The 52873-nt window shown below is 57.5% G+C and carries 51 protein-coding genes and 7 pseudogenes; 16 read left to right on the top strand and 42 right to left on the bottom strand.

The window, feature by feature from the left end; all coding sequences use genetic code 11:
* Nucleotides 1–134: 134 nt before the first annotated feature.
* The 4 genes from CKW40_RS36050 (at nucleotide 135) to CKW40_RS46060 (ending at nucleotide 2430) form a co-directional block, all read left to right on the top strand.
* Complete coding sequence (locus tag CKW40_RS36050) at nucleotides 135–659, top strand: Hsp20/alpha crystallin family protein (RefSeq protein ID WP_095204460.1); 525 nt, start codon at nucleotides 135–137, stop codon at nucleotides 657–659.
* A 74-nt stretch (nucleotides 660–733) separates the two neighbouring features.
* Nucleotides 734–1141, top strand: a complete 408-nt coding sequence (locus tag CKW40_RS36045) for an NADH dehydrogenase ubiquinone Fe-S protein 4 (protein WP_095204459.1) — start codon at nucleotides 734–736, stop codon at nucleotides 1139–1141.
* A 45-nt stretch (nucleotides 1142–1186) separates the two neighbouring features.
* On the top strand, nucleotides 1187–1489 hold the full coding sequence (locus CKW40_RS36040; RefSeq protein WP_095204458.1) for a DUF982 domain-containing protein: 303 nt from the start codon (nucleotides 1187–1189) through the stop codon (nucleotides 1487–1489).
* A 170-nt stretch (nucleotides 1490–1659) separates the two neighbouring features.
* Nucleotides 1660–2430: a hypothetical protein gene (locus tag CKW40_RS46060; protein WP_244571417.1), complete on the top strand. Its 771-nt coding sequence runs from the start codon at nucleotides 1660–1662 to the stop codon at nucleotides 2428–2430.
* A gap of 19 nt (nucleotides 2431–2449) precedes the next feature.
* Here the strand turns inward: CKW40_RS46060 and CKW40_RS36030 are convergent, their stop codons facing one another.
* A complete protein-coding gene (locus CKW40_RS36030; protein ID WP_095204457.1) occupies nucleotides 2450–2764 on the bottom strand; it encodes a DUF982 domain-containing protein in 315 nt (104 codons plus the stop codon).
* 54 nt (nucleotides 2765–2818) lie between these two features.
* Here CKW40_RS36030 and CKW40_RS45485 point away from each other — a divergent pair.
* A pseudogene (locus CKW40_RS45485) lies at nucleotides 2819–3241 on the top strand (hypothetical protein); the annotation flags it as partial.
* Nucleotides 3242–3502: 261 nt separating this feature from the next.
* Here CKW40_RS45485 and CKW40_RS36025 read toward each other — a convergent pair.
* The 8 genes from CKW40_RS36025 to CKW40_RS35990 form a co-directional block, all read right to left on the bottom strand.
* Nucleotides 3503–4684 carry a M20 family metallopeptidase gene (locus tag CKW40_RS36025; protein ID WP_095204456.1) on the bottom strand — a complete coding sequence of 394 codons (1182 nt, stop codon included), beginning with the start codon at nucleotides 4682–4684 and terminating at the stop codon, nucleotides 3503–3505.
* Between the two features lie 187 nt (nucleotides 4685–4871).
* Complete coding sequence (locus tag CKW40_RS44130; RefSeq protein ID WP_244571416.1) at nucleotides 4872–5609, bottom strand: aspartate racemase/maleate isomerase family protein; 738 nt, start codon at nucleotides 5607–5609, stop codon at nucleotides 4872–4874.
* A 70-nt stretch (nucleotides 5610–5679) separates the two neighbouring features.
* Nucleotides 5680–6849, bottom strand: a complete 1170-nt coding sequence (locus CKW40_RS36015) for a M24 family metallopeptidase (RefSeq protein WP_095204455.1) — start codon at nucleotides 6847–6849, stop codon at nucleotides 5680–5682.
* Nucleotides 6850–6998: 149 nt separating this feature from the next.
* Nucleotides 6999–7682, bottom strand: a complete 684-nt coding sequence (ehuD, locus tag CKW40_RS36010; protein WP_095204454.1) for an ectoine/hydroxyectoine ABC transporter permease subunit EhuD — start codon at nucleotides 7680–7682, stop codon at nucleotides 6999–7001.
* Between the two features lies 1 nt (nucleotide 7683).
* Nucleotides 7684–8340: an ectoine/hydroxyectoine ABC transporter permease subunit EhuC gene (gene ehuC / locus CKW40_RS36005; RefSeq protein ID WP_095204453.1), complete on the bottom strand. Its 657-nt coding sequence runs from the start codon at nucleotides 8338–8340 to the stop codon at nucleotides 7684–7686.
* Nucleotides 8341–9126, bottom strand: coding sequence for an ectoine/hydroxyectoine ABC transporter ATP-binding protein EhuA (gene ehuA, locus CKW40_RS36000; RefSeq protein WP_095204452.1), 786 nt, complete (start codon nucleotides 9124–9126; stop codon nucleotides 8341–8343).
* A gap of 139 nt (nucleotides 9127–9265) precedes the next feature.
* Nucleotides 9266–10111, bottom strand: coding sequence for an ectoine/hydroxyectoine ABC transporter substrate-binding protein EhuB (ehuB, locus tag CKW40_RS35995; RefSeq protein WP_179298238.1), 846 nt, complete (start codon nucleotides 10109–10111; stop codon nucleotides 9266–9268).
* Between the two features lie 29 nt (nucleotides 10112–10140).
* Nucleotides 10141–11583: an amidase gene (locus CKW40_RS35990; protein ID WP_244571421.1), complete on the bottom strand. Its 1443-nt coding sequence runs from the start codon at nucleotides 11581–11583 to the stop codon at nucleotides 10141–10143.
* A gap of 93 nt (nucleotides 11584–11676) precedes the next feature.
* Here CKW40_RS35990 and CKW40_RS35985 point away from each other — a divergent pair, with 93 nt between their 5' ends.
* Complete coding sequence (locus tag CKW40_RS35985) at nucleotides 11677–12603, top strand: LysR family transcriptional regulator (RefSeq protein WP_095204449.1); 927 nt, start codon at nucleotides 11677–11679, stop codon at nucleotides 12601–12603.
* Between the two features lie 143 nt (nucleotides 12604–12746).
* Here CKW40_RS35985 and CKW40_RS46055 read toward each other — a convergent pair.
* From CKW40_RS46055 to CKW40_RS35915, 13 genes and pseudogenes are all read right to left on the bottom strand, one after another.
* Nucleotides 12747–12922 (bottom strand): annotated as a pseudogene (locus CKW40_RS46055) (ISKra4-like element ISMet1 family transposase); the annotation flags it as partial.
* Nucleotides 12853–13062: a hypothetical protein gene (locus tag CKW40_RS46050; RefSeq protein WP_095204448.1), complete on the bottom strand. Its 210-nt coding sequence runs from the start codon at nucleotides 13060–13062 to the stop codon at nucleotides 12853–12855. The gene CKW40_RS46050 and the pseudogene CKW40_RS46055, both read right to left, overlap by 70 nt.
* Before the next feature lie 9 nt (nucleotides 13063–13071).
* The gene (locus CKW40_RS35975; protein WP_095204447.1) at nucleotides 13072–14451 is read right to left on the bottom strand and encodes an aspartate aminotransferase family protein; all 1380 of its coding nucleotides are present in this window, start codon (nucleotides 14449–14451) and stop codon (nucleotides 13072–13074) included.
* Nucleotides 14452–14485: 34 nt separating this feature from the next.
* The gene (locus tag CKW40_RS35970) at nucleotides 14486–15979 is read right to left on the bottom strand and encodes an NAD-dependent succinate-semialdehyde dehydrogenase (RefSeq protein ID WP_095204446.1); all 1494 of its coding nucleotides are present in this window, start codon (nucleotides 15977–15979) and stop codon (nucleotides 14486–14488) included.
* Between the two features lie 129 nt (nucleotides 15980–16108).
* Nucleotides 16109–16600, bottom strand: coding sequence for an Lrp/AsnC family transcriptional regulator (locus CKW40_RS35965; protein ID WP_095204464.1), 492 nt, complete (start codon nucleotides 16598–16600; stop codon nucleotides 16109–16111).
* Nucleotides 16601–16892: 292 nt separating this feature from the next.
* Nucleotides 16893–17798: an alkyl sulfatase dimerization domain-containing protein gene (locus CKW40_RS35960; protein WP_244571415.1), complete on the bottom strand. Its 906-nt coding sequence runs from the start codon at nucleotides 17796–17798 to the stop codon at nucleotides 16893–16895.
* Nucleotides 17780–18022, bottom strand: a complete 243-nt coding sequence (locus CKW40_RS35955) for a hypothetical protein (RefSeq protein ID WP_179298237.1) — start codon at nucleotides 18020–18022, stop codon at nucleotides 17780–17782. Before CKW40_RS35955 ends, CKW40_RS35960 begins: the two co-directional genes overlap by 19 nt.
* Before the next feature lie 160 nt (nucleotides 18023–18182).
* A complete protein-coding gene (locus CKW40_RS44875; protein ID WP_280175421.1) occupies nucleotides 18183–18353 on the bottom strand; it encodes an FMN-binding negative transcriptional regulator in 171 nt (56 codons plus the stop codon).
* A 34-nt stretch (nucleotides 18354–18387) separates the two neighbouring features.
* The gene (locus CKW40_RS35945; protein ID WP_280175422.1) at nucleotides 18388–18747 is read right to left on the bottom strand and encodes a dihydrodipicolinate synthase family protein; all 360 of its coding nucleotides are present in this window, start codon (nucleotides 18745–18747) and stop codon (nucleotides 18388–18390) included.
* 74 nt (nucleotides 18748–18821) lie between these two features.
* Nucleotides 18822–20876 carry an IS66 family transposase gene (gene tnpC / locus CKW40_RS35930; RefSeq protein WP_439331029.1) on the bottom strand — a complete coding sequence of 685 codons (2055 nt, stop codon included), beginning with the start codon at nucleotides 20874–20876 and terminating at the stop codon, nucleotides 18822–18824.
* A gap of 76 nt (nucleotides 20877–20952) precedes the next feature.
* Complete coding sequence (gene tnpB / locus CKW40_RS35925; protein WP_095204444.1) at nucleotides 20953–21297, bottom strand: IS66 family insertion sequence element accessory protein TnpB; 345 nt, start codon at nucleotides 21295–21297, stop codon at nucleotides 20953–20955.
* The gene (locus CKW40_RS35920) at nucleotides 21294–21680 is read right to left on the bottom strand and encodes a transposase (protein ID WP_095204443.1); all 387 of its coding nucleotides are present in this window, start codon (nucleotides 21678–21680) and stop codon (nucleotides 21294–21296) included. Before CKW40_RS35920 ends, tnpB begins: the two co-directional genes overlap by 4 nt.
* 80 nt (nucleotides 21681–21760) lie before the next feature.
* Nucleotides 21761–22255 (bottom strand): annotated as a pseudogene (locus CKW40_RS35915) (dihydrodipicolinate synthase family protein); the annotation flags it as partial.
* 293 nt (nucleotides 22256–22548) lie between these two features.
* Between CKW40_RS35915 and CKW40_RS35910 the strand changes: the two are divergent.
* Nucleotides 22549–23322, top strand: coding sequence for a maleate cis-trans isomerase family protein (locus tag CKW40_RS35910; protein ID WP_095204442.1), 774 nt, complete (start codon nucleotides 22549–22551; stop codon nucleotides 23320–23322).
* 312 nt (nucleotides 23323–23634) lie between these two features.
* On the opposite strand, the gene CKW40_RS35905 is transcribed toward CKW40_RS35910, so the two are convergent.
* The gene (locus tag CKW40_RS35905) at nucleotides 23635–24306 is read right to left on the bottom strand and encodes a GntR family transcriptional regulator (RefSeq protein WP_095204441.1); all 672 of its coding nucleotides are present in this window, start codon (nucleotides 24304–24306) and stop codon (nucleotides 23635–23637) included.
* A 415-nt stretch (nucleotides 24307–24721) separates the two neighbouring features.
* On the opposite strand from CKW40_RS35905, the gene CKW40_RS35900 reads away from it, so the two are divergent.
* The 3 genes from CKW40_RS35900 to CKW40_RS35890 are packed head-to-tail and all read left to right on the top strand — an operon-like array spanning nucleotide 24722 to nucleotide 27556.
* Nucleotides 24722–25624 carry an ABC transporter permease gene (locus tag CKW40_RS35900; RefSeq protein ID WP_179298236.1) on the top strand — a complete coding sequence of 301 codons (903 nt, stop codon included), beginning with the start codon at nucleotides 24722–24724 and terminating at the stop codon, nucleotides 25622–25624.
* A 10-nt stretch (nucleotides 25625–25634) separates the two neighbouring features.
* A complete protein-coding gene (locus CKW40_RS35895) occupies nucleotides 25635–26471 on the top strand; it encodes an ABC transporter permease (protein WP_244571414.1) in 837 nt (278 codons plus the stop codon).
* Complete coding sequence (locus tag CKW40_RS35890; RefSeq protein WP_244571413.1) at nucleotides 26468–27556, top strand: ABC transporter ATP-binding protein; 1089 nt, start codon at nucleotides 26468–26470, stop codon at nucleotides 27554–27556. Before CKW40_RS35895 ends, CKW40_RS35890 begins: the two co-directional genes overlap by 4 nt.
* A gap of 522 nt (nucleotides 27557–28078) precedes the next feature.
* On the opposite strand, the gene CKW40_RS45790 is transcribed toward CKW40_RS35890, so the two are convergent.
* The 15 genes and pseudogenes from CKW40_RS45790 to CKW40_RS35810 form a co-directional block, all read right to left on the bottom strand.
* Nucleotides 28079–28435, bottom strand: coding sequence for a lyase family protein (locus CKW40_RS45790; RefSeq protein ID WP_369333061.1), 357 nt, complete (start codon nucleotides 28433–28435; stop codon nucleotides 28079–28081).
* Nucleotides 28432–28979, bottom strand: a pseudogene (locus tag CKW40_RS45475) (lyase family protein). Before CKW40_RS45475 ends, CKW40_RS45790 begins: the two are co-directional and overlap by 4 nt.
* Nucleotides 28907–29227 carry a hypothetical protein gene (locus CKW40_RS43305; protein WP_143748440.1) on the bottom strand — a complete coding sequence of 107 codons (321 nt, stop codon included), beginning with the start codon at nucleotides 29225–29227 and terminating at the stop codon, nucleotides 28907–28909. Before CKW40_RS43305 ends, CKW40_RS45475 begins: the two are co-directional and overlap by 73 nt.
* A gap of 159 nt (nucleotides 29228–29386) precedes the next feature.
* The gene (locus CKW40_RS35865) at nucleotides 29387–30073 is read right to left on the bottom strand and encodes a GntR family transcriptional regulator (protein WP_095204434.1); all 687 of its coding nucleotides are present in this window, start codon (nucleotides 30071–30073) and stop codon (nucleotides 29387–29389) included.
* 58 nt (nucleotides 30074–30131) lie between these two features.
* Nucleotides 30132–31280, bottom strand: coding sequence for a M24 family metallopeptidase (locus CKW40_RS35860; protein ID WP_095204433.1), 1149 nt, complete (start codon nucleotides 31278–31280; stop codon nucleotides 30132–30134).
* Between the two features lie 109 nt (nucleotides 31281–31389).
* Complete coding sequence (locus tag CKW40_RS35855) at nucleotides 31390–32220, bottom strand: ABC transporter permease (protein WP_095204461.1); 831 nt, start codon at nucleotides 32218–32220, stop codon at nucleotides 31390–31392.
* Complete coding sequence (locus tag CKW40_RS35850) at nucleotides 32220–33449, bottom strand: ABC transporter permease (RefSeq protein WP_095204432.1); 1230 nt, start codon at nucleotides 33447–33449, stop codon at nucleotides 32220–32222. The genes CKW40_RS35855 and CKW40_RS35850 overlap by 1 nt, the downstream gene beginning before the upstream one ends.
* A 73-nt stretch (nucleotides 33450–33522) precedes the next feature.
* Nucleotides 33523–34587: an ABC transporter substrate-binding protein gene (locus tag CKW40_RS35845; protein WP_179298235.1), complete on the bottom strand. Its 1065-nt coding sequence runs from the start codon at nucleotides 34585–34587 to the stop codon at nucleotides 33523–33525.
* A 100-nt stretch (nucleotides 34588–34687) separates the two neighbouring features.
* Entirely contained in the window at nucleotides 34688–35785 is a 1098-nt protein-coding gene (locus tag CKW40_RS35840) for an ABC transporter ATP-binding protein (protein ID WP_095204430.1), read from the bottom strand.
* Nucleotides 35758–36003 (bottom strand): hypothetical protein, encoded by a 246-nt coding sequence (locus CKW40_RS43300; protein ID WP_143748439.1) that lies wholly within the window; start codon nucleotides 36001–36003, stop codon nucleotides 35758–35760. The genes CKW40_RS35840 and CKW40_RS43300 overlap by 28 nt, the downstream gene beginning before the upstream one ends.
* A gap of 193 nt (nucleotides 36004–36196) precedes the next feature.
* A complete protein-coding gene (locus CKW40_RS35835; RefSeq protein WP_179298234.1) occupies nucleotides 36197–36730 on the bottom strand; it encodes a sarcosine oxidase subunit gamma in 534 nt (177 codons plus the stop codon).
* A complete protein-coding gene (locus CKW40_RS35830; protein ID WP_095204428.1) occupies nucleotides 36723–39686 on the bottom strand; it encodes a sarcosine oxidase subunit alpha family protein in 2964 nt (987 codons plus the stop codon). The genes CKW40_RS35835 and CKW40_RS35830 overlap by 8 nt, the downstream gene beginning before the upstream one ends.
* Entirely contained in the window at nucleotides 39683–39949 is a 267-nt protein-coding gene (locus CKW40_RS35825; RefSeq protein ID WP_095204427.1) for a sarcosine oxidase subunit delta, read from the bottom strand. The genes CKW40_RS35830 and CKW40_RS35825 overlap by 4 nt, the downstream gene beginning before the upstream one ends.
* Nucleotides 39950–39958: 9 nt before the next feature.
* Nucleotides 39959–41215 (bottom strand): sarcosine oxidase subunit beta family protein, encoded by a 1257-nt coding sequence (locus CKW40_RS35820; protein ID WP_095204426.1) that lies wholly within the window; start codon nucleotides 41213–41215, stop codon nucleotides 39959–39961.
* Between the two features lie 799 nt (nucleotides 41216–42014).
* Nucleotides 42015–43091: an ABC transporter substrate-binding protein gene (locus CKW40_RS35810; protein WP_095204424.1), complete on the bottom strand. Its 1077-nt coding sequence runs from the start codon at nucleotides 43089–43091 to the stop codon at nucleotides 42015–42017.
* Between the two features lie 370 nt (nucleotides 43092–43461).
* On the opposite strand from CKW40_RS35810, the gene CKW40_RS35805 reads away from it, so the two are divergent.
* Nucleotides 43462–43674: a transposase gene (locus tag CKW40_RS35805; protein ID WP_439331028.1), complete on the top strand. Its 213-nt coding sequence runs from the start codon at nucleotides 43462–43464 to the stop codon at nucleotides 43672–43674.
* Here CKW40_RS35805 and CKW40_RS35800 read toward each other — a convergent pair.
* Together CKW40_RS35800 and CKW40_RS35795 are read right to left on the bottom strand one after the other, a co-directional pair.
* A pseudogene (locus CKW40_RS35800) lies at nucleotides 43671–44412 on the bottom strand (IS3 family transposase); the annotation flags it as partial. The gene CKW40_RS35805 and the pseudogene CKW40_RS35800 sit on opposite strands and share 4 nt — an antisense overlap.
* Nucleotides 44413–44793: 381 nt before the next feature.
* The gene (locus tag CKW40_RS35795; RefSeq protein ID WP_095204423.1) at nucleotides 44794–45945 is read right to left on the bottom strand and encodes a M24 family metallopeptidase; all 1152 of its coding nucleotides are present in this window, start codon (nucleotides 45943–45945) and stop codon (nucleotides 44794–44796) included.
* A 486-nt stretch (nucleotides 45946–46431) separates the two neighbouring features.
* Here CKW40_RS35795 and eutB point away from each other — a divergent pair, with 486 nt between their 5' ends.
* The 5 genes and pseudogenes from eutB to CKW40_RS35770 form a co-directional block, all read left to right on the top strand.
* Nucleotides 46432–47433 carry a hydroxyectoine utilization dehydratase EutB gene (eutB, locus tag CKW40_RS35790; protein WP_095204422.1) on the top strand — a complete coding sequence of 334 codons (1002 nt, stop codon included), beginning with the start codon at nucleotides 46432–46434 and terminating at the stop codon, nucleotides 47431–47433.
* Nucleotides 47426–48415, top strand: a complete 990-nt coding sequence (locus CKW40_RS35785; RefSeq protein ID WP_095204421.1) for a cyclodeaminase — start codon at nucleotides 47426–47428, stop codon at nucleotides 48413–48415. Before eutB ends, CKW40_RS35785 begins: the two co-directional genes overlap by 8 nt.
* Nucleotides 48416–48517: 102 nt before the next feature.
* Entirely contained in the window at nucleotides 48518–49864 is a 1347-nt protein-coding gene (locus CKW40_RS35780; protein WP_244571412.1) for an ArgE/DapE family deacylase, read from the top strand.
* A 104-nt stretch (nucleotides 49865–49968) separates the two neighbouring features.
* A pseudogene (locus tag CKW40_RS35775) lies at nucleotides 49969–51370 on the top strand (aspartate aminotransferase family protein).
* A gap of 165 nt (nucleotides 51371–51535) precedes the next feature.
* A pseudogene (locus CKW40_RS35770) lies at nucleotides 51536–52453 on the top strand (aldehyde dehydrogenase family protein); the annotation flags it as partial.
* 29 nt (nucleotides 52454–52482) lie between these two features.
* On the opposite strand, the gene CKW40_RS35765 reads toward CKW40_RS35770, so the two are convergent.
* On the bottom strand, nucleotides 52483–52749 hold the full coding sequence (locus tag CKW40_RS35765) for a hypothetical protein (protein WP_342202962.1): 267 nt from the start codon (nucleotides 52747–52749) through the stop codon (nucleotides 52483–52485).
* The coding region (locus CKW40_RS35760) for a transposase domain-containing protein (RefSeq protein ID WP_143748438.1) at nucleotides 52710–52873 on the bottom strand (164 nt) is incomplete at its 5' end. The genes CKW40_RS35765 and CKW40_RS35760, both read right to left, overlap by 40 nt.

Here is a 52873-nt window from a genome sequence, read left to right as displayed (position 1 = left end):
CGAGGAGATGAAGCCGCGCCGGATCGCCATCAATGCCGGTCCCGGCAAGAAGCCGAATTCCAAGCGGATTGAGGGTAACGTAGCCGCCTGATGCCCGCAAAGCTGCAGCCTGAAGAAGAAAGGAGGAGGGACAAATGAGTGTACGTGACCTGATCCCGTGGAGCCGGGGCAACGGCAACAGCCAGGCTCCAAGTCTTTATCGCGGCGATGACATTGATCCGTTCATGTCGCTCCACCGCAATGTCAACCGTCTGTTCGACGAGGTTTTTCGTGGCTTCGACGCGCCATCAGTGCTCGGTCGGATGGGCAATGGCCGGATGGGTAATGGATTATGGCCAAACGTCGAAATCGCGGAGAACGAGAAGGAAATCCGCGTCACGGCCGAGGTCCCTGGCCTCGAGGAAAAGGACATCGAGGTCATGCTCGAAGACGGCGTGTTGACACTCCGCGGCGAGAAGAAGTCGGAAACCGAGGACAGGGATCGCCAGTTCAGCGAGCGCTACTACGGCCGCTTCGAACGCCGTCTAGCGTTGGGACGCGACGTCGAGCAGGACAAGGTGGCCGCGACGTTCAAGAACGGCGTGCTCGACGTCACGTTGCCGAAGAACGCGAAGGCGCAGGCAAACGCCAAGCGGATCGCGATAAACAAGGGCAATTGAACGCCGATGATCAACCACCCCGCCGGGCGCATGCCTGTGCCCGGCGGGCCATCCTGCCGTCGGGGAGGATGTCCATGATCGAGCAACTTGCAGGAAACCTGAGCTATCGGATCGACGAAAAGCATTGGCAGGCCGACGATAACAATCGGCCGATGATACTGCATACTACCCCGCCAAAGCTGCCACGACCGGTCACAGCCCGGATATTCCCGCCCAGCCGGTCGGTCATCACGTCGGCCCGCATTGCGTCGCGGCCCTGGCGGCTTATATTCGAGCGGCGCACGCCACCCTTCGTTGAACCGCTGATGGGTTATACCGGCAGCGATGACACCCTGACTCAGGTCGAGCTCAATTTCCCGACGCGCGAAGCTGCCATTGCCTATGCGCGGCGCCAGAAGCTGGATTATGTGGTCCAGGACAGTCCGCCGGAAGGCCAGCCTGTGATGAACCGGATGACAAGAATTATCCGCGGTCGCTGGTAAAAATGCGCCCGGAATGAAACGGCAGAATCGAGACGGGAGGCAACAATGACCAAGTTACAATTCTTCGTTCCCGTGAAGGTGACCGTGGAGGACACGATCCGGGAAATCAACACTGTTCGCGACGCAATCGAATTCCTGCGACGCTGGCCTAAGGGCCGCCGCGGGCCGGTCTTTTCCTGTGCCGAAAGGAGCTGCAACGCTGCGATCGCCGGCCAGATGACGGTTGATCAGGCGCGCCAATCGTTTGTCAGTTTCGCCAGGATTGCCGGGCTACTGGAGGACTCGCGGCAACCGCAGCCATGGCTTGCCGGAGCAACTCATACAAGAAGAAGGGAGGCCGAGAAGTAAACCGCGGCACCAGCGGAAGGCTAAGGTGGCGGCGGCGCGGCAACCTGATTTCGACTAGGCCGACGGGCGCCATCAAAACCTCGTTGCAGTTTCTCGCAGTCGCGCCAGCGTTTTGTTCGACGGCCTCGAGTCTCTCCAGCAATGCCTTTAGCTCACGTGGAATTTCACCGTTGAGAGCGAACGCCTTCAACGAGCGGGGCAGCGCCTATTCTCGGGGCTGCGAATTGCTTCGCGGATCGAAGCAGCGTGCGAAGCACCTGTGCCTTCATACTTCATGGTCACCACCTTGGCTTTCGGTTTCGCTTACAATTTTTAACTGCGAAAAACGTTCCTCGACGACAGGCCGGGCCAACGGTTTTTTGCAGCGCGCTACCCCGCATTCACTTGCCTTCTCTCGTCGCCAGTCGCTCACCCCGCAGTCGGTAAACGCAAACGTCCTGATTGAACCTTTCTTGCAAATCGTAAAGCACGCCGTGGGCAACGCCATCGATGTGGTAACAAAATTCGATCCCGGCCTTGGGGAGGCATTTGTTGATCCCGGTCAGTTGGAGACCGCAATTCTCAACCTGGCCATCAATGCGCGCGATGCTATGAGCGGACAAGGCACGCTGACGATCGTGACGGACAACAAGCCATCGGACGGTCTCGACTCCAGGCACCCGCAAAATCTGTCGTCCAAAGGGTATCAGCGATACCGGATGCGGAATGAGCGAGGACGTCCTGTCGCAAGTATTCGAGCCGTTTTTCACCACCAGGCAGAACGGCAAGGGAACAGGCCTCGGCCTCAGCCAGGTCTATGGCTTTGTCAAACAATCTGGGGGTCCTGTCAGTATCGATTCAACGATCGGCCGGGGCACAACAGTTCATCTCTACCTGCCTCGCGCGGAGCCAGCCAGGACTGCCATGTTACGTTGACGCGCCGCTCTGCTGCTGCGGCCTAGGATTACCGCCGCAGTAAATTCAGCCGTCACCTTCCAACAGATGATCTGCGTTGCTGATCTTCGGCCCTGTCATCCATGGCGGCGCCGCGGGCACGTCCTCGATGACACCGACCCTGCGTGCCCAAGCCGTGAAGGCCTTGTTCGCCGCCTCGACAGACTTCCGACCATCGTATGCGGAGTAGCACGTATCACACGCCGCTGCGTGGAGGAGGCCACGCTTTTCAACCGGCCATTCTTCCAGAAACTCTATTGCATCCATGACACAGCCGATCTTTTGGACCACATAGCTGTCGTCTCTCACGAAAACCGGCTGCTTGAACGTAGCACTTTCCATAGTGACCTCCCTTCAAACCGTGAGCGCCAACCGATCCTACCGTGCGCGGCCATCATGTCCCTTTCGGCAAGAGCACGCCCGACGTTGGCGATCGCCACGGCAAACCAGCACGGAACACGGTATTTCAAAGAAGATCGTTTCCGTGCGATCCTTCTGCTCCTGCTCGACCCGACATCCGGCACGCCGCACTCGAGACATAGGAAAAGATTGGGAATAGCTCTTTTCAATTCAAGGGTCTGGCGGGCCGTTCCGGACATATATGCTGAATCTATTCCATCGCCTCGTCGACGGCAAATCCTGCACACCGCAGACCATGGCCGTGCGCCAAGCTCAAAGCGCGCCGTTGCTGGCCAGCCTCAAAGGATTATCTGGAGACCAGTCTGGGCAGGATCAGCCGCAAAGCGGACCTCGCCAAAGCCGCTACAGCCTCAATCGCAGGAGGAGCTCTGCCGCTTTACCGAAGATGGCCGTCTTGAGATGACCAACAATGCCGCCGAACGCGCTATCCGCCGAAACTGGACCGGCTCCGGCACCGGCGGCAAGCGTGCAGCCGTCTTCTATACCCCAATCCAGACCTGCAAGCTGTGAATCGGCGTAGGGTCCGGATGCCGATCGGCACCCTATGTTGTTGATTTCATGTAGGCACCAGGGTTATTTTATGATGCCGAATCACACCCGCCCGAAGAGACGACGCAGCCGACATGATGGGGCCAGTTGCCGGCACCAGCGATCGCAGTTTTATCCTTCGAGCAGGGAAAAACAGTACGTGATGGCTAGCTCAGTTGTGGGAATGAGAATTTCGTCCGAAACGGCGAAAGTCGGTGTATGGAGACCAGAGTTCTTGCCGGGCTCGCCGCTGCCGAACAAAAAATAGATGGAGGGGATGCATTGAGCGTAGAAGCCGAAATCATCGCTGCCGCTGCGCGAAATGTCCTGCGAAAAAGCATCGGGCCCAGCCACCTCCAGCACCGTGCTGCGAAACCGGTTGACCATATCGGCGTCGTTTATCACGGCAGGCTCACCTGAACATATAACGCACTCGGCGTTGCCGCGGTGCATTACCGCGACACCTTGTGCGATTTCCCGTACCCGTTGGGATAGCTGAGCCCGGCGTGCCGGACTGCTTGTCCTGATTGTGCCTTCCAGCACAACCGAAGGACAAATTATGTTGGTTGCGTGTCCTCCATGAATTGTACCTATAGTGATGATTGATCTATCATCTATAGGCATTTCCCGCGACACGACCTTTTGGACCTCGTTGACGAATGCAGCGGCGATCGCGATGGCATCAACGCCAGCGTGCGGAGTTGCTCCGTGCGCGGAGGTGCCGGTCACTGTGACGCTGAACTGGTCAGCCGATTGCGTGACTGGACCGGGAAGAGCACCATATTTGCCGCGAGGCATGGAGGGATCGACATGAAAGCCCACGGCCAGATCAAAGCCGACAAGCAAGTCCTCTTCCACAACAGACCTTCCCCCGAGGGGCTCGGCTTCCTCAGCCGGCTGGAACACCACCCGAACCGTCCCAGCAAAATTCTGCCGTAACCTGTGAAAGGCCAACGCAACGCCCATGGCGATCGAAGCATGCATATCGTGACCGCACGCGTGCATTATGCCCTCTACCTGAGAGCGATAAGGCAGATCCTCCCTATCCTCACGGATCGGGAGAGCATCAATATCACCCCTAACTGCAAGCGAGCGCTCCTTACCCGAAGCAGTTCCCTCGATGTCGATGTAAAGTCCCGTGTCGTGAAACACCTTCGCGTCGGTGAGCCCGAATCGTTCGAGTGTTTCCCGGATACGCTGTTGTGTCTTCCACTCGTTGTTTGATAACTCCGGCTCTCGATGCAACGCGTGACGCAACTCTAGCAGCGCCTGATGTTCAGAATCGGTAAGAAAACTGTTGACCCCAGAGTTCATATCGTTGGGCTCCTCGTCGCACGCATCTGATCAAAATCGCCTTCATCGTTTCCTGGAGCACGCCGAATACCGGCAAACTCCGCGAAGGTTCGTCACTCCTGTTTGGCACCTGCTGAGATCTCGTGCGTCAGAAGATCAGCTGAAATTGGCTATCCGCGTTCCACGTATTCGTCTTTTGGAACGACGCCTAAGTTTCATTGCGCGGCAAACCAATTTCCGCCGCCATCTCGTCGCGGAGACTGTGTTCGCCAAGCAGATCCAGAGAATGCCAAGCCATCGAATTTACGCTAGCCAGCACTGGGTGACCCAGTGCATCGCCCAGTCGGGCAAGGTCCCGTCGCCCGATCGAGAAGGCCGCGCACGAGACGAATAGCGCATCCAAAGGACCCGCCGAAGCCAAAAGCCCCTCCAGCTCGGATTGAATGCGCTCGATGGGGACGCGGGCAATGTCATCATCGGTAACAAGGGTCATGGGCTGCGACAGCGAATGCGCCGCGATCACTTTGATCCCATGCGATGCAAAATACGGCGGGAATTTGTTGTGCAGAGCAGGGCCATACGGAGTGAGCAACGCGATCCGTTTGATGCCGTATCGTTGCATCATCATGACCGATGCTATTCCTGGTGACGTATAGCGAAGGCCGCTCCGCGCGGAACTGAGATGATTGAGGAGCGTCTCATTTCCAAGCGCAATGGTAGCGGAGGTGCACGCAAACGCTATCAAGTCAACCAAATCACCAGGTGGCAGCGTTGCCAGCAAAATGGGCCAATCGGGTATCGGGATAAAGCCCCCAGCTTGATGATCGGCCTCGTCATAGGCGGTGCGAGTTGTAAAAACTCGCACCGGATAACTCGCCATCTCTGCCTTAAAGGCGTGCTCTCCGACCGGATCGGTAGAGAGCGTTATCAAGCCTATGCCTTTCATCGCCTCGTAACCTCGTTATCAATCGACACAAACAACTACGATCTCCCTCGTCTGGCGCTGGCGCTTACCTCTAGATCTGGAAGATTTGACGTGGCGCCCTGGTCAAAACTTCGACTCCCGTATCGGTCACTCGAAAGGTCTCGCTGATAACGTAGCCAAAGTCCTCATCGATCCAATTTCCAAGCATTAAATGAAACGTCATGTTAGCCTTCAATTCCGTCGTATCGCCGTCTTTGAGACTGGCGGTTGGCTCCAGCCAACCAATGCCGTGGGCGTAGCCGCAGCGTGACTCTTTCCTGAAACCCTGCTTCTCAATCTTACGGTAGAATGCGTTGGCAACATCGCTACAGGTAGATCCTGGCCGGATCGTCTCAAGCGCAGCCTCAAGCCCTGCGACCTCCGCGTCGTGAATGCGTAAAAGTCGGTCAGACGGCGCGCCAATCGAAAATGTGCGCATTATGCCGGCACAATAGCCATAGCGCACACCGCCAAGTTCAAGGTTGATCTGCGAGCCATTACGAAAAACATCCTCACTCCACGGGATGTGACAGGTGCCCGTGCGCGGCGAGGAGCACAAGCCAATCTGTTGGATCATTGTTCCTGGCTTGCCATTGGCGCCGCGCGCCAGCGTGCCCAGAATTTCAGCGATCGCGTCGGCCTCTCTCACCCCTGGCCGTATTACCTCGGCCGCACGCAGAATCGCTGCATCGGAAATCGCAGCCGCTTCCCGCATAATTTCAATCTCACGATCGGACTTGACGAGGCGTATCCAGGCAACTGCTTTGGTGCAGTCGACTATCCTGGCCATGGGCAAACGGCTCTTGAACTTCTCTGCGGTTTGCACGGACAGGTTACTGATTTCGACCCCTATCCCGCGGTTTCCAAGGCCCGACTCTAGCAAAAAGTCGATAATTGCATCGTAGCCGTCGGTGTCAGGATTCCCGACGAGTGCCTCCGGATAGCCGATGATCTTTGTGCGATCGAGGAAAGTCTCGTGGATGGCCGCCGGAGCATCCATACGGCGCAGAATGAAGGTCGGTTCTTCCTCTGCGATCTGCACCACAAGTCCTTGCGGCACGTAAGCTGACAGTGCCGTATAGCCTGTTAGATAGGTAATGTCACTGGCAGAGGTAACGACAAGCGCGTCGAGGTCCCGCCGTGACATCTCTTTCTTTACCGCCGCGAGCCGGCTTAGATATTCTGTTCGTGGGAATGCCTGCGGACCCCGGTATATCGTCACGTTCTGCCTCCTTGGAATTCGGATCGATATGATAAATTTAACCTGACCGAATGGTGGTCAGAAAGTACCTAATGGTATGGCGAAGACTCAATATGCAGTCTGGCTATGCTGTCATATTGCCTCACCGTACCAAGACCTGCGTATCACCTTCAAAATATTGCCATGGTACGGTGGCGCTTCTGCGCTACTCCGTATCGCTTCTCCAGATATTGAAGAGCGATGACAGAGGGTACGCTAACTGCTAGAAAAAATAGTCCTACCATAGTCATCGGCTCAAGATATCTATAATGTATGTTGGCGATGATCCGCGCCTCTCCCATCAGTTCAATTACGGTGATCACTGAGAGCAGCGGAGTTTCCTTGAACATCGCAACGATGTAATTGCCAAGCGCGGGCAACATCGGAGGCACCGCCTGCGGCAAGATAACGTACCACCAGGTCTGTGGCCGGGTCAGGTTCAGAGCTTTCGCCGCTTCCCAGAGGCCCCGATCAACATTGTCGATACCTGCCCGATATACCTCCGACGTATAGGTCGAATAGTGGATGCCCAGCGTAATCACTCCCGCTGCCAGAGGGCTTAGGTAAATACCGACATCGGGCAGGACGTAAAAAGTGAAGTAAAGCTGTACCAGCAGTGGAGTGCCTCGCACAAAGCCGACGCCAAACCGAACGACCGATCCCATGACAGGGCCGGCCGAACGCCTCAGAATTGCAATCCCCAATCCAGTCAGCATGGCGAGCGCAGACGCCAAGAGGCCGGCGTATACTGTAATCTTCACGCCCTGTGCTAGCAGCGGAATAATCTCCAGCGCAAAGGACCAATCCCATTCCATGTCAGGTCCTCCCTCCTTTAGTTGGCCGGAGTCGTCGTTCGACGGAGTTCAAAAGCGACGACAGGATCGTTGCCAGCACGAAGTAGACAACCAGGATGGTGGTGAAAGGTACCGACGCGTCGCCCGTTTGCGCACGTACGGTCTGCGCCCGGAAAGTCATGTCCGAAAGCGAGATCAATGACACGACGGACGTTGATTTCAGCAGTTCAACAGCGCTATTCGAGAAGGGTGGGATCATCAGCCGCAAGGCTTGAGGCAAGAGCACGTATCTAAGCCGCTCCCAACGGCCCAGGTTTAACGCGATACATGCCTCGAACTGCTCACGTGGCAACGCCAGCATGGCGCCGCGAACAATTTCCGACATGTAGGCACCAGAATTGAGACCCAGGATGAGCACCCCCGCTTGAAGCGGAGTCAGCGACACCCCCGCCAAAGGCAGCACGAAATAGGCCCAGAACAGCTGCACAAGCATCGAGCTGCCTCGGAAGAATTCCATAAAAATCCTGGCCGGCGACCGAAGCCAGGCAGAGTTCGCAAGGCGGGCAAAACCCACCACGAACGCCACGACGAGCGCCAATATGCCTCCCATGAGGGTGAGCTCTATGGTTAAGATGGCTCCAGCGAGGATGATGGGCAGGAATTCAATAGACGGAGGCATCTAAAGACTTAGTCCTGCGGCGACAATCTTGTGAAGAAATTGCTTGGTCCGTTCTTGCTGCGGGTTCGAGAAGATGTCTTTTGGGGGCCCTTCCTCAACGATGCGCCCGCCGTCCAGAAAGAGCACGCGATCAGCAAAATCGCGGGCGAAACTCATCTCATGGGTGACGAGCAGCATCGTCATGTCCGTCTCGACCGCCAGTTTGCGCATTACATTGAGAACTTCCTCGACAAGCTCGGGATCCAGCGCCGATGTGACCTCGTCGAACAACATGACTTTTGGCTTCAGCGCCAGCGCGCGTGCTATCGCCACACGTTGCTTTTGGCCGCCGGAGAGTTCGGCTGGGAGTGCGTGAGCTTTGTGCGCCATGCCAACCATGTCGAGCAATTCCATGGCCAAAACCTTGGCGGCTGCCTGAGAAAGCCCTTGAGTAAGCATCGGCGCCAGGGTCACGTTGCGCAGGACTGTCATATGCGGAAAAAGATTAAACTGCTGAAACACCATGCCGATGTTTCGGCGCATCTCGTGGAGCTGAGTTTCGCGTTGCCGCGTACTCAGCTTCGCCATGCCAGGATTCCACAGTGGAGAGCCCTGGATAGCGACGCTGCCGCCTTCAATTTCTTCGAGGGTCATCAAGATGCGCAGGATTGTGGTCTTGCCCGAGCCTGACGCACCAATGAGCGCCAGTTTCTCCCCAGGCGACACACTGAAACTTAGGCCATCTAGAACAGGATGTGCGCCGTATAGTTTGCGCACGTCGGCGAAGTGGACCATAGGCGCGGTCATGTCAGCTCCCGGAATAAATTGCCCAACATCAACAACGAACGTCGAACGTGGGGCTCATAGCGGCCAATCAGTATCGTGGCCGGACTTGCTCGAAAGGGAAGCACCACTTCGGGTGCTTCCCTTTCCCATCAAGATACGCTCACTTGGCGCAGAGCTTTTCCGTAGTTACATTTTCGACGTGCGCGCCCTCTTCAAAATTGTACTTCTTCAACAACGCTGTGTATGTGCCATTGGCTCGAATCTTCCGAAGACCTTCATTATATGCATCGCGCAGCGCAGCGCTGTCCTTGTTGAAGCCCGCAGCTGCGCAGGATTTGAGGTCGTCCAGACGGACGAAGCGCATTTCCTTGGCGTCCAGCCTTTTGAACATCGCCGCCCCCGTATACGAGTCATGGGCGTAGACGTCGATCCGTTTGTCAGTCAGAAGCTTTATACCGCTGGTCGCGTCGGGGAACACAACGATGTTGTCCTCCTTCACTCCAGCGGCCAGCGCCAGCTTCTGCTCATAACACCCACCACATACGCCAATCTTTAGACCCTGGTCAGCAACGTCCTTGTAGGTTTTCACCTTGTCGGCTAGCGTCGCGGGCACGATCAGGACCTCGGCATTGCACGAGACCGGGTCCGAAAAAAGGACAGCGTCGCAACGCTCAGGTTTGATGTAGAGGGCGCCGCTCGTAGACAGCGTGGCGCGTTTCGATTGCAGCGCGGGGATCATAGCGCCATATTCCATGACCTGACCGGAGTACTTGGTGATGCCGGCCTCCGCGAGAATGGCTGCATCCATTTCTGGCCCCAAGCCGCCCGGCGAACCGTCTGCGTTCATTGTCATCAAGGGCGGATCATTGGCGATTGCGATCGTTACGCCGTTGGCCTTCGCCTCATCCATCGTTTGAGCTAACGCGCTCTCATACGAAAGGTTAAGCGCCCCGACGATAAATAACGCCAGCATTGAGGCTGCAAAGCATTTGCGTACATTTGTCATTGTCATTCCCCTTTTTCTTGAATAGAGGGCTATTTTGCCCGGTTGCAACTCAGGAAGCGATGTGGATACATCTCTTCGTACGATAGTGCAGCACTTAAGACTTCGCTGTCCTCGCCGCGCGCGCCGATAATCTGCATGCCTATGGGCAGTCCGTCCTCTGTCAACCCGCACGGCACTGTTGAAGCGGGCTGCTGGCTGAGATTGATCGGAAAGCTGAATGAAGACCATGAGACCCAGCTTTGTAAGTCGCCGCCAGGCGGAGTATCGTGGCCGGCTTCGAATGGCAGCACCGGGACAGTCGGCGAGACGATAAAGTCGTGTTCGTCGAGCAAGGCATCCATGGCGGCTCCGAACCTAGCGCGCCGTATCTCCGCAGCCATGCGTTCGACGCCGGTATACCCTTGCCCCGCACTGGCCGCGTTAAGAAAACCTGGGTCGAGGGTGGACCACTTCGCAGGATCGATCGAAGCTAACCTGTTTGCCGCCCCGACATACCAGTGAGCGTAGAAGAGTTCGAGGAGAGTTTCCTGTTCCGGCAGGCGGATCTCCGTGACTATGGCTCCCGCTTCCTCAAGCTCATTGACGACGCCATCAATCGCCGCGGCTACTGCAGGCTCAACTCTGCCCACGCAAGGTTCTTTCCAATAACCAATGCGCTTTCCCTTCCAATCGAAACGGGACACATTCAACTTCGGATACCTAACAGGTGGCTGGGTCCAGTCGCGTAAATCGCGCCCGGACACCACCTCCAACATTGCAACAGCATCACCCACCGTGCGCGTCATTGGTCCAATGTGCGCAACTGTGCCAAATGAGCTTAAAGGATGGGCAGCAACTCGCCCGTAAGTCGGCTTGTGGCCCACAATCCCAGTGAATGAAGAGGGGATTCGAATTGAGCCCCCACCGTCTGTGCCAAGGTGCAAGACGCCTGCCCCGCAGGCTGCTGCGACGGCCGCCCCTCCCGAGGAACCGCCCGGTGTGCGGGTTGGGTTCCACGGGTTGCGGGTGACCCCAAATGCAGGACTGTCAGTTACCGCTTTCCAGCCGAACTCAGGTGTCGTTGTCTGACCAATAAAGACGGCGCCGGCCTTACGCAAACGAGCGACAGAAGGAGCATCCTGATGCATGGGCGCTGGGTCGGTCGTCCGGCTCCCATATCGTACAGTCCATCGCTGCACATGAACGATGTCCTTCAGTGTAGTGGGAACACCGTCTATCGGCGAGAGCGGCTCACCTTTCGCCCATCTTCGTTCGGCGGAGCGAGCCGCCGCCAGGGCATTTTCCGGATCGAGGAAGGTGAACGGGTTTAGCGACCCTTGTATCTCAGTTGCTCGCGCCAGGGCCGCCTGGGTTATTTCGACAGGCGAAAGCTGCTTATTTCGATACGCTGCCGCGAGGCTTTCGACGTCGAAGCGATTGAGTTCCGCCCCCCCTATCTCCGGCAAGTTCGTGCCACTGACCGCGTTCTTCACGTCCAAGTTCCTCCCCTGCGAGCGCAGTATGCAGGAAAACCCAAACTCTATAAAATGCATTATTGGTTGCGCTTTGATGCATAGGATGTAGTTATGGACATGTCACTCCGCCAGCTCCGCTATGTTGCGGCTGTTGCAGAATCGGGCTCGATCGCTGCAGCGGCCCGAACCTGCCGGATTTCGCAATCGTCTATTCTGTCGGCCGTCGACGCCGCTGAGATCGAGATGGGGGCCCGACTGTTCGAGCGACGCCCCTCACGCGGCGTGGTCGCAACGCCTGCGGGTGAGCGCTTCTTAGCTTCTGCGCGACTGCTTCTGGCAGCGGAAGCAGAATTCGAGCGCTCAATGGAGAGGCACAGCCCCAAGGCGCCGGCGGTTCTTCGGCTAGGTTGTTTCGAACCTTTCGGAGCTCTCTTTATGCCCGAGCTTTTGCGTCGTTTCATCGACCAAGAAGGAGTTGAGGTCCAGCTGTTCGAGGGCGAGCAGCCACAACTCCTAAGGTGGCTGGAAGGCAATACTGTGGATGCCGTGGTAACCTATGACATAGGTGGAGGGCTTCCTGGGGATGCCGCAATTTTAGCACGTGTTCCCCCTCATGCTCTGTTGCACGTTGACAGTGCCTTGGCCAAGCATTCTGAAGTTAGCCTGACCGAACTCGCGCGGTTGCCTCTGGTGCTTCTCGACTTGCCGCAAACTTCTGCGTATTTGTTGAGCTTGTTCGATATCGTTGGAGAACGGCCAAAAGTGGGTTTTAGAACCCGTAGCTACGAGTCTGTGCGGGCCGCAGTCGCCTGCGGGTTCGGGTTTTCAATTCTCAACATGCGGCCCCTCGGTCGTGGAAGTCCAGACAGCGATAGTTTGACGCGCAAACGCATAGTCGAACAATTACCTGCGCCGCAATTGGTGATCGTTGATCGGTATGGGCCAGCGAAGCCCCCTTTCCTACGGCGTTTCACCAGTGTGGCGCAGATGTTTTTCCACGAAATTGACTCCAAGTATTTTGGGGATTTCGGTGGATAAGCCTCGGCCGATCTTGCTGGCCAATCCCTAGGAGACCAGTAATTTCTCTGGGGTTACGCGGCGCGCAGAAGGGGTGGTTTGGGCTTGAATAATGGGGGCACGTTTGGCTCTGGCTGTCGGAAGGGTGCCCGCAGCCGATCGCGAAGTTCGCCATTGATGTAGGCCGTCCGGACCTGCATCAGCATGTGGGCACCGTGGGGGGACCAGCGCATCTGCTGCTTTTGACCATCCGCTTGCCGACAAGTGAATTCACCGCCGACTCGGCCAGAGCGGAGGCAACGCGAAGCCCAGCCCGATAGCGCTTTCCATAGTTGACGATCGCGCCGCGCCGCGATTTGAATGGACATAGGTCAGGAGCTGCGAGGCGAAGTTATAAAGCCGTGCGATCGAGAACTCGCCGTCCCTTTGCGAGTCTTTCAGTCTCGCCAGGAGTTGCTCCAGCATGATTGTCGCATTCATGGCTGGATGTCAGATACTCGCAAACACGCTCTTCACCGCGTCCGCCGTCTTCGAAACGACGATGTCGGCCTCCTCACGTGTCAGGCAGAGCGGCGGTGCGAAGCCGAGGATATCGCCCTGCGGCATGGCCCGGCCGATGACGCCGCTCGCGGCCAGTGCCGTCGCGACCTGCGGGCCGATCTTCTGCGAAGCGTCGAAGAACACCCTGTCGTCCCTGTCGGCGACAAACTCGACCGCCGCCAGCATGCCGTCGCCACGCACATCGCCGACATTTTTGTGGTCGCCGACCGCCTTGGCGAGCTCCGCGCGGAAATAGCCGCCGGTCTCGCGGGCGTTCGTCACCAGGTCCATCTCGTCGATCAGTTCGAGATTGGCGACACCGGCGGCAACGCAGATCGGGTGCGCCGAATAGGTCCAGCCATGGCCTAGCGAACCGAGCTTGTCGGAACCCTGCACCAGAACCTGCCACATCTTGTCGGCGACGATGACGCCCGACAGTGGCGCGTAGGCCGAGGTCAGACCCTTGGCGATGGTGATGAGGTCCGGCTTGATGCCGTAATGGTCGGAGCCGAACATTGTGCCGAGCCGGCCAAAGCCCGTGACCACCTCGTCGGCAACCAGCAGCACATCATACTTCTTCAGCACCGCCTGGATCTTTTCCCAGTAGCCGGCAGGCGGCGGCACGATGCCGCCGGTGCCGAGGATCGGCTCGCCGATGAAGGCGGCGACGGTTTCCGGGCCTTCGGCCAGGATCATCTCCTCGAGTTTGTCAGCGCAATGCTGCGAGAACTGCTCTTCGCTCATCGAGCGGTCGGCGCGGCGGAAGTAGTAGGGCGCCTCGGTGTGCAGCACCGGCGCGCGCGGCAGGTCGAAGGCATTGTGAAACAGGTCGAGCCCGGTCAGCGAACCGGTCATCACGCCCGAGCCGTGATAGCCGCGCCAGCGCGAGATGATCTTCTTCTTCTCCGGCCGGCCGAGCACGTTGTTGTAGTACCAGATCAGCTTGATGTTGGTTTCGTTGGCGTCCGAACCCGAGAGGCCGAAATAGACCCGGCTCATGCCTTTCGGCGCGCGGTCGATGATCATCTTTGACAGCGTGATCGAGGCCTCGGTGCCGTGGCCGACATAGGCGTGGTAATAGGCGAGGTTCTTCGCCTGCGCGGCAATGGCGTCGGCGATCTTCTGGCGGCCATAGCCGACATTGACGCAATAGAGGCCGGCGAATGCATCGAGGCTCTTCTTGCCATTGTTGTCCCAGACGGTGACGCCTTCGCCGCCGGCCATGATGCGGGTCGGCGATTCACCCCGGGCGTGCGTGCCCATGTGGGTCGAGGGATGGAAGAAATGGTCGCGATCCCAGGCGGCGAGTTCGTTGGACTGGTCGAGCATTTTTTTGACTCCTCGAGCGATGGGCCGGACGAACCTATGCAAGGTCCAGGCAGAGATACTTCAGATCGGTGAAAGCTTCGAGCCCATGGCGCGAGCCTTCGCGGCCGATGCCGGATTGCTTGACGCCGCCGAAGGGGATCGGCGCGCCGGTGATCTTGACGCGGTTGATGGCAACCATGCCGTAGTCGAGTGCGCGGCCCATGCGTTGCTGACGCGCGCCGTTCTCGGTCACGACATAGGTGACCAGGCCATATTCGGTGGCGTTGGCGCGGGCAATCACCTCGGCCTCGCTGTCGAATGGCGTCACCGCCGCGACCGGGCCAAAGGTCTCTTCGCGCATGATCAGCGCTTCGTCGGCGACATCTACCAGCAGCGTCGGCTGGTAGAACAGCGATCCCGCCGCGTGAAGCTTGCCGCCGGCAAGGCAGCGCGCGCCGCGGGCGAGCGCGTCGGCAACCTGTTCCTCGACTTTGCCGATAGCCCGCTCGTGCATCAGCGGGCCGATGTCGGTATCGTCGGCAAGCCCATTGCCGGTTCGCAGCGTCTCGATGCGCCGCGCAAAGGCGGCGCAGAAACGGTCGTAAAGGGAGCGCTGCACATAGATGCGGTTGGCGGCGAGGCAGTCCTGGCCCGAGGTGGCGAATTTGGCGTCGAGCGCGATCGTCACTGCCTTTTCGATATCGGCGTCGTCGAAGACGATCAGCGGCGCGTGGCCGCCGAGCTCCATCACCAGCCGCTTCATTGTCGGCGCGCTCTGTGCGGCGATCAGCCTGCCAATTTCTGTCGAGCCGGTGAAGCTCATCGCGCGGACCCGTGGATCTTCACACATCCGCCCGACGATCGTCGCGGCTTTGCCGGTGATGACGTTGAAGACACCAGCGGGCAGTCCGGCGCGCTCGCCGAGTTCGGCCAGCGCCAGCGCCGACAGCGGCGTTTCCGCAGAGGGATGGGCAACGATGGTGCAGCCAGCGGCAAGGGCCGCGGCCGCCTTGCGGGTCAGCATCGCCGATGGAAAATTCCACGGTGTGACTACACCGACAACGCCGAGCGGCTCGCGCCGCACCATCATTTCAGCGTTCGGCAGATGGCTGGTGACGCTCTCGGCGTTCAGGCGTCTTGCTTCTTCCGCATACCATTCGACGAAGGAGGCGGCATAGTCGATCTCGCCCAGCGACTCCTTGAGCGGCTTGCCCTGCTCAAGCGTCATGAGCAGGGCGAGGTCGTCTTTGGCGGTGATGATCAGCTCGAACCATTTTCGCAGGATTTTCGACCGCTCCTGCGGAAGCAACGCCCGCCAGGCCGGAAAGGCGCGCGTCGCTGCATCAATGGCAGTTGTGGTCTGCTGGGCATTGAGAGCAGAGACGAAAGCGACGGTGGCGCCGCTGGCTGGATCGGTGACTTCGAAGCTTTCAGCAACCTCGCTCGCCGTCCACTGTCCATCGACATAGGCGAGCTCGCGCAGCAGCCGACGATCGACGAGGCGGTCGAGTGCGTCATGGCGGATCGTGCGGGCAAAGTGCGCGGACATGGTGGAGGCCTCCCGGATCGGACTGATACAGGGAGACTATTCGCCATCGGCAGCCAGAGAGGCTGTTTGGATGCCTACCTGAAGAGAGATTCTCTTTATTGCGCGCGCCGGCAAGAGAATATAACTCCGCTACAAATGTGGTGGCAGCAGGTCGGCCAACGGCAAGACGGTCTCATCCTTCACCGTCTTGGTGACTATGTAAGTGAAGTAGCGGTCGATGCCGATCTCCCGCTCGAGCAAGGCATCGACCAGCCTCTGGTAGGCGTCGACATCGCGCGCCATAACCTTCAGCACATAGTCGACGCCGCCACCCACCGACCAGCAGGCAACGATCTCGGGAATGTCGCGGATAACGCGCTCGAAACGGTCGAAATCGGCCTGGCGATGGCTGGCCAGCGTCACTTCCATCAAGACGGTGGCGACGGGGGCGACGACGCGGATTGCAATCGATGCATGATAGCCCGAGACGATGCCGGCCTTTTCCAGCTTGCGCAGCCGCATCCAGCACGGCGTTGGCGACAGCCCGACCTTGTCGGCCAACGCCAGCTTGGTGATGCGCCCATCGCGCTGGATGGCATCGAGGATTTTGAGGTCGATCGGGTCAAGTTTCGGTGCAGCCATCATGTCCACTTTTTCGTCGAGACCGGTAATTTCTTCTGTGGTTGCCGCCTGTGATGAAAGAAGGCGACGTCCCGAATGGGCAAAATGATCGAACAGATCTGGATCGGGAAAACCAGATAATTTGACCGAGCCTGCGAGCTCGTCCCAGAGATATGGACCCGATCCGCAGGTCACCATACCGGCCAGCGGCTTCTGAAAGCGCCGCATTCAAAGGCCTTACAGAAGACCTCGCTCGATCACCACCCATAGGATCAGAAACTTCTTGCATCACAGGCGGCAACCACAGAAGAAATTACCGGTCTCTCCCTGACGATCGTCGGGGCAGTGGCAGCGGCACTTGCTTACCTGGCTTTGGGCTTTGGCTCTCTTTCAAGCTGTTGGCCACGGTGAGATAGTAGTTTCGGGCCGTCGCATTCATCTGACGCTCACCCAACGCTCGGAGGGCCCGAACCTTTACCTCGGTCGCCAGACTATCGTCCGGATCGAGCGCGAGTAGGTAATCGGCCTGTTCTGCGGCCCACTGGAACTCTTCGACCTCGAGCGCTGCTTGCGCACTCTCCAACATTCTCTCTCGACCACCGATCATAGCGACCAGCTTTTCCGCCCGTTCCTTATCGGTCATCGGAAAGATTTTGGTTGGGTTACCGTCAAACCAGCCCGCATTCTGAGAGTAGATCCCGCGCACCGACCATGCGACAGTGCCGTAGAATTCTTGCAGATAAGGATGCTTCGCGAGCTTTTCCGGCAGTTTAATTTCCTGGACCAGCTCGTCGGGTGTCTTCCCTTTGGCAATGCCCTCCATCGTCCTGTCATAGACGAATTTGATGCCGTCGCGAGAAGCCACAAGTGCGTCTTTCGCTTTAGCGGCATCCTGGATAGTGCCCATATGTCCGGGGACCACGAAATCCGGATCAAGGGCGATCAGCTTGTTCAGGCTCGAAATCCACTTCTCCACCGGGCGAGTTGGCAAGCCCCGCAGCGGAGCGATGTTGGGGAAGGTCTTCAAGAAGACATCACCAGCGATGAGCACCTTGCGATCAGGTAGCCAGACCGAGATGTTCTCGTCAGCTTCGCCCGGCGTGAAGATCAACTTGAGCTGCACGCCCGCAATCGTCAGGTCTTCTTCATCGCCGTCAAAAGTCTTGGTCGGGGGGATGAAGCCCTCGCGCGTATGAGGCGTTACCCGGCCGTACTCCAACTGCGTGCCTGCGTTGCGGTGGTTCCTCGCTGCCGGGCGTTCTCGCTAAGGATCGGCCGTACATTCAGGCTCATGAGCAGTCCCCGAAGGCCGATGTGGTTGGCGAGATCCTCAATCGAGGCGCCCACCTTGATGTTGCGAACGTTCTTCTGGGAGAGTTCGAGATTGTCGAAGGGAATGTCATCCGATCGGTCGAGGGTGATCTTCTGAATAGCCTTTGGCATGTCGTTTCTTCGTAGCGGGCCGGCCGGAGCCTCCCGAACCTCCAAACCCGCTGCAACCGTTCCCCCCTCTGCCTTCCGGCCGCGCTGCGCCCTTCCCGGTTCGCGCTGTCTGCGGAACCGGCTCCAACCCATCCGAAAAACAGAGGGGGAACGCGGCGCATCATCGCCATTGGCACGTAGAAGCGCTCCAACGCGCATTCTGACTGCTAGGGATGTGATTGGCGTCGAGGCCGCTTGCTCCGTGGGTGATCAAAACACCAAGCACATTGTTCTCGATCATGTCGTAAAGAACGTCTCGGTTTGGCTCATTGAAATGCGCAGGGACATACATGACTGATCCTTTCGTTGATCAAGCCTCACACGGTTCACCAACCGGAGCCTGAGGGCAGATTTTGCAATACCTCGGCGATCTCGCGCTTTGCCGCGGCAGAGACCGGCAGGATCGGGAATGGGGGTTCGGTGGAACAAATGTCCAGCAATTCGGCGAGTGCATAGACGACGCGAAGGCTGGAGAATTTCTTGAAGAGATCCCACACAGGCATCAGTCTGCGGTCCAGTCTGCGTGCTTCCTCGGCGTCTCCGCGCTGCGCTGCCCTGACGATTTTCAGACAGGGTTCGGGCAAGATGCCGCCGAGGACGCTGTACCATGTGTCGGCTCCGGCGATCATGGCTTCGGAGCAGTTCCGGTCGCCACTGTAGCCGATCGAGAATTCCTCCGGAACGATGCGCCTCTGCTCAGCCAGATGGCTGTTGATCGTATCGCCACCATCGGTTGGATGTAAGCGGTCAGCCGATAACGTCAGGCCCTAAAGTTCCAAGGCATGAGCATTTCGATTTCGGATGCCGGCCAGCCTTGAGCGATGCGGGTCAAGGTCTGCGAGAGCCAGTCGAGCGGATCGACGCTGTTCATTTTGCAGGTTTGCAGCAAGGTGGCTACCGTCGCCCAGGTTCGTAACCTAAATCGGGCGAGCATGGCCAGAGTACTCCCGAGGCCGCCCTTGCGATCATGCGGTCTATGGCGACCCGATGGTCCGATGCCGACATTGCCGCTACTCTCAACCGAATGGGAATGCAGACCGGACAAGGCAAAACCTGGACAGGGCGCCGTGTCGGGGCACTGCGCACAGTCCATAAAATCCACGGCTACCGATCCGCCGAAAAGAATGGCGAGAGGCTCACGCTGACCGAAGCCGCCAAAAAGCTTGGAGTTACTGCCCATCGCGTCCGTCGACTGATCAAGGAGGGCGTGCTCCCTACCGAGCAGGTGGTGCCGGATGCGCCGCACCAAATACGAGCTACGGATCTGGAAAAGGACGAAGTGACCCAGTTTCAGCGTCACAGAGGCCCGTGTCGCATCAAAATGGAAAGCCAAAAGTCCCTGTTTCCGGACGTTTGAAGAGGAGGTGCAGTATGAATCGGTCGTTGTTTGGGGCCTGATCGCGCGCTCGACGATGTTGGAGTCGATCTCGATGCGACCGTCCATCAGAAAGCGTCCCAGCGCCTCCCGCCGGGTGAGCGCGTAGCGGATTGCCTCGGCGGTCTTGGATTTTCTGGAGACCTTGTGCAGTTCCGCTTCCCATAGATCGAAGAGGCTCGCGACAATGGCCACGGACTTTTCCTGACGGAGCGCGGCGCGGCTTCCGGCATCCTTGCCGCGAACCTCGTCCTCGACCTTCCACAATTCGGTCATGGCGATGATCGTTACCGTCGCGGCCTGCGAGACCCCGGTGATGTGCAGGTCGTAGAATTTGCGCCGCAGGTGAGCCCAGCACCCGGCGAGTCGGATTGTTTCATTACTGCCGGCTTTGGCCCGTGCCTTGACCAGGTTGGTATAGGCCGAGTAGCCATCCACTTGCAGGATGCCGCTGAATCCGGCGAGGTGGCGCGCCACGCAATCGGCGCCTCTGCTGTCTTCAAAACGATAGGCAACCATTGGCGGACTGGTTCCGCCATAGGGTCGATCATCCCGTGCGTAGGCCCATAGCCAGGCTTTCGTGGTTTTCCCGGAACCGGGGGCAAGGGTGGGCAAGGTCGTCTCGTCGGCGAAGACCCTTTCGCCCTCCTTCACACGCTCCAGGATATAATCGGCGAGCATCTGCAATTCAAAGCCCAGATGCCCCATCCACTGCGCCATCAGCGACCGGCTGATCTCGACACCGTCGCGCAGATAGATGGCCTCCTGCCGGTAAAGCGGGAGGCCATCGGCGTATTTCGACACGGCGATATAGGCGAGCAGCCTCTCCGTAGGCAGGCCGCTTTCGATGATGTGGGCCGGCGCCAGAGTCTGGACCACGCCGTCACGGCCCCGGAAGGCGTATTTGGGACGGCGCGTGACGATGACCCGGAACTTCGGCGGCACGACGTCCAGCCGTTCAGAGCGATCCTCACCGATCAGGACCTTTTCCAACTCCTCGCAGTCGGCCGGGATTTCCGGCTCGATAACTTCCTCGATGCGTTCGAGGTGGGCGGCAAAACCCTTGCGCGGGCGCGGGGCTCGCTTCGGCTTGTCCCCGGCCGCGTGAGCAAGTTCGCTCCGGATTTCCGAAAGGCCGGTCTCGACCTCCTCGAAGACAAAGGAGACCTGCTCGTCGTCGATGGCCAGGCGTAGCCGCTCGGAACGCGTGCCATGTTGCGTGCGCTGCAAAACTTTCAGGATCGACGTGAGGTTGGCGATCCGCTCGCTGGCGCTCTTCTCGACGGCCTTCAGCCGGGTGACCTCCGTCTCAGATGCTGCGATCCGAGCTTCGGCGACTGCGATCCGGGCCTCGCTCGCAGCCTGCTCGCGAGCCATGGAAAGGATCATCGCCTTCAGCGCATCAACGTCGTCGGGAAGGGCAAGACCCGGTAGAACCATGGCAAGCAACAGAACACAAAAACAGCCGCTTTCCCAACCGTTCCAGCCGCATGATTCATCTTGCCGCAGGCCGGTTTCAGCCCGTCGATAACGGCCGCCTGACCCTGGCCGGACGGATCTTTTTCCAGTCTAGCCCGGCCAGAAGCGCCATCAACTGGGCGTGGTCGAGACGCATGCGCGCGACCGATATCGCAGACCAGCAGAAGCTGTGATCTTCTAGAGTCTTCGAATAAAGACAAACCCCGCTGCCGTCCCACCACACGATGCGAACCCGGTCCGCACGCTTCGAACGGAATACGTGAAGCGCCCCGGAGAACGGGTCCAGGCCGCCATCCCTGACCAAAGCCATCAACGATGCCGCGCCCTTGCGGAAGTCGACCGGCTGGCACGACACGTAAACCACCACACCGGAAGCGATCATGCCTTGCGAACCGCGCGGATGATCCTCGCCAGGCGATCGGGATCAACATCGCCGCCGGTGCGCACCACTGCATCGCCAATGACGATTTCCACCGTGTCGCTGCCCACCGCTTCAAAGCGCGTGAACTTCGCCGGCTTGCTCGCTCCCTCCGTCAGTGGCGCAAGCATGCCCGACGAAAGCGCCTTGCGGCGCCACGCATAGAGCTGCGAGGGGTCCAGCCCCTCGGAACGCGCAACCGCCGACACATTGCCCCCTGGCGAGAACGCTTCGGCGACAAGCCGTGCCTTCTCTTCGTCCGACCGATGGCGCGGCTTGCGTCGGGACGGCACAGGCTCCGCCGTCAAAATCTCGAATGTTCGATGATGGCTCATACTGTCGCTCATAGGATTCTCCGCATGATTCATGCTGAAAATGAGCGATCAACCGCCTGCACGCTACGTGGGGATGCCTACGCGCTTACGGTTGGATTCTTGATTGCGACGATCCCCGGCATCTTTCCTAGACGGCCGACAAGTGCCGGGGTGAACTGGAAGTGCGTGGTGCCTGGATTGTCGTAAATGACAATCGGCAGTCCGCTTTCGCGCGCCACGGTCGAGAAATGTTCGAACACCTCGTCGTCGGTGAGCGGCGCGTAAGAGACAGCCGCAAGCAATCCCGCTGTAGCGCCGATAGCCTTGGCGTCCTGCGCGAACTTCACTGCCTCATCGGTGCGCAGCGCGCCCACGCCGACGACGACGGGCGTTTGCCCTCCGGTTTCGCCGAGCGTCTCGGTGATGGCCCGACGTCGTTCCTCGCGCGTCAGATACATGTAGCTGCCGGTGCTGCCGAGCAGGCCGATGGAATCGACTTGCGCTGCGCAAAGCCTGGCAACCAACTTGCGCAGCGCCGTGGCATCGACCCGACCGTCCCGGTGAGTTGGCGTGATAGGGAAAGCGGAAAGCCCGCTCAGGATTGCCATTGCATTGCTCCAGATTTCTGCATGACCGTGTCAGTGTTGAAATCGATGCGGAACTGGGCTCATCAGAGCGCGTCCAGTGCCTGCCTCAGATCGGCAATCAGGTCGTCGTCAAGGTGAATTTACTCGCACGCCAGGCGTGGGCTTCACGAATGCGCGCGGATTCCCTAATATCCCGCTTCTAGGTTCTATTGCTATATACAGCTTGTGTATGCTTGTAATCTAGCTTATGGTTTCGCAGATTGGATGGTTGTGCGTGGCACAGCGTGAATTGCTGTTAGATGGAGGACTCGTAAATGGCGGAAGCTGCAAGACAGGCTATTGTTTCTGAAAAGTGGGAACCAGAAATGGACAACGGTCGGGCGTGGCGCGCGCGGATCGGCTTTGTCCTGATTTCGAGCGACCACCTGATCGAAGAAGACACGATGCGCATGGCGCCCGAGGGCGTCTGTGTGCACTTCACACGTTCGCACATGCCCATCGGCTGCACGGTCGAGAACCTGGCCGCGATGGAAAGCGGACTGGCGGCAGCCGCTGCGGAGTTGATGCCGGAATTCGACGTTTCGGTTATGTGCTATGCCTGTACGTCGGGTACCGCGGTAATGGGTGAAGAAGCGGTCACTCGCGAACTGAAGCGTGCCCATCCCAACCGCCAAGCGACGACGCTTCTGACGGGTGTGGTAGAGGGCCTTCGCGCTCTGTCCGCCAAAAAAATTGTGGTCGGTACGCCCTACACGGATGAGGTAACATCGGTCGTGGCGCAGCACATGCAAAAGAGCGGTTTCGAGCTCCTGAACGTTCAGGGCCTGGATTTGACGTACGACAAGGATATTACCCGAGTTACCCCGGCATACATTCGCGAGTTCGCAAAGGCGATCGACCACCCTGACGCCGACGCGATCTTCCTGAGCTGCGGGGGCTTCCGAGCCATCGATGTCATCGATCAGATCGAGCAGGATACTGGCAAGCCCGTTGTTACCAGTAACCAGGGCATGATGTGGAACTGTCTGCGTCTTGCGGGTATCAACGATCAGTTCGATGGATACGGCCGACTGCTGCGAGAGCACTGATCAGTTTCCGGTAGGTGCATCGATTTTGTTAGCCAGGTCCTTTACCTGAGAGCTGTAGATTTGCCCCGGCGAGTCTTTGAGGCGCGGCCCGTTCTCGGGCTGCGCTGCTTGAGTTTGCCACCGGAGTCGGTCCTGTGTCGCGCCGTCGGCAGCATCCCATCCGTTCTCACTGACTGACAACTTCCCTCCTCTGCCCCTTTCAAGTGCAGAATATAGCCACCGGTGACCCCTATCGCCGCAGTGCATCTTGCGATGTCAAATCGCCGGGGCCTTCGAGCGGAATAAATAGCCTCAGCACACTAACAACGCCTGTCAGTCGCTGGAAATATATCGGCTTACTTTTTTCAGCATCCGGCGCACGTAGTCGGCTCTCGCTTTGCCAAGCTTGCCCACGTCATTGGCCAATAGCGCATCATTTAGACGGTTCAATTCAGCCAACACTTCCTCGACAACGCTATCCCACTCCAAATTCGGCAAGAAGGTGTACCAGATGCGAGCAACCCTGTAATAGAGAACGCCAGAGATCTCACGCATCGGTATGCTGCCCATCAGGTCGTTAACCAAGGCTTCGAGATCATTGGACAGGTGTGCGAATTCCTCGATATCGGGCTTGCCGCGAAGCTGTTCGGCACGCTGAATCAATTCCTTCAACACGTCCCGATGGCGATCCGTGATCCAGTTTGGAGAAAGGGTTCCCATATTTTCAGCAAGAAGAATTCGAAGGTCATAAATGTCCTTGAACGTCTTCATGTCGATGTCGGTTACACGAGTGCCGACGCCATTTCTGATTTCGAGTAGGCCCTCATAGTTCAGTTGCTGAAGAACACGTCGCAAAGGAGTGCGACTGACGCCGAACTCGCTTGCGAGTTGCGTTTCATTTATCATCATGCCGGGCGGATAATGCAATATACTGATCCGCTTCCGGATACTTTCATACATCCGTCGCTGCCGTTGCTCTGCCGTTTCTTTAATAACTCTGTCCATCGTTAAAAATCTCGCTCCGTCGGTCGGTGGCGACGCGCAATTCTCGAACTCGAGCAAGAATTGGCCGATTGCCCATATGAGTCGAATTCCCTTGACATGTCAGCCCCGTGCTGCATCATAGCTGTATATAGGTCGTACACCGGTACCTTCAATGCACAACATAGGCCACGACCGGAGCCTTAACAAGAACCAAATCTTGATCGGCAGCAAACCAAAATGCCAGAGTTTTCGAGTGTTATCAAAACCGGAGTCCTCGGCGGCGCGGCGCTCGCCGTTCCAAACCTAACGGAATCACTTGTCGGCACCGCGGCGTCGCGAACTCTCTCTCCGTCGCGGAGTGGGGCCCACCCTGGATTGACAGCTCGAAGGCACTTGCGGCTGAATGGGGCAAGGCCTCCGTCGACTGGACGCTTCAATGGCGTCTGGCATCTTTGCCGGGCGCTCTAAGACCGCGGAGTCGCTGATGAAATCTCTAAAGAGCACTACCCTGTTGTTGTTGCCCGGATTAGTTCTGTTTTTGGCTTTTCTGGTGCTGCCACTCGCAAACATTGTTGACGAGAGCCTTCGTCTTTTCGAACCAGGACGTATTGGCTCAGCCAAGGATGCTCCTTACACGCTGGCCAACTACGCGGAGATCCTACAACCGTCGTACCTGATATATTTTGCCGAGACCTTCAAATTTGGCATTCTGTCATCGCTCATCGCATTGGTCGTTTCTTTCCCGATCGCCTATGGCGTCGCAAGACAGAACAACCCGTTCTGGCGGAAGCTTGCAGTCGGGTTCCTCATCGGCATGATGTTCTTGAGCACTTTGGTGAGAGTGAATGCTCTCCAGCTGACGTTCGGTCCGACCGGTTATGCCCAATTCATAGCGGGCCTGCTCGACGTATCGCCGAGTGGCCGATTTTACACCGAAATGGTGGTGACGTTCGGGTTGCTGCATTACTTGATTCCAATTTCAGCGCTCACACTGATTGGCACCATACAAAATCTAAACCCGAGGCTGGTCGAAGCCTCTCAGGTGCTTGGGGCTTCGAGACTGGCATCGCACCTGTCAATCACGCTGCCGCTTTGCATTCCTGGACTCGTGTCTGCCTTCCTGATCAGTTTCACGTTATGCCTCAGCGCCTTCGTGGTCCCCATGATCCTCGGTAAGGGTAAAGTACTTTTCGTCTCCAATCTTATATACGCACGCTTCAGTGAGATCGCTAATTACCCAAGCGGATCCGCAGTCGCTATCACCATGCTCGTCGTCGCCCTGATTACAATTTACGCTCTGACGTGGATGGTTTCAAAGTGGCACGGCGACCTTAAATGAGGACAGACCTGTGAAACGCTTTATCGATCACGCCGCAGCCTGGTTGAGTGTTGCCAATCTTGTCATTGTACTGATCTTCCTCGTATTCCCGATTATCGTCGCTATAACAATGTCGTTCGACGGTCGCGAATATCTGGGCAGGTTTCCGCCGCCAGTATACTCGCTGCGCTGGTACGAGAGGTTCATTTCTGATACCTACTATTTGACCGGCTTGGCAACGAGCCTCAAGCTCGCAACAATCGCAACGATCGTCTCGACAGCCGCGGGCGTGTGCACCGCAATTGGGCTTGACCGCTATGAGGGTCCGGGCAAGCAGGCGTTGGAAACGTTGTTTCTTTCGTCTCTCGTCGTCCCGGCTGTCGTCATCGGTTTTGCATTGTTGCTGTCATTCGCAATGGTCGGCGTCTTCGATGGTTTCACCCGTCTGCTCGCTGGGCACATCATAATTACGTTTCCTTACACCGTACGCACAACCCTTGCGGGGCTCGTCGGAATCCGGAAGACACTGACGGAAGCTGCGATGAGCCTGGGTGCCACCGAGCGCCGAGCATTTTGGGACATCACCTTTCCGCTTGCCCGAACCGGCATGGTCGCCGGCGCGGTTTTTGCATTCGCCTTCTCCATGGACGACGTGGCGGTGAGTTTGTTCCTCACCTCCCCGGACTCCTACACGCTGCCAGTCGCGATGGTCAGTATGATGCGAACAAACTTCGATCTGACGATCGCGGCAGCTTCGGTGGTGCTGATGGTGTTCACGTTCGCCTTGATCCTCTTCCTGGACTGGGCAGTCGGGCTTGATCGCCTGATCGGCAAAGGCGTCTTTAGCTCACAAGGGGAACCATCATGAGTGTCCTTCAACTTTCGCACGTCACAAAACGCTACGGAGCCTTCATCGCCGTTGATGATATCTCGTTCAGTGTTGAAAAAGGTAAGATCTTGTCTTTGCTCGGCCCCAGCGGCTGCGGTAAGACGACAACCCTGCGAATGATCTCCGGGTTCGAAGTCGCCAACGAAGGCGCAGTAATGTTCTCCGGCATCGATATGAAGGGTCGTCGGCCGTACGAACGCAATGTAGGTCTCCTTTTTCAGGATTATGCTCTGTTTCCGCATATGACAGTTGTCGAAAATATCGCCTATGGACTGAAACACCGCAAGTTTGACAAGGCAAAGATCCCGGATCGGGTAGCGGAAATGGTTTCCCTAGTAAAACTCAAGGGCTTCGAGCACAGGCGGCCGGGCCGGTTGAGTGGGGGTCAGCAACAGCGCGTGGCGCTTGCGCGCGCCCTGGCAACATATCCGGAGGTGGTTTTGCTCGATGAGCCGCTTTCCGCTCTAGATGCGAAACTGCGTCAGGAACTCCGCTTCGAACTGAAAGAAATTCTCGCTGCCGTGAACGCTACGACGATTGTTGTTACCCATGATCAGGAAGAGGCGATGAGCCTTGGTGATAGCGTGATCGTCATGAGTGGAGGCAAGATCATGCAGCAAGGAGCGCCGACAGAGATTTATGCCGATCCAAAGACACGTTTCGTGGCCGAATTTATTGGCCGATCGAACTGGTTTAGTGGTCAGCTGGCGCCCGGTACAGGAGGCCTCGCTAAGTTCAAGGCCACCAGCGGTATCAACATGATCGTGCCCGTATCTGGAGGCCACCTGACCGGTGGACAGTATGATGTCTGCGTGAGGCCAGAGCGCATACAGATCGACGCAGCCACGGTAGCGTCGGCGGGCACGCCTGTGAACGAAATACGCGGTGCCATAAGGGACATCGCCCACCTCGGTGCTGACCTTCATCTAGTGGTGGAAATCGCTGGTGGTCAACTGCTTACCGTGACTGAAAAATATACTGGTCAGACACTCGAGCAAACCGGCCAGGAGGTTTCAATTTCCTTTCGTCCGCGGGACTGCATCGTCGTACCAAGTGGCTCGTGAGCCTCGAAGGGGTAAGCACGCATACCACACTCCGGGCGCCCATTAGTCGATGGCAGGATGGTTTTACACCTTCATCCCGCCACTTTTACTGAGAAGCGAAACGCGTTGCGCCTAAACGCCTTGGCCACACGCTTACCGAACTACTCGCCCACCCCGCTTCGTTATCTCATTAGTTGCACACTGGCCCCCGACCCGGGCGCCGGGGAGCAGGCGCAAATTTAGAAGTCAATCAGTCAATCGGCGAGGCGCTGAGGCAGCCCATTTCGTAGAAAGCTTAAGAGCGCTACCGCCCCTTTGCCACCGGCGGCTGCCGCCGGAAGGCTGGAAGCCCAGAAGGGTTCCGACGACAGCCACGACTTACGACTTGGGAGGCTATGCGAATACAAAGCGCGCTGCAAAGCGGAGTGGGTCAGCCCGCCAATCGCGCCTTAACCAGCGCGGCGGCTGCTGTATAGCCCATGGTGGGAACGAGTTGCGAAAGCCGTGCTGCCTTCGCACCAGTCAAGAATGGCTTGCACGTCCTCAACGCAGGTTCTGGTGAACGTCAAAACGGCATTGCGAAGGAGTCGCATCGCTTAATGCATGCTTAAGATAATCACCGGCTCCATGGCATTTAGCTGGAGCTGTCCGGCTTCGGCCGCCATGCCAACAGTGGTTTCCAAACCGTAGACATAGAAACAAACCTGGTTCAGTGATTTTTCCCGGCATAAGCGACGAGCCAGGTTGGAGTGCCGGAAGGACGATTTCACCGATACCGCCGTGCGGACCGCTTGATAGCAGCCGAAAATCGTTTGCGATCTTAGAGAGCTTGGCAGCGACCCTTTTGAGAAGGCCCATGTGAAACATGAATGCGCCCATATCCCAGCTCGCGTCTATCAAGTCTTTGAGCCGACTACAGGCAGCCCCGTATATCGGGACAGATGCTCAAGCACACGCGCACGGTAAGCCGGTGTGGCAGCAATGCCTGTTCCGATAGCAGTCCCGCCGAGATTCACCTCCAGGAACAGCCGTTGTGTTTCCGTGAGGCGCTCGCAGTCTTCCAAGACAGTCGTTGCGAACGCTGCGAATCTTGCCCGAGCGTCATGGAGACGGCGTCTTGCAACTGTGTTCGCCCGAGTTTTTTGATCCCGGCGAAGTCGTTGGCCCTGTTGTTGAGAGCGGTTGCGAGCACGACAAGCGCCTCTCGCAGACTACGGCTCGCCGGAATAACCGATAGTCGCACGGCAGTGGCATAGGCGTCGTTTGTTGACTGTTACCGGTTGACGTCGTCATTGGGGTGAACGAGACGCCCCTCCCCTCGCACGCCGCCGAGCAATTCACTGGCGCGGTTGGCCAAGACTTCATTCATATTCATGTTCGTGGAGGTGCCCGCGCCGCCCTGAACCACATCGACGAGTAACTCGCCATCGTGTTTACCAGCCAGTACCTCGTGGCAAGCCGAGACAATCGCGTCGCGCTTACATCGGCGAGCAAGCCTTCGTCATAATTTGCTTGAGCTGCAGCCATCTTCACGCGTGCGAGCGCTTCGACGACATGTGGCATCCGGTTGATGGTTATGCCAGAAATCGGAAAATTGTCGATCGCTCTGGCGGTCTGCGCGCCGTAGTAGCGATCCGACCGTACATTGACAGGGCCTAAGGGGTCAGTTTCAATCCGATGGTCGACAGACATGCCATCCTCCGCGTTAGGGGCTGACCGCCGCTACCGCTCAAATTTTTGCTTACATCGCCAGCTGCTTTGATCGCCTCGTGGCATGCTCAACAGACCTCTGCCGCGTCCGCATCAAACGCCGTTGGTGCCGCAGCGGCACGTGGAAGCCGTCGGCTGATTTCATTCATTCCGCGCCTCATCGCGCGAGATGACCTTGCTGATACGGTCGAGCGCCATTGCTGCCTGGTTTCGCCTGCGAAAGCCGAAGCCCCGCAAATCCCCGCGCTGCAGTGCGGTAATCAGTTCACGAACTTCCGACGAGAGCAGTTCAACTTCTTCATTCCAATCAAGCTTCGGCACGCAACTGAGCCAAATCCGGCCAATCTCGAAATAAAGGTTCTCTGTGATTTCTCGCGCCCTTACATTCGAAATCGCTCCGGCAAGCGCTTCTTCCACATCCCGGTGGATGCGACCGAGCAAATGGATGTCATGCGTCGACTGCAACTGTTTCGTTTCCTCGGCCAATCGTTCGAGACAAGTTATAGTCCACTCGTGGATCGGCAGATCAATGAACCTGTAAAGGTTCTCAGCCAGAACCATCCGTACTTCATAGATCTGGCTGAGCATTTTCACGTCAACTTCCGTCACTGTGGTGTAGGAACCTTGTGAGCGAACTAACAGATGCTCGAACTCAAGGCGTTGAAGGACCTTGCGCAAAGGCGTTCGACTGACACCAAATTCAGCAGCCAGCGTATTCTCCGATAATCTGGTTCCCGGCGAATACTCTAGAAGTGCAATACGAGTACGCAGCGCCTCGTATATTGTGGACACCGAACTAAAAGACTGATCAGTCTCTTGAATGTTCATCGCCTTTGTAGTCCTACACACGGTTGAGGAAGCCAGTTCAGGTCTGGCGACCGCGACTTCAGACCTCAGCTAATTCGCGGGTGGTGTTCGTCAAAAAGGCCCCGCCAGACTTTTCCACTACCACACAATCGGAAAGGAAGTTGTCGCTGCCATCATTATCGTGGATCCAGGTCAACAGGTGGAATGTCATCCCCTCCTGCAGTTCCAGAGTGCTGGCCCCATGCAGGCTGTTGATCCCCGGTCCACCCGTCCATGTGGGAGGGAACGAAATGCCGACGGTATAGCCGCAGTGTTCGAGCCGAGGAGAAACGCCGGAAGTGACCAAGTGTGAATGCCAGGCAGCATGTACCTGCGAGGCCGCCACGCCTGGCTTCAGAGCGTTCAGTGCCTTCACGTGAGCCTCATTGGCGATCTTTGCAAGCTTCTTGGCCGCTTCGGGCGCCGCGCCAATGTATCCGGTCCGTGCCATCGGGGCATGGTAACGATCAATGCATGCGGAAAGCTCGAGGAGAAATGAATCCCCTATTTTGAGCGTTCGGGAGGTCCACGACGTGTGGGGCTCGCATATTCTGTCAACTGAACGAATAAATGGCGGAAAGCCGGGCGACTGGCCCCCTGCGGCAATCATTGCACGATAGACTTCGGCGGCAACGATGTTTTCTGCAACGTCACTACCCGCAGTCCGAATTCCGGTCGACACCATCACATCAGAAATGGCCGCCGCGCGCTTCATCTGCTCAATCTCAAAAGAAGACTTTACAAGGCGCATTGCCTCTACAATCCCAGACGAATCGAGGAACTCAGCCTGCGTGAGCGCGCTGCGTAGCGACGCGTCAATGGCGACGTTCCAAGCACTGTTCCTTTGCAGCGCAATTCGAGCTTCCGGTCCCGCAATTGCTGTGAGCGTCGAAGAGATCGCCGCCGGAACGTCATCGTTGTCCAGATAAGGAACATACTCGACGTCGACCGCTTGCCTCAAGATGGTAGGCGCCTCGATCTTCCTTCCAAAGAGAACGGGCTTACCTTCGACGGGCACCAATAGGGCATGCAGGCAAAAATAGCCTTCGTAATCGAGCCCTGCGAGATAGTAGATGTTTTCGGGGCTGGTGAAGATCGCGACATCGATGCCGCGCTGACGGCACGTCTCCCTTACCCTATCAAGGCGATGCCCGCGCTCAGCTCGGGCTTGACTAAAGATCTGATCCATCTTCGATTCCTTTCTAACGTGGAGTGACCTACCGCTTTGATGCTATCTCTGATGGCATCATGAAGCGTTTCGCCGCTATTGATGGCGGCACCGAAGTTCTTGCGGCGGCTTACCGCGACGCGCTGTTGAAGCGAGCATTACGCTGGTTCAATTGGTCCACCACCAACATCAAGATGATCGCCATCGCGATCAGGAGGGTGGCCACCGCTGTTATTGTCGGGTTGAAACTTTCCCTCACCCCACTCCACATCCGGATGGGAACCGTATGTTGCGGCGGTGTCGCCAGGAATAGCGTCACGACGATCTCGTCCCACGACCAGACAAAGGCAAAGATTGCACCGGAGACCACGCCAGGCAAAATCAGTGGCAGCGTCACCTCATAGAAGGCGCGCGCCGGCGACGCGCCGTGGACCTCTGCTGCACGCAGGAGTGTTTGGTTGAAGCCCTTCAGTGTGGCGGACACGGTTATCACAACAAATGGAGCCCCGAGCGCCGCGTGAGCCAAAATCAGACTCCAGAAGGTCCCCACGAGTTTCAATTTCGCGAAGACATAGAAGAGCCCAAGCCCAGACACGATTGCCGGCACCACAAGCGGTGATACAAGAACAGCATAGACCAGGTTCCTGTATCGCCACGTGCTCTGGCTCAGGCCCAAGGCCGCCAGTGTTCCCAGTGTCGTCGCTACGAAGGTCGACGAGATGCCAACGATGAAACTATTCAGGATTCCTCTTTGCCACATGACTGAGGCTGACGAGTCCCCGAAAATCTCCGCATACCACCGCCATGAGAATCCCGGCATCGGATAGGTGAAATAGGGCGCCGAGTTGAAGGAAAGCGGTATGATGACGATGATCGGCAGAATGAGGAACGCCAATGTCATCGTGCTGAAGACACCGAGTGCCAACTTGGGAAAGCTGGGATTTCGTTTGGTCAAGCCCATCATGCCTCCCGCGTGGTGGCGGTTGCTCCAAGTCTACCGAACAAAAGTATGACTGCTCCGACCACCGCCAGCAGCAGCACACTCAGGGCGGCAGCAAGGCCCCAATTGCCGAAGTTGCTGGCATTTTGCGCGATGTAATAGCTCAACATCTGATCGGCGGGCCCACCAAGAAGAGCGGGCGTGATGTAGAACCCGAGGGTGATGATAAACACCAACAATACGCCAGCGCTCAAACCCGGAACGCTTAGCGGAAGGTAAACCTCCCAGAAGGTGCGTACAGGGTGAGCGCCAAGAGTCGCCGCCGCGTTCAGGTATGTTTTTGGAATCTTCAACATGACACTATAAAGCGGAAGTACCATGAAGGGCAGCATGACGTGCGTCATGGCAACATAAACGGCAAACCGGTTATAGATGAGTTCCAGCGGCTGCGACCAAAGACCAAGGAACATCCCCGTGTCGTTAATCAGCCCGTGTTTTTGCAGAAGCACAAACCAGGCGGTTGTGCGGACCAACAGCGACGTCCAGAATGGAAGCAGGACAAAAAGGATGAGCCTGTTGCGTAAGCGCTCGGGCGCATTCGCGAGAAAATAGGACAGCGGATAACCCAGAACCACGCAGGCTGAAGTGACCACGAGCGTCATCCACAAAGTCCTGACCAACACGTCGAGGTAAAGGCCACGCCCCTCCGTGGCAGGTTCGCTGGTGGAGAATCCCAGTGCGGTTCTGAAGTAGAACAGTGAGTATTTGCTGGATGCGTCGCGAAGCGCAAGCCAATAGCGAGCGTCTTTCCATCGTTGATCAATCTGGACAAGTGCGTCCGTGGCATCGACCGCCGGCGCATCGGATATTTTCTGACCGGTTTTCATCAGAAGAGATTGAAAGCCGGGGATCGCATAGTTCAATCGATTTCCGGCCTGACCAAGTGTTCTGTCGAGGGCGGCCTGTTTGACGTCGGCCGCGAGAGCGGCAAATACCTGGGCGCTTGGCAGCCCCTCGCCGTCCCACGCTTGGATAAGAGTTGCGGTGTTGGGAAGCGCCCTGGAGACTTCCGGGTCTTCGACACTTCTTATTAACATCAAGACGATGGGAACCACGAAAATAGCCGTGAGGTAGATGAAGAGAGGTGCGACGAGTACACCTCGACGCATCTCTTTCATCGTCAATTCACGGCGATAATTGAGGGCGGCCGACTCTTCCAGGCCATCGGATAAGGCTTTGGCAGCGATCATCACTCAAATGCTCCGTTGAATTCCAAGCTGATCCTGTCCAGTAAGAGCGGGCCGGCGTCCTGCGATGTCAGACTTATTGTTGAGCGACCCAGTTATTGAAGCGCTCTGTAAGATCTTCCTGATGGTCCACCCAGAACTGCACGTCCATGGGGAAACCGTTCTTCAAGTTCTGCGCGCTGGTCGGAAGTTCCGAATTGAGCTCGCCCGGAATGAGCTTTCCTGCCGCCACAACCGCAGGGCCATTGGCGACTCGTTTCGACACCTCAGAGATAAGTTCTGGCTTGGTTGCGTACTGCAGGAACTTGTAGGCGCTATCGACGTTCGGGGCCCCCTTCGGCATGATCCACATCGATGTCTCCCAGCGGAACTGGTTCCACACCGTCTTGATCTGTTTTTGCCCCTCACCGTGCGCTGCACTGTACAGTCGGCCATTCCAGCCAACCGTCATCGCAACCTCTTTATCCGCGAGAAGTTGAACAGACTGGGCACCGGTCTCCCACCATACGATGTTCGGCTTAAGCTTCGACAGGCTTGCGAATGCACGGTCGACGCCCTCCGGCGTTGCCAGAACTTCGTAGACCTTGTCCATCGGCACGCCGTCAGCCAGTAGCGCAAACTCGAGGGTCCCATTGGGAGACTTTCGCATGGCGCGTTTTCCAGGCCATTTTTCCACATTCCAAAAATCGGCCCAGGTTTTAGGACCAGGTTCGGGGACCTGGTTTGAATCGTAGGCGAAATTGACAGAGTAGATGACATCGGGAATGCCGCAATCGATCAGGCTGCCGGAAACGAAGTCGTCTTTCGTCAGCTTGAGCCGGCTGAGATCGAAGCGCTCAAGGAAATCCTGCTGACAGCCGATTGCCGCGATCACCGACTCGCTCTCGGCGAGCTGCCAGTTGTATGTTCCGGTGGTCGCCATTGCGCGGATTTTTCCAACATCTCCGGAGAAAGCATCCGCAAGCACATTGATCCCTGTCTCCTTCGTAAAAGGCTCATAAACCTCTTTTCTCAGGGCCTCCTCGAAGGTCCCGCCATATGTCGCGATGGTGAGGTCCTCGGCTTTTGCGGTGACAGCAGATCCGGCCAGCAAGCTAGCGAGAGCGAGAGCCGAGTACAGTTTCATTGAGATACTACGCATGCACTTCCCCTTTTCTTTCTTGTGTTGAACGCCGACAGCCGGGCGCATGAATCCATCGAGCGACCTTGACGAAGCCCGCTGGAAGGTTGACAGCCTATGACTATGCTCGCAGGACTCGACAGTCCTGCGATCTCCATCCAATGACTAAGCTCTGACCGATTTGAAATTCCGGAGCGCCCCGTGTTCTTGGAATCTTGACGAGAAACTCATCGTTTCCCGCCACATCCAGCCGGAGCCTGGTCTGATCACCCAGTTCGATGACTTCGTTCACGCGGGCTGGGTGTCTATTGCCGTAACCGTCCGCCGGAGCGACGACGACGCGTTCCGGACGAACAACCACGAGGACATTCGTATCGGGCGCAAGACGGTTAGGACTTATTCCTTCGCCGCGCGAACCATCGACCAGTTCCACATTGCAGGCGTCTGCTTGCGCATGAATCACCTTGCCCCTGATCTTGTTGTTCTCACCGACGAATGAAGCAACGAAAGCGGTCTCCGGCTCGTCGTAGAGCTGCATGGGCGAGGCGATTTGCTGGATCCGGCCCTCGTTGAACACGGCAACGCGGTCCGCCATCGTCAGTGCCTCACTCTGATCGTGTGTGACAAAGATCATAGTGACGCCAAGGCGCTTATGGATCTGGCGCAATTCAAGCTGCATTTGCTCACGCAGTCTCTTGTCGAGGGCGCCGAGGGGTTCATCGAAGAGAATGACGACTGGTTCGAACACCAGCGCACGGGCGAGCGCAATACGCTGCTGTTGGCCTCCCGAAAGCTGGTCGGGCTTTCTTTTCCCCATCTCGGGGTCGCGGAGATCGACCATTTCGAGCGCGGTTTGCCCGAGTTTATAGGCATCTTTTCGCGACATACCCTGCATTCGAAGCGGGAAAATGATGTTCTCCATCACGGTCATGTGAGGAAAAAGGGAATAGTTCTGAAAAACCATGCCGAACTTACGCTTGTGGGTTGGCGTGTCCTGCAGCGATTTCCCGCCCAAAGTGATGCTACCGCTGGATGGATGCTCGAAGCCCGCAAGCATGCCGAGGGTCGTACTCTTTCCGGAACCGGACGGGCCGAGCAAAGCAAGGAACTCGCCCTTGTAGATGTCGAGGGACAAGTCCCGGACCACAAAGGTCTTTCCGTCGTAGGTCTTATTGACCTTCCGAAATTGAATCAGCGGATCATGAGCGTGGTCGGGCATGCGGTTCCCCAACGAGCCAACACTACGGTTGGGTCTGTTTCGTTTTTGTTTTCTTGAGCGGCTGCAAAACGCATGGCAGTCCGCCATTGTTCTGTGTTTATCACTTCACCATCTTGTGTACAAGTGTTTTTTGAGATACCATCTGCTGTTCTGGGGTTGAGGCCCAAGGGATTCCAGCCGCGGGTCTTAACCCGCGATTTGCGCACAAATAGCGCCATCTAGCTATCCACCTCACGTTAGTTGCCATATTCGAAAGTGACGACAGCGTTTTCGATCGCGCGGCGTCGACCGTCTTGGATACAAGCTGTCGATGCTCGCTCGAACTCGCAACTCTCCGGTCACACCCTGAGGTGAGAATGGTCCTCTCACCGCGCGGCAAAACCCGGACCAAAGCCCTGCCGCGCCCAAGGTTCATGCGGCCGCCTTGAGATGCTCACCAAGAAAACCGGACAGCGAGACACCGAAGGTCGTCGGTATGAGAATGTCGAATTCGTCGCCTCCAATCCTATCAACAAGCACACTGACGTGGTGGATAGCAGTTTGTGCGAACGTGCCCACGGGAAAACCTGTGTCTGACAAATCGAGTGCCACCACGCGGCTGAGCAGGCTCGAGGCACCCGGGCCATTCAGCCGCAGGCAGACGCGTGAATCTGACAGTTCGAGTGCGACAAGTGGCTCAACTGCTCCAAAGCTCAATGCCGTGTCGGAGCGCACGAGAACCCGATCGGGCGCAACGCGCCAGACCGTCGTCAGTCCGCGGCGAAACGATGACCGGCAGTCGCCAGGCAGCGATAGCGCTTGCTTTCGCAAAACGTCGTCGGCGAGCTTGTCGAAACTTTCCCAACCGGCGAGTTGCGTGAGGTTGCCTAGTTCGACTTCACTGATTGTCACAGCAAGGCCATCGGTTGTCGTGCCGCGCACCGGCAGCTGGTATTTTTCAGCCATTCTGACGTTTTCCCTCCGGATCGAAGAAATGATGCGAGACGACCTTTGCCAGCCACGATTGGCCACCGACAAAATCGACCACCTGGATCGTCTCGCCATGGCGCTCGGGGCCACGTGACAGGAGCGCCATGGCGATGTTCTTTTTCAGCGCCGGAGAGTAGGTTACGGACGACACCCAACCCTCTCCGTGGCCCTTGGTGGGAGCACTCAGTGCGTACAGAAGGGAGCCCGCCCGCGTGCTCGTATCTCCGACGATTTCCAGCCCCACCAACGACGGTCGAGCGGGATCTTCAAGCACCGGACGCTTTCGGAGGACGGAGCCGATGAATGGCTTCTTGCTCGAAGCAAAGCCTTCCAGGCCCAGATCCTTCAGGGTTGTGCGCCCTTCGATTTCTGAGCCCGTTATGTGGCCCTTCTCGATACGAAGCGCGCCCATTGCCTCGAGACCGTAGGGCTTGAGATTAAATGGCTCCCCGGCTGCCATAAGAGCTTCCCAGATTTGGCGGCCACGTTTGGCTGGAATGTAAAGCTCGTAGGCGAGTTCACCCGAGAAGCTCATGCGATGCAGGCGGCAAGACACCCCAGCAATGGTGACATTCGCAAAGTGATTGTTCGGCAGTGCCTCGTTGCTCAGCTCTGCACCTGTAAGGGCGGTCAGAAGAGCCCGCGACTTCGGACCGGCGATTGCGATCGCACACCACTGATCTGATACCGACGTGACATGCACATTGAGATTGCGCCATGCGGTTTGAAGCAGGTATTCAGCTCTTGCCAGGACATTCGCGGCGTTCGCAGTTGTAGTCGTCATGAAATAATCATGATCGCCCAGACGTGTTGTCGCGCCGTCATCAAACACGAAGCCGTCCTCGCGCAGCATGATGCCATAGCGCAATCTTCCAATCGGAAGTGTCTTGAAGCCATTGACGTAGATGCGATTGAGGAATTCCGCGGCGTCGGGTCCCTGCACCGCAATTTTACCCAGTGTAGAGACATCGACGATGCCGACATGCTCACGCACGTGGGCGGCTTCGCGAATATATGCGTCGTTGATGTCTTCACGCTTGGCCGGGTAGTACCAGGGCCGTAGCCAGGCTCCTGTCTCGATCATGACGGCACCGTTGTCTTGATGCCAACCATGTATGGTCGTAAGCCTGGTCGGACGAAAATTGAGCCCATGGTCATGGCCAACAACGGCGCCAATCGTCACCGGGGTATACGGTGGGCGGAAGGTCGTCGTGCCAACGGAGGGGATGGGGAGCCCGCGAAGTTCGGCCATGCGGGCGAGCGCATTGAGGTTCGAAGTCTTGCCTTGGTCGGCTGCCATGCCAGAGGTGGTATAGCGCTTGAGATGTTCGACCGAGATGTAGCCCTCGAGATGGGCCTGATCAATATCGGCTAGCTTGACGTCGTGCTGGAAATCCACGAACGCCTTACCTGGGGTGCGGCCATTCACCTTGGCGATGACTGTCAGCGGCACAAGGTTGCGGCCCCAGTGATCAGCGTGGCCAAAAAGCGCGGGTTCCTTCCCGACGGCCCCACCAGCTTCATGGCCCTGCGACAGCGTATCCCTGAGCGACGGAGAGCCGATGAGCGATCCAACGCAGCTGAAGGTCCCTTTTTCCGCAGGTGGAAGAAACGCGTCCAGCTCCTCGTTGAATTGTGGCTTTCCAAAGCGCTGGCTCCAAAGGTGCAGCGCCGGAGCCCAGCCGCCGGAGCCGGTCACGAGATCGCAGGCAATGCGCGTAGCGTTGCCCTTTATTTTACCGCCCGGACCGATGCGCACGACGTGCGCAGCCTTCACGCCTTTGCCGCCAGACACTTTGAGGACCGCATGACCAGGTCGCAGGTCGATGCCGGCTTTTTTTGCGCTGTCGACGAATTGCGTCGGCGCTTCCGCTCGCAGGTCGCAGATCGTTACCCTGGCCCCAGCCTTTGCAAATTCGATGGCAGCCGGGTACGCGCTATCATTGTTCGTTGAAATGACAATCCGCTCACCGGCAAGAACCGCATACCGGTTGAGATAACTGCGAACAGCGGATGTGAGCATCACTCCGGGCACGTCGTTTCCGGCGAAAACCATGGGCCGTTCGATCGCGCCCGTAGCCAGGACAGCCCGTTTTGCCCGTACGACCCAATAACGCTGCCGCGGTTTTCCCTCCTCAGGTGCAAGCACATGGTCCTGGACGCGCTCCAAGAGGCCGAATACTTCGCAGTCATAGGCACCGAACGCGGTCGTTCGCGTCAGAACCCGAACGTTAGGAAGGCCGTCCAGCTCAGCACGTGCCTGAGCAAGCCATGCATCGGAAGGTGCGCCGAGCGGTTCACTGAGAAGCGATCCGCCGAGGTCGCGGTCCTGCTCGACCAAGAAGACATTATCGCCCTTGCGGCCGGCTGCAAGCGCGGCCGAGATGCCGGCGGGACCCGCACCGACTATTAGAACATCGCAGAAAGCATTGATCTTCTCATAGTGATCAGGGTCAGGAAGAGTCGGCGCCCGACCCATGCCGGCAGCCCTGCGGATGAAACGCTCGCAGAACATCCAGTACTTCGTGCCGCTAAAGGGCCCGATGAACGTCTTGTAGTAGAAGCCCGCGCCGAGAAAGCGCGATAACAGGCCGTTGACAGCTCCTACATCGAATTGGAGACTTGGCCAGACGTTCTGCGGGGTCGACGTCAGACCGTCGAAAGCTTCCACCATCGTTGCCTGTGCATTCGGTTCATGGCGATCACCACTGCGAAGATGCACCAGGGCGTTCGGCTCTTCGACGCCAGCTGCCACAACGCCGCGCGGCCGGTGGTATTTGAAGCTGCGTCCAACCATCTGCTGACCACCGGCCAGCAAAGCGGATGCCAGGGTGTCGCCAGGATGTGCCGGCAGAGACTTACCGTCGAATTTAACGGTAAGCTCACGCGAGCGGTCGATCCGCCCGCCAGTTTCGAGACGCCGCGCCGTCATGCTGCCACCTCACGGGCCAAAGCTGAACCGAAAATCTCGTGCGTGAGGGTGTCTCGGTGGACGACGATCCACTGCCTGCAACCGCTCACATGATGCCAATACTCCTTGTGCGGTCCTCGCGGATTGTCGCGGATAAACACGTAGTCGTGCCATACCTTCGGATCGGCTTCATTCATATCTGGGAGCCGCACGGTCGCATCGGCGCCGTAGCTAAACTCGGTTTCGTCTCGCAAGCCGCAGACAGGGCAAGGTATTCTCAACATGATGAACCCTCATTGAGCTTTCGGATATGGACCAGCGCCAAACTCGTCAATTTGGTAGCCACGTTCGAAGCGTTCCAGGGTGAACGCGGCGCTGTCGGGATGCGGCTCGCCCTTGGCGATCGTCCATGCGAGACAGTAGCCGGAGGCCGGTGTCGCTTTGAAGCCGCCGTAATTCCAACCCCCGGTTAACCAGAGCCCTTCGACCGGCATCTTGCCAATGATCGGCGAACCGTCCATGGTCATATCCATGACCCCGGCCCATTGGCGCAGCAGCCGTAAACGCGAGATCGAGGGGATGAGGGCTTTGGCGCTTTGGAGCGTGTGTTCTACGATGGGAAGCCCGCCGCGCTGCGCGTAAGAGTTGAACCCGTCAAGATCACCGCCCAATACCAAACCACCCTTGTCGGACTGACTGATGTAGAAATGCGCCCCGCCATAGACAATTACATTGTCGACAAGCGGCTTCAGCGGCTCTGTGACGAAGGCTTGCAGAACGTGGGTTTCGATCGGCAGACGCAGCCCGGCTTTTGCCGCCAAATGGCTGGTATGACCGGCAACGGCCAAAACGACTTTTTTCGCGCGGATCGGGCCGCGCGTCGTCTCGACGCCAACGATCTTCTGGTTGTCCCAAATATAGTTCGTTACCTCGCACTGCTGAATGATGTCGACGCCCTGTTTGTCTGCGCCACGCGCGTACCCCCATGCGACAGCGTCGTGACGGGCCGTACCCGCACGAGGCTGAAGAAATGCCCCGAATATCGGGAACCGCGCCGTGGGTGAGTAGTCGAGGAAGGGCAGCCGCTTCATTATTTGGGCGCGGTCGAAGAATTCAGCCTTAATGCCGTTGCCTAGCATCACATTGGCGCGGCGCCGAAGTCCTTCCGCCTGACCGGGGGAATGGAAGACATAGTAGTAGCCGCGCCGCGAAAGCATGACATTGTAGTTCAAGTCTTGACTGAGATTGTCCCACATCCGCATCGACCGGTCATAAAAGGCCGAATTACCGGGGATCATATAGTTTGAGCGTACGATGGTGGTGTTTCGACCCGTATTCCCACCCCCCAGCCAGCCTTTTTCAAGAACAGCGACGTTGCGGATCCCGTGCTCCTTAGCCAAATAGTAAGCCGTCGCAAGACCGTGACCGCCGGCGCCTACGATCACCACGTCATAGCTTGGCTTTGGCGCTGGATCGCGCCAGGCTCGCGACCAGTACCGGTTGCCAGTAAGACCATGGCCCAATATTGAAAGGGCTGAATAGTGGCTCATATGCTCCCTCGTTAAGTTAAGACTTCACATCCGTTCGAGTATTGGCGTGGACCGGGCCCGGGATGCTGAGTGTCGCGGGGCGCTCCGGTGCGAACCGGCTGCTCCTCGTGCACGGTTCAAATTCTCAATTCGCCGCCGCGAAATGATCAAACTGGATGGCTAACGTTAGTGGTGCACAACCTATATACAGGTACGATGCAGCATTGCCAACGCTTTGTCAACACAGAGATCGTTGAACTGAGAGCCCGCAAATAAATCCGTTTCTCCCCGATTTGGTCACTTAACGACGGAAACGGATTCGGTTCTACTCGCACACTTGCGACAGGCAAAATGAGCGGACTTTACCTTTCGATGGAGAGATACCGGCTGTCGAAGCCGAGCGGTCTGCTCAGCACGATCGGAAGTGTCCGCTTCCTGAAGGAATTTCTCCTGGCAGAGCTCGCGAAAACGAACTCTTCCCATTTGGAGGCCACCGCTATGCTTTCAAAGCGATTTATGGGCATGCTTCATCGCTCGTCGAGAAACAGCGCAAGTGCTCTAGAAAATTTTTTCCCAAGGCTGAATTGAGCGTCGCAAACCCCAAATGAGGGATTATGCGTGCGAGTACGCTTCGCACTCTCCGAACGCGACCACCGCTATAGCACCCGTTGTCGCGGCCGATCACGCGGCTTCCTAGCCGACCGTTCCAATTTAGCTGCTCTACCAAATTTCTTCAGCAGCAGCTTCCGTCGCAAACACGGAAGTTAAAGTCGGGCGCGAGGGGCGCCCGACGTTGGCTTTAGATCCTGATGGCGCGGCCTCACAGAAGCTGAACGATGTCTTTCTCCCAGCGCTTGTTCCAGCCATCGAGCTCCTTACCGAGATGATCCCAGTCTGGCACGACAACAAATTTTTTGAGTTCGTCTGGGGAGAAGCGAAGATATTCGTTGGTTTGTTCCGCTTTCCTATTGACAGGAACTTCGCCTACATCCTTGCCATAACGCTCGCTGGCGGCCTTGCTAATCAAGTAGTTTGCGAAGTCGAACGCGAGTTTCTTGTTTTTCGAACTCTTTAGAATCGCCCAGCCTGACACGAAAAGGAAAGTCTTCAAATCCTTGTTTGTCTTGGTCAGCGGAACAGCCTTAACTCCTTTGATTGAGGCGAATGTGCCCTGGTCGATGAATGTTACCGTTGCTTCTCCGGAATCCATCGCCGTGATCATATCTGAGGTCGTCGCCGAGACACGTCCGATGTTGCCAGACTTTGCCAACTCCTTGAGGAATGCCCAGCCCGGTTCCATGTTGAACTGATCTCCTCCCCGGGCCATCGCCAACGATACGACTTGTAGATTGCTATTCAAGGTCGGATTTGGCCATAGGATCTGCCCCTTCAGCTTCGGATTCAGCAAATCCTCGATCGATTTTATATCGACGGGGCATGTTTCAGGGACATAGGTGAAGAACAGACCGCTCGAGCCCCGGGGAACCGCCTTCCAGTTGCCTTTCGCGTCCTTCGGGATGAGCTCTGTAGGAACATCCGCCAGGTTCGGGCAGTCTTCAAGCGTGACGGTTTCCGCCCAATCTTCACGGATCATTGATTGAAAGACGGGACTCCAATTATCGACGACGTCGTAAGGTGGATTGGGCCATGCAGCCTTGATCTTTGGCAGTATAGCTGCCGCTCCACCTGCATGGAGCGTCCACTCGATGGAAGCCTTGCCCCATTCCGCTGCAAGCGCCTTTGTATGGTCAATGAAGGGCGGGCCCCACTCCACGACGGAAAGCGAGTCTGCGGCGTGGGCGGTGCTGACAAATTGATCCGTCAGATGTGAAACCGCAAGCGCCGCACCACCGAGAACGCCGGTTTGGATCAGACTTCTTCTTGAAAATTCTGGCATTTTGGTTCCCCTTTTGTTTCCGTTCAAGATTCCGTGCTTCTATGGCACTGCCGCCGTTGCTGCACTCCCAGATTTAGCAGCACACGACCTATATGCAGCTAAAATGCAGCTTTTGCACCCGCAAGTCAAGAAGAAGATTTTGCACCTGCTCGCGATTAAGTCTGCGTCCGCATAACCGGCTACCGGTCGACATCGACGTGGCTGATCGCGTTCTTGTGCTCGCCTCCCGCCAGTGCTCTGATCCCCGATAACTGGATCGTTTTTGGTTAGAGTTTTTCGCTGTATTTTCCTGGCTGGGAGAAGGAGCGGAAGACAATGAAAGCATCGAAGTTTTCGGACGCGCAGAAGGCGTTCGTTTTGAAGCAGGGCGATGAACGGTGTGACCATGGCGGAGATCTGCCGCAAGGCCGGGATCAGCCAGCCGACGTATTTCAACTGGCGTAAGAAGTATGCTGGCTTGCTGCCCGATGAGATGCGTCGGCTCAAGGCGCTGGAAGATGAGAATGGGCGCCGGAAGAAGATCGTTGCCGACCTGACGCTCGATCGCGAGATACTGCAGGACATTATCCGCCGAAAAATCTAAGGCCTGCTTGGAAGCGCAAGCTGGTCGACGGGATGCTGGCGGATTGGGGAGTATAGACGCCTATCCTCCAGCTTTTCACGGGAATCTGCAAGTGTCAGGAACCAGTGCGCGTTTAAGCATTCAGCCCTGAGCTTGCTATTGAAGGCCTCGCTATAGCCGTTGTCGGTGGGCTTTCCCGGCCGTGAGAAGTCGAGCGTGACGTCGTTGGCATCGATCAGGCGGGCAAGGCGCTAACGTTCGACCGTAAGCCCACAGATCGAGATCCCGCGAGATAAACTCGCTGCCATTGTCGACCCTAATCGTCTTCGGGTAGCCAATCTGGCCGTATACGCGTTCGAGGGTCTGAACCACATCCTCGCCGCGATACGTGAAGCGCGGATCGGTCGCCGGACAATAGCGCGAATGGGTGTCGACGATGGTCAGGATGCGCAGCTTCTTGCCCGTCGCGAGCTGGTCATGAACAAAATCCATAGCCCAGACATCGTTCGGTCCGACAGCTTCTTGGCGGTCCTTCCTGACCTTCGCCTTCACTCTTCGCTTGGGATGCTTGTTCCTGAGCTGAAGGCCCAACTCGTTGTAAATCCTGCGTGTCTTCTTCATGTTGACGATCCATCCCTCCCGGCGCAACAACACATGGACGCGACGGTAGCCGTAGCGGACCCGCGTCTCGCAAATCTCCCGAATCCGCCGTTCGAGCGCGGCCTGCCCGGTGCGGCGAGATTTGTAATGGTAGGTCGAGGTCTACAACCGAGGTTCGTCCTCACAGTGCGATCGGATACAACGTCCCGATCGCACTGCAAAATCCCGGTGACGCTGCCAGCCCGTTACCGTGATCGCAGCCGGAAAACTCCAGCTCCCGGCGCTCCAAACTTCGGTCTCAGAGCACCAGGACGAACGCACTTTGTCTCGGCGCTACGAAGGTACCGACGAAACATCGGTCAAATAGGGAAGGAAGCGAAGGGCGCGGCCCTGAACCGGGGACATTGCATCTACGAAAATGACAGCCCAGCTCAGACCGAGTCGGCTGGACAGTGTCAGGATTTCGGGACGCTCGGCAGATGTCAGCCAGCCCTGCCCTGGATGTAAGAAAGTCAGCCGCTCTTGGCTGACTTTTCCCCATCAAAATACAACAACATCACGTGGAGCAGTGGTTAGGCGCTCTCCTCGGTTTTCACCTACCAACACCGTGTCTGAGACAAAGTAATCTCCCCGACCACATCCAAGTAGCCACGACAACTGGTGGAACACCATATTGCGTTCCAGTACCATGTCGCTCTCGGGGTGCATGCTGACCACTCCAATCCCGCCCGTCCAGGTCGGGGGGAAGCTGACACCAACGGCGTAACCGCAATGGTGCCGGCGATAATGCCCCAATCCAGCCTCGTCAACGACCGATTGCCAAGCATTGTAGACCTCGCGACCTGTCGCGCCTGGGCGCATAGCCTCAAGGACACGGTTCTGTGCTGAAATACAGATTTCCGCCAATTCTTGAGTTCCCGCAGGCACCTTCCCGGCGAAGGCCAGTCTTCCTAGCGGCGCATGGTAACGACCGACGCATCCGGCCATTTCCAACATGAGCTGTTCGCCCTCACCAATCAGGCGATCGGTCCACACCTCGTGTTCATAAGGAAGTCGATCACCGGATCTGATAAACGGACCGAAGCCAACATAGTCGCCGCCGACCTCAAACATCCGCTTGTGGACCTCGGCTGCGATAACCTGCTCGCTGGTACCCACTTTCGCGACTGAAAGCGCGGTCTCCATGATGGCGTCGGCGACTGCGGCGGCTTTCCGAATAGCGAAGACTTCATTGTCCGACTTCACAAGGCGGAAGCGCTCGACGAGACCCGATATGTCGGACCACCGCGCGTCCCCCAGTCCGGCACGAAGGGCAGCGTCGAACGCAGGCGGAAATCCGAGACTTTCGCCCTGAATGCCTATCGTCGCACGTCCAACACCAAGACTTTTTAGGTAATCTGCAATGAGGGCGCCAGGCGAAGAGGTATCAGAATATCCTACAAAACGGGCGTTCGCCACCTGGCGATTTACGGTGCTGTGTTCGTGTGCTCGGGCAAATAGCACCACGTCGTCTGGCAGGATGGCGAGGGCATGGGGTCCGAAGTAACCCTGGTGATCCAATCCAGTCAGATAAAAGATATTTTCCGCACTCGTTATGATCCCAGCGTGCATTCCAAGTTGGGAGAGTGCCTCTTTAATCTTGTGCATCCGTCCATCGAATTCCGATTGCGGGATGAGATTGGCTCGCATCATGATTTGATTGCCATGGTTTATGAGGGATGGACAGGCAGAACATAAGCGCAATCCTGCCGCAACACAAGCTATATACAGCCAAAACAATCGAATACTACTTGCCGTAGGGCTTGCCCGATGGGCTTCTTTTCTTCCCTATTGAGGCACCCACGACTCGCTCTTTTGGCCACTAGACGAAGCTCTCCCGGTCCAGTGGGGATCACCTGGGGCGAGTGGCGAATCGGCCTACGCGTGACGCCATTGTTCTCGCTCAACGCCGAAGTGCGGCGCTTATTCTGTCCCTTCCGGCGCGCCAACGCCGGCGCGTAAAGCTGTTGCTTCCGGCGACTTGACCATGGACAACACAAGCTATATACAGCCTTTATAGAGGCTTTATCGTCGGGTGGACTTCTAGGCAAAAGAAGCCATCACGTTCCCGGGAGTTGGCTTGGGCATCCGTTCGAGACCAACCAAACCGAACGAACGCGCACTGGATTCTGCACGAATATGATCTCGCTTCAGGATATATATCGAGCACGCAGACGGATAGATGGACGAGTGAGACGAACTCCGTTGGTCGTTTCACCGTCATTATCAAATGTAGCTGGAGGAATAATTCACCTGAAACTGGAGCATCTACAGACCACCGGAAGCTTCAAGCTGCGCGGGGCGACGAACGCCATACTGAGACTGAGTGATGCTGAGCGTACCCGCGGCGTGGTGGGCGTTTCCACTGGCAATCACGGACGCGGACTGGCTTATGCGGCAAAACAGGCCAGCGTTCGATGCACTATCTGTATGTCTGAACTTGTGCCTCGTAACAAGATCGAAGGCATTCAATCCCACGGCGCCGAAGTGGTTATTATCGGCCTCTCTCAGGACGATGCGCAGGTTGAAGTCGACCGGCTTGTCGAGGAGGTGGGTATGATCATGCTCCCTCCTTTTGACCATCCTGACATCATAGCCGGTCAGGGAACCTTAGCTCTGGAGGTTCTTGAAGATTGTCCTGAGATCGAAACGATCCTTATCCCCCTGTCTGGTGGCGGTCTGTTAGCCGGTGTTGCGCTTGCGCTGAAGTCCGCGAATCCGTCGATCCGTGTCGTTGGCGTCTCGATGGAGCGCGGCGCTGCCATGATCGAGAGCCAGCGCGCGGGCAAGCCAATCTTGGTGAAGGAGTTGCCGACCCTCGCCGATGCGCTGAGTGGCGGCATAGGGCTAGACAATCGATACACCTTCGACATGGTGCGCGATCTCGCGGACGAGTTGATCACGGTCACAGAGAACGAAATCGCCAAGGCGGTTCGTCACTCTTACTGGTCGGAGAAGCAAGTTATCGAAGGATCGGGAAGTGTCGGCATCGCCGCTCTTCTCGCAGGCAAAATCAATAATCCTGGTATCTGCGTCTCTCTAGTCACTGGCTGCAATCTCGACATGACGCTTCACAACGAGCTTATCAACCGCGAGCTCGAAGAGGACTCGCGTGTGCCGGGAGGTCTACGAAATGCCTGATGTCAAGATTCTCACTGAGGCCGAATTGCGGCGAGTCGTAGAGCTTGACTCCGACGCCGTGGAATGTGTCGAGAATGCCTTCAAACTTCTTGCGACACGCAACGTTGTAATGCCTCCCATCCTCAGTCTCCATGTTGCCGAACATAACGGAGAAGTCGACGTCAAGACCGCATACGTGCCTGGAATCGAGAGTTTTGCGATCAAGATGAGCCCTGGCTACTTCGACAATCCGAAACTTGGATTACAAAGTGTGAGCGGGCTGATGGTACTGTTTGCCGCTCGTACCGGCATGGTCCAGGCAATTCACCTCGATAACGGCTATTTGACCGACATCCGCACGGCAGCCGCTGGAGCGGTCGCCGCCAAATGGCTGTCTAGGTCTGACTCCCATGTCGCGGGCATTCTAGGCAGCGGAAGACAAGCTCGCCTTCAATTGGAGGCCCTCGCACTTGTCCGCGATATCAAGCGAGCCGTGATTTGGGGGCGTGACCCCACCAAGGCGCGGCAATGCGCCGACGAGTGCCAGCAAAGCCTGGATATCGAGGTGCGGACCGGCACCATCGACGAGGTGATGGCCGCAGGCGACATTATCGTCACCACCACACCTTCAAGAATTCCTTTGATCCATGCAGCGCAACTGAGACCCGGTCAGCATATCACTGCCATGGGATCCGATGCCGATTACAAGACGGAGCTTGCGACAGACGTGATCCCCACTGTCAGCCGTTACATTTGCGACAGTTTGGCGCAATGCCGGCGTCAGGGTGAACTGAGGCCCGCGATCGCCGCAGGAACGGTAAAGTTCGGTGCCGATTTTCCTGAGCTCGGCCAGGTCATCGCTGGTCAGCAGCCGGGGCGTGGATCGGATCACGACATCACGGTGTGCGATCTCACCGGAATGGGAGTCCAGGACACCGCGATCGCGGCCTTCGCATTCGACCGTGTACTTCGCCTCGATGCCGGCACCATCATTTCGAACTAGTCACAGTCGCAGAAGTGGAGACGGCGCTACGGATGGCAAATATCGGCTTCGGGCTTCGCACAGGGCAGTCATACGACCCATCAGAAATTCAGGAGAGCAATCGTGAGTGAACCCAGATCTTTGCGGTATCCCGCTGTCGAGGCAGTACTCAGCAAATCTCAAATCGAGCGCATTATGAAGGCAGTTGAAGAGCGCTTCGATGATCAGGTCGAGTTTTTGCAGGAAGTGGTTCGCGCCCACTCGCTTCGGGGCAATGAAGCGGGAGTTCAGAAGATCGTCTCCAATGCGCTCGCAAATCGTGGCTATGACGTACGAAGCTTTGCGATCGATCCCACGCTCATCGGGAAGGACCCCGCTTTTTCGCCGACCAAATTTGATCTCAGCAACTCCACTATCGTGGTCGGCTCGAAGAACCCACAACGGAACGGCGGCAGGTCTTTGGCACTGAACGCACATGTGGACGTCGTACCAGTCGGCACAAGCTCGCGTTGGAAGTACGAACCTTTCTCGGCCACCCGCGAGGATGATTGGCTGTACGGCCGTGGCGCGGGTGACATGAAAGCCGGCCTTGTAGCGAACTTATTTGCTCTCGACGCCGTAGCAGCGGCCGGTCTCGATTTGACCGCGCCGGTCCAGTTTCAGTCAGTCGTTGAAGAAGAAACCACCGGAAACGGCGCGGCGATGGTCCTCGCAAAGGGCTTCCGCGCCGATGCTGTTCTCATACCTGAACCGACCGGTGAGAAAGTGGTCAGCGCCAACACCGGCGTCATCAAGTTTGCCATTACAGTTCAGGGCGTGCCCGCACACCCGTTGGAGGTGGCCTCTGGAAGGAGTGCGATCGACATCGCAACACGAACGATGGAACATTTGCGTCGGCTCGAACAGCAATGGATGGCAGAGCGCCCCGTTGCGCGACCAGAGTTCGCCGATGTCGGCAATCCGATAGCTCTGACGATTGGCACGATAGCGGGCGGCGAATGGCTCGCCTCGGTGCCAAGCGAGTGCCGCTTTGAGGGTCGCATCGGCTTCTACCCCGGAGATAAGGCAGAGACACGTGCGGCAAGTCTTGAGACCTTTCTGAAAGACGCTTCCCTCAGTGACCCGCTCCTCAAGGGCTGCCCAGAGCCAGAGATCGAATGGGTCGGTGTCAAGCAGGGCGGATTTGTTCTGTCTCCCGGAAGCGAAGCGGAGGGCGTTCTTTCGGCAGCACATATCCTTGCGGACCCTTCTGAAAGCGAACTCGAACGCTTCGTTATGCCTTGCTATCTCGACGCCGCAGTATTCGCCTTGCATGGTGGCATGACCAGTCTCGTGTACGGACCAGTTGCAGAAAACATTCACGCCGTTGATGAGCGCGTAAGCCTCTCGTCAATGATGCGGGTCACCAAAGCGATCGCTCTTTTTGCGGCGGCCTGGTGTGGAGTGCAGGCTCGGGCCGAGCAGGCGTAATCGCAACAGCAGTTATCCAATTCCGATTAACCTCAAGGCTACCGTCTGAACCGGCGTCCAACGCAGGTTTGTTTCGCGGCTAGCCCGCACCGGAGGAACTTGAAATGACAATAAATATCCAGGACATCAGCGAGAAAGACCGCAATGCCGTCCTTCACCCTTTCACGCAGCTGAGGGACTTTGCCACCGGCAAGCTCGGCGAGCCGACCATCATCGAAACCGGCAAGGGCATTCGCATTCAGGACGCTCATGGCAACCAACTCATCGATGGCTTTGCCGGCCTTTATTGCGTCAACGTCGGCTATGGCCGCGCCGAGGTGGCTGAAGCGATCTCGCGCCAGGCTTATCGCCTGGCCTATTACCACTCCTACGCGGCGCATACGACAGACGAGCTCGCAATCCTGTCTGACCGCCTGGTGAAGATGGCGCCGGGCAAGATGAGCAAGGTGTTCTACGGCATGTCCGGCTCGGACGCCAACGAGACCCAGGCAAAGCTCGTCTGGTACTACAACAATCTGCGCGGCAAGCCGACGAAGAAGAAAATCATCTCGCGCGAACGCGGCTATCATGGCTGCAGCGTCGTCTCCGGCTCCATGACGGGCATGAGCTTCTATCATGATCACATGGACCTGCCGCTGCCGCTGGTGGTTCATGCCGGCGTACCGCATCACTACTGGGGTGCAAACCCTGGCGAGACAGAACGTGAATTCTCCGCCCGCCGCGCTAGCGAACTCGACCAGATGATTGAAGAACTCGGCCCCGACAATGTCGGCGCCTTCATCGCCGAGCCGGTGCTGGGTACCGGTGGCATCACGCCGCCGCCGGAGGACTACTGGGAAGCGATCCAGAAGGTGCTGAAGAAGCACGACGTCCTGCTGATTGCTGATGAAGTGATCACCGGCTTCGGCCGCACCGGTTCGATGTTCGGCTCGCAGCACTATGGCATCGAGCCCGACCTGATCACTGTGGCCAAGGGCCTGACGTCCGCCTATTTCCCGCTTTCAGCTTCGATCGTCGGCGAGAAGGTTTACAAGGTGCTGGAAGAGGGTGCCGATCGTGTAGGTGCCTTCTCGCATGGCTACACCTATTCTGGCCATCCGATCGGCGCGGCTGCCGCCAATGCCGTGCTTGATATCGTCGAGAAGGAAGACCTGCCGGGCAATGCCCGCGAGGTCGGCGCCTATTTCCAGGCACAGCTTAAGGAGAAGTTCGCCCAGCTGCCGATCGTCGGTGAAGTGCGTGGCGTCGGCCTGATGGGCGCGATTGAGTTCGTCGGCGACCGCGAGCAAGACGCGCTTCGATCCTTCGCTGAAGGTCGGCGCCCGCGTCTCCAAGGCCGCTCGAGACCGCGGTCTGATCGCGCGTGCCATGCCACACGGGGACATCCTTGGCTTCGCTCCGCCGCTTGTCACGACGAGGGACGAGATCGACGAGATCGTTTCCATCGCCGAAAAGGCTGTTCGCTCCGTCATGGATGAACTGGTTCGCGACGGTCAGAAGATTTAACCAGCATAGTGAGCGACACTGGCCGGCCGTGGTGCCGGCCAGCCGCAGCATTGCATCATACTTTGAATTCAGAAGCCACGAACGGGCAGGAGATTAACTCTGCCTGACCGAGAAAACTCGTCCATCGCGCAGGACCGCATCTTCAGGAAAAGGGAAAGCTGGCCTATGACCGCTGCCAAACTTGATGTGAGCAAGAGCCCGTCGTCTATTTCGGTTCACAGCGCCTATGACGGTTTGCTGGTCGGGACGGTCGGCTCCACGGACGCCGGCGAAATCGATGCGCTTATTGCAACGGCGCGGGTTGGCGCCGAGCTGTCCCGCAGCTTGCCGCGGCACAAACGGGCGAGCATTCTGGAAGGGGCTGCTAGGCTTGTCGAAAGCCGAGCCACAGAGTTTGCGGAGACCATCGTTCGTGAGGCCGGCAAAACAATCGTTCAGGCCCGGAAGGAAGTGCTGCGCTGTGTCAACACGCTGAAGCTTTCCGCGGAAGAGGCGAAACGCAATGCCGGTGAGATCGTGCCGTTCGACGCTTACGTCGGATCGGAACAACGCCAAGGCTGGTTCACCCGTGAGCCGCTCGGTATCATTACCGCCATTACGCCTTACAACGATCCGCTGAACTTGGTCGCACACAAGCTGGGGCCCGCCATAGCCGGTGGCAACGCGGTTTTGCTAAAGCCATCAGAGCTGACGCCCCTGTCGGCTATTCATCTTGTCAAAGCCCTCAGAGAAGCAGGCCTGCCGGAAGAAATCATTACGATCACAGTGGGCGGTACCGATCTCGGCAAGGCGCTGGTCACTGCGCGTGAGGTCCGCATGGTGTCATTCACCGGTGGCTTTGCGACGGGTGAAGCGATTAGCCGATCGGCAGGTCTCAAAAAGCTCGCAATGGAGCTTGGCGGCAATGCGCCTGTCATCGTCATGAACGATTGCGACTTCGACAAGGCTGTCGAGTCTTGCGTTTCCGGCGCCTTCTGGGCGGCAGGACAGAACTGCATCGGTGCCCAGCGCATTCTGGTGCAGTCCGATCTCTATGAACGGTTCCGATATGCTTTTGTAACGGCCACGAACAAGCTCAAGGCGTATCCATCCGGTGAGGGACGCGGACGGACCTATTTGTTTCCGTCGCGATGGATGGCGATGAGGTTTTGAAGGCTTTCGATGCCGAATTCGGAGAAGGCCATGACGCCGTCTTCGTGGTCTGGCCCGTAGACCCAGATCAGACCGTCCTCGGGTTCCATTTCGATAGCGATTTGGCCGAGCCAGTCCTCATCTTCGCCGAGGTCCCGGGCGACGAGCGCGATGGTTCGCACGGAATGGATTTTGTTGATGTGCATTGTCAGGCTGCGATTGCGGCGGGCTTGGACCGCCAGTTCCACGGCAGCAACTCGTCGAGGCGATTGGCGGGGTGCTCGGCAATGCGGTGAAGCACATCGGTAAGCCAGGCTTGCGGATCGACATTGTTGAGCTTGGCGGTGCCGATGAGGGCGTAGATGACTGCAG

Source organism: Mesorhizobium carmichaelinearum, assembly GCF_900199455.1.
Classification (GTDB): Bacteria; Pseudomonadota; Alphaproteobacteria; order Rhizobiales; family Rhizobiaceae; genus Mesorhizobium; species Mesorhizobium carmichaelinearum.
This window is presented reverse-complemented; position numbering and strand designations above follow the sequence as displayed.

What these genes read in the sequence shown, in the direction of transcription:
- CKW40_RS35785 (WP_095204421.1), top strand. Translation starts at nt 47,426, where the DNA reads ATGCCTGATGTCAAGATTCTCACTGAGGCCGAATTGCGGCGAGTCGTA.
- CKW40_RS36040 (WP_095204458.1), top strand. Translation starts at nt 1,187, where the DNA reads ATGACCAAGTTACAATTCTTCGTTCCCGTGAAGGTGACCGTGGAGGAC.
- CKW40_RS35920 (WP_095204443.1), bottom strand. Translation starts at nt 21,680, where the DNA reads ATGAGCGACAGTATGAGCCATCATCGAACATTCGAGATTTTGACGGCG.
- CKW40_RS35810 (WP_095204424.1), bottom strand. Translation starts at nt 43,091, where the DNA reads ATGCCAGAATTTTCAAGAAGAAGTCTGATCCAAACCGGCGTTCTCGGT.
- CKW40_RS35975 (WP_095204447.1), bottom strand. Translation starts at nt 14,451, where the DNA reads ATGCTCGACCAGTCCAACGAACTCGCCGCCTGGGATCGCGACCATTTC.
- CKW40_RS35830 (WP_095204428.1), bottom strand. Translation starts at nt 39,686, where the DNA reads ATGACGGCGCGGCGTCTCGAAACTGGCGGGCGGATCGACCGCTCGCGT.
- CKW40_RS36025 (WP_095204456.1), bottom strand. Translation starts at nt 4,684, where the DNA reads ATGAACTCTGGGGTCAACAGTTTTCTTACCGATTCTGAACATCAGGCG.
- CKW40_RS35985 (WP_095204449.1), top strand. Translation starts at nt 11,677, where the DNA reads ATGGACATGTCACTCCGCCAGCTCCGCTATGTTGCGGCTGTTGCAGAA.
- CKW40_RS35850 (WP_095204432.1), bottom strand. Translation starts at nt 33,449, where the DNA reads ATGATCGCTGCCAAAGCCTTATCCGATGGCCTGGAAGAGTCGGCCGCC.
- CKW40_RS43300 (WP_143748439.1), bottom strand. Translation starts at nt 36,003, where the DNA reads ATGGCGCTATTTGTGCGCAAATCGCGGGTTAAGACCCGCGGCTGGAAT.
- CKW40_RS36030 (WP_095204457.1), bottom strand. Translation starts at nt 2,764, where the DNA reads ATGGAAAGTGCTACGTTCAAGCAGCCGGTTTTCGTGAGAGACGACAGC.
- CKW40_RS35955 (WP_179298237.1), bottom strand. Translation starts at nt 18,022, where the DNA reads ATGCCAAAGGCTATTCAGAAGATCACCCTCGACCGATCGGATGACATT.
- ehuB (WP_179298238.1), bottom strand. Translation starts at nt 10,111, where the DNA reads ATGACAAATGTACGCAAATGCTTTGCAGCCTCAATGCTGGCGTTATTT.
- CKW40_RS35905 (WP_095204441.1), bottom strand. Translation starts at nt 24,306, where the DNA reads ATGGACAGAGTTATTAAAGAAACGGCAGAGCAACGGCAGCGACGGATG.
- ehuA (WP_095204452.1), bottom strand. Translation starts at nt 9,126, where the DNA reads ATGACCGCGCCTATGGTCCACTTCGCCGACGTGCGCAAACTATACGGC.
- CKW40_RS35825 (WP_095204427.1), bottom strand. Translation starts at nt 39,949, where the DNA reads ATGTTGAGAATACCTTGCCCTGTCTGCGGCTTGCGAGACGAAACCGAG.
- CKW40_RS43305 (WP_143748440.1), bottom strand. Translation starts at nt 29,227, where the DNA reads ATGTCTGTCGACCATCGGATTGAAACTGACCCCTTAGGCCCTGTCAAT.
- tnpC (WP_439331029.1), bottom strand. Translation starts at nt 20,876, where the DNA reads ATGGTTCTACCGGGTCTTGCCCTTCCCGACGACGTTGATGCGCTGAAG.
- CKW40_RS35865 (WP_095204434.1), bottom strand. Translation starts at nt 30,073, where the DNA reads ATGAACATTCAAGAGACTGATCAGTCTTTTAGTTCGGTGTCCACAATA.
- CKW40_RS35845 (WP_179298235.1), bottom strand. Translation starts at nt 34,587, where the DNA reads ATGCGTAGTATCTCAATGAAACTGTACTCGGCTCTCGCTCTCGCTAGC.
- CKW40_RS35910 (WP_095204442.1), top strand. Translation starts at nt 22,549, where the DNA reads ATGGCGGAAGCTGCAAGACAGGCTATTGTTTCTGAAAAGTGGGAACCA.
- tnpB (WP_095204444.1), bottom strand. Translation starts at nt 21,297, where the DNA reads ATGATCGCTTCCGGTGTGGTGGTTTACGTGTCGTGCCAGCCGGTCGAC.
- CKW40_RS44130 (WP_244571416.1), bottom strand. Translation starts at nt 5,609, where the DNA reads ATGAAAGGCATAGGCTTGATAACGCTCTCTACCGATCCGGTCGGAGAG.
- CKW40_RS35890 (WP_244571413.1), top strand. Translation starts at nt 26,468, where the DNA reads ATGAGTGTCCTTCAACTTTCGCACGTCACAAAACGCTACGGAGCCTTC.
- CKW40_RS35805 (WP_439331028.1), top strand. Translation starts at nt 43,462, where the DNA reads ATGAACGGTGTGACCATGGCGGAGATCTGCCGCAAGGCCGGGATCAGC.
- CKW40_RS35900 (WP_179298236.1), top strand. Translation starts at nt 24,722, where the DNA reads ATGGCGTCTGGCATCTTTGCCGGGCGCTCTAAGACCGCGGAGTCGCTG.
- CKW40_RS35820 (WP_095204426.1), bottom strand. Translation starts at nt 41,215, where the DNA reads ATGAGCCACTATTCAGCCCTTTCAATATTGGGCCATGGTCTTACTGGC.
- CKW40_RS35860 (WP_095204433.1), bottom strand. Translation starts at nt 31,280, where the DNA reads ATGGATCAGATCTTTAGTCAAGCCCGAGCTGAGCGCGGGCATCGCCTT.
- CKW40_RS36050 (WP_095204460.1), top strand. Translation starts at nt 135, where the DNA reads ATGAGTGTACGTGACCTGATCCCGTGGAGCCGGGGCAACGGCAACAGC.
- CKW40_RS35855 (WP_095204461.1), bottom strand. Translation starts at nt 32,220, where the DNA reads ATGGGCTTGACCAAACGAAATCCCAGCTTTCCCAAGTTGGCACTCGGT.
- CKW40_RS44875 (WP_280175421.1), bottom strand. Translation starts at nt 18,353, where the DNA reads ATGTATGTCCCTGCGCATTTCAATGAGCCAAACCGAGACGTTCTTTAC.
- CKW40_RS35840 (WP_095204430.1), bottom strand. Translation starts at nt 35,785, where the DNA reads ATGCCCGACCACGCTCATGATCCGCTGATTCAATTTCGGAAGGTCAAT.
- CKW40_RS35795 (WP_095204423.1), bottom strand. Translation starts at nt 45,945, where the DNA reads ATGATGCGAGCCAATCTCATCCCGCAATCGGAATTCGATGGACGGATG.
- CKW40_RS35970 (WP_095204446.1), bottom strand. Translation starts at nt 15,979, where the DNA reads ATGTCCGCGCACTTTGCCCGCACGATCCGCCATGACGCACTCGACCGC.
- CKW40_RS36045 (WP_095204459.1), top strand. Translation starts at nt 734, where the DNA reads ATGATCGAGCAACTTGCAGGAAACCTGAGCTATCGGATCGACGAAAAG.
- ehuC (WP_095204453.1), bottom strand. Translation starts at nt 8,340, where the DNA reads ATGCCTCCGTCTATTGAATTCCTGCCCATCATCCTCGCTGGAGCCATC.
- eutB (WP_095204422.1), top strand. Translation starts at nt 46,432, where the DNA reads ATGATCTCGCTTCAGGATATATATCGAGCACGCAGACGGATAGATGGA.
- CKW40_RS35965 (WP_095204464.1), bottom strand. Translation starts at nt 16,600, where the DNA reads ATGGCTGCACCGAAACTTGACCCGATCGACCTCAAAATCCTCGATGCC.
- ehuD (WP_095204454.1), bottom strand. Translation starts at nt 7,682, where the DNA reads ATGGAATGGGATTGGTCCTTTGCGCTGGAGATTATTCCGCTGCTAGCA.
- CKW40_RS35835 (WP_179298234.1), bottom strand. Translation starts at nt 36,730, where the DNA reads ATGGCTGAAAAATACCAGCTGCCGGTGCGCGGCACGACAACCGATGGC.
- CKW40_RS46050 (WP_095204448.1), bottom strand. Translation starts at nt 13,062, where the DNA reads ATGAATGCGACAATCATGCTGGAGCAACTCCTGGCGAGACTGAAAGAC.